Genomic DNA, 55,861 nt, shown 5'->3' with positions numbered 1-55,861 from the left:
CGGCTCTCCGAGCTGCTCGGCGCCGAGGTCGCGCTGGCCGCTGACCTGGTCGGTGAGTCCGCCAAGGCGCTGACCGGCGGCCTGGCCGACGGCAGCGTCGTCCTGCTGGAGAACGTGCGCTTCGACGCGCGCGAGACCAGCAAGGACGCCGCGGACCGCTCCGAGCTGGCCGCCGAGCTGGGTGCGCTCGTCCCCGGCGGCGCGTTCGTCTCCGACGGATTCGGTGTCGTCCACCGCAAGCAGGCCTCGGTCTACGAGGTCGCTTCGGTGCTGCCGGCGTACGCGGGCGGCCTGGTGCTGGCCGAGCTGGACGTGCTGAAGAAGCTGACCGACGACGTCAAGCGGCCGTACGTGGTCGTGCTCGGCGGCGCGAAGGTGTCCGACAAGCTCGGCGTCATCGCGAACCTGCTGACCAAGGTCGACCGGCTGCTCGTCGGCGGCGGCATGGCGTACACGTTCCTCAAGGCCCAGGGCCACGAGGTCGGCCAGTCGCTGCTGCAGGCCGACCAGCTCGACCAGGTGAAGGGCTTCCTCGCCGAGGCCGAGAAGCGCGGCGTCGAACTGGTCCTGCCGGTCGACGTGCTGGCCGCGACGGAGTTCTCGGCCGACGCCGAGCACGAGGCCGTCGACGCCACCGCCATCCCGGCCGACCGCCAGGGCCTCGACATCGGCCCGCGCAGCCGCGAGCTGTTCGCGAGCAAGCTCGCCGACGCGCAGACGGTGTTCTGGAACGGCCCGATGGGCGTGTTCGAGTTCGAGGCGTTCTCCGGCGGCACCCGTGCCGTCGCGGAGGCGCTCGTGAAGAGCGACGCGTTCACCGTGGTCGGCGGCGGCGACTCGGCGGCCGCGGTGCGGCAGCTGGGCCTGCCCGAGGACGGCTTCTCGCACATCTCCACCGGCGGCGGCGCCTCGCTGGAGTACCTCGAGGGCAAGGAACTGCCGGGCGTGACCGCTTTGGAGGAGAAGAACTAGTGGCACGCAAGCCGTTCATCGCCGGCAACTGGAAGATGAACCAGAACCACCTCGAGGCGATCGCGCTCGTCCAGAAGATCGCCTTCGCGCTGCCGGAGAAGTACTACGCGAAGGTCGACGTGGCGGTGCTGCCGCCGTTCACCGACATCCGCAGCGTGCAGACCCTGGTCGACGGCGACAAGCTGTCGCTGACCTACGGCGCGCAGGACGTCGCGCCGCAGGACTCGGGCGCGTACACCGGCGACATCTCGGGCCCGATGCTGGCCAAGCTGGGCTGCAAGTTCGTCACGGTCGGCCACTCGGAGCGGCGCGAGTACCACGCCGAGACCGACGAACTGGTCAACAAGAAGGTCAAGGCCGCGCTCAAGCACGGCATCACGCCGATCCTCTGCATCGGGGAGAAGCTCGAGGTCCGCGAGGCCGGCGAGCACATCCACCACACCACGACGCAGCTGATCGACGGCCTGAAGGGCCTCAAGGCCGAGCAGGTCTCCGGCGTGGTGGTCGCGTACGAGCCGGTCTGGGCGATCGGCACCGGCAAGGTCGCGTCGTCGGCGGACGCCGAAGAGGTCTGCAAGGCCATCCGGGCGACCCTCCAGGAGAAGTACGGCGACGAGGTCGCTTCGTCCGTCCGGGTGCTCTACGGGGGATCGGTCAAATCGGGCAACATCAGCGAGCTGGTGGGCTGCGAGAACATCGACGGTGCCCTGGTCGGCGGAGCGAGCCTCGACGGCGAGGAGTTCACGAAACTCTGCGCACTCGCCGCGGGCGGGCCGCTGCCCTGATCGAGGCCACGACCGGGTAGCCTGTGTATCCGGTCCGTCACACAGCAGTGGACGAGTCCAGGGGTACGGTGGTGGTCGGAAACGACCATGCCGTACCCCTGCATTCTCCTAGAGCCCAGAGGATGACATGAAGCTGTTCCTGCAAATCCTGTTGATCGTCACCAGCGTCTTCCTGGTGGTCGCGGTGCTGCTGCACCGGGGCCGGGGCGGTGGCCTGTCGTCGCTGTTCGGCGGCGGGATGCAGTCGAGCCTGGCCGGGTCGAGCGTGGCCGAGAAGAACCTCGACCGGATCACCCTGCTGCTGGGCGCGGTCTGGCTGATCAGCATCGTGGGCCTGGGTCTGCTGCTCAAGGTGTGAGGCGTCCGGCGTCCCGCCGTCGATCGCGACCGGGTACGACGGCAGGGCGCAGTGATTCGGCGTGCCTATTGGGGGGCGCGCCGCCGATTCCTAGGTGTGAGGATTCATGGTTGGCGGTAACGCGATTCGGGGCACCCGGGTGGGTGCCGGTCCTACGGGCGAATCGGAACGAGGTGAATCGGCGCCGCGACGCCGCGTCGGCTATTGGTGCGCCAACGGCCACGAAGCCCGGCCGTCGTTCGCGCTCGACGCGGAGATCCCCGACGAGTGGGACTGCCCCCGCTGCGGGCTCCCGGGCGGGCAGGACGAGAAGAACCCGCCGGCCGCCCCGCGGACCGAGCCGTACAAGACCCACCTGGCGTACGTGAAGGAGCGGCGCAGCGACGCCGACGGCGAGGCCATCCTGGCCGAAGCCCTCGAGCGCCTGCGCCAGCGCCGGGAGATCATCTAACTTCGGCGGCCGAAGCCACCCCGGGACACCTCGGGGTGGTTTTTCGCGCGTTCCGGGCCTGAGCAGCCCCCGTTTTCCACGCTACCGGCGAGGTACGACAGTTCTGGGCCGCCAAGTCCGTGAAGGTCCCCTTCACGGCCGCGGAGCCTCAAGGTCCCGGCAAAGTCGGCGTTCCGGGTCGCCGAAGCGAAGCCCAAGTGTCTTGAATGAGTCATTCAGGACCTCGGAGGTCCTGAATGACTCATTCAAGACGTCGGGCGAGACCGCCGGCCATGCCCTCGCGGACTTTGCCGGAGCCCTGGCCGCGGAGCCTCGGCACGTCCGGGCACCTGGCCCCACTTTGCTGAGTCCCGCCGGCCGCGCGGGTTGCCAGGCGCCCGTCCGGCCGGGGAACGACTTCCCCCAGGGACCGCGCGCCCGCTGAATCCGCGAGGCCGGTCCTCCCTAACCCGCTGTGCCGACCGGGTCCCCGGGCTTGAGCAGCCCCCGATTTCCACGCTACCGGCACCCACCGACAGTTCCGCACGAAAAAAGCCGCGAACGGCAATTCCAGGCCCGTCAAAGCCCGGAATCCGCCGTTCGCGGCTTCACCGAATCCGAAATCGTCGTACCCCGCCGGTAAACTGGAAACCGGGGGCCGGCGGCCGCCCTCAGCGGTCCAGCGGGTACCGGGCCCGGACGCGGAACCCGCCGTCCGCCATCCCGGACGTCTCGAAACTCCCACCCAGCAACCGCGCACGCTCGGCCAAGCCCGTCAGCCCGTGCCCACCCGACGGCAGCGACTCACCCGCCCGGCGGGCGCGCTCGTTGCGGACCTCGATCTTGAGCGCTCCGTGCTCACCCTGGATGCGGATCGTCGCCGTCGCGCCCGGGGCGTGCTTGTGGACGTTCGTCAAGCACTCCTGCACCGTCCGGTACGCCGCCGCCGACACCTGGTTCGGCAGCGCCTCCGGCAGGTGCTCCACCGACAAGTGCACCGGAACCTCCGACGTCCGGATCAGCCGGTCGAGGTCGTTGATCCCGGGACGCGGGCCGTCGTCGTCGGCGCCCGCGCGCAGCACGCTCAGCAGCGATCGCAGCTCCTCCAGGGTCCGCTTCGACAGCGTCCGGATGACCTGCGCGGTCTCCTGCGCCCGGTCGTCGGTCGACTGGGCCTGCAGCGCGCCGGCCTGCATCGCGATCAGCGTGATCTGGTGGGAGACGACGTCGTGCATCTCGCGCGCCAGCCGGGCGCGCTCCTCCGCGCGGACGGCGTCGGCGTGGAAGCGGCGCTCGCGGTCGCGGCTCGTGGCCAGCTCGGCGAGCTTGTTCGACACCTCTGCCCGCGCCCCGATCAGCAGGCCGATCGCGATCGGCATGCCGGCGACGAGGACGCCGTAGATCCCGTCGAGGATGTGTTCGCGCCAGCTGAGCTCGGCGAAGTCCTCCAGCGGCCACTGGACGAACCGGCAGCACCACACCAGCGCCGCGCCGACCCACACCTGCCAGTGCAGCTGACGGCGGGTGGCGAGCATGCCGAGCGTGATCATCGACGCCAGCTGCGCCCAGCCGGCCAGGAAGCCGGGGACCGCGACGAGCACGGCGAGGAACGGGAACTTCCGGCGGAACACCACCGCGAGGCAGGCGGCGCCGGAGAGCCAGATCGAATAGGGCTGGGCCTTCTCGGGGATCACCAGCCACACGTCGAGCACGGCCAGGATGACCGCGGCCGCCTCGATGGCGAACGTGACCACAGCGGGGCGCGGCACCGAGCCGAACAGGCTCAACCCGCGCTTGCGCACCCGCTCGGCGGCCGATGGCCCCGAGCCGGCGATCGAGATGCCTGGAATCGAGAGTCCCTCTGTACTCATCGCTGGCGACCCCATTCGTCTTGTGGACTTGTTGGTGAGAGGTGCTCAGGGCCCGATCGGGACGCGCAGCGACGGACAAATGTGCGGATGCTAACGAGGTCGCGTACGAAGACGGTAAGTTTCACCCGTTGTCGGTGTTTCGGCGTCCGGATTCCGTAGTCGACTAGTCCGTCCGGGGTACGACGGCGAAATGGTGCTACCGAGAGTGGGAGTACTGCTCCGTACTGTGCACCGAGACGACCACATCGTGGGAATCATGTTACCCACGTGTGGTCGTCCGGCAAGGGGTCATCAGGCCGCCATCGACCGCAGGTCGTCGCTGAGCAGGTCGTGCAGGCCGCCGGCGCACGCCTTCGCCGTCTCGATCGACCGCGGCAGCATCCCGGCCTCGTAGGCGCGGACGGCGTCCCCGACGCTCGCCGACGTGGCCAACGCGGTGGCGAGCTCGGTGCCGTCCAGCAGCGCCAGGTTCGCGCCGACGCCCAGCGGCGGCATCAGGTGCGCGGCGTCGCCGAGGAGCGTGAGCCCGGGGGTGCCGGTCCACGCGTGCGGGACCGGGAGGACCTGCAGCGGCCGGTGCGTGAAGCCGCCGTCGACGTCGTGCAGGAACGCGAGCAGGCTCGGGTGCCAGCCGGCGTAGCGCTCCAGCAGGTTCGCGCGCACGGCCGCCGGGTCGGCGAAGTCGAGTCCGGTGGCCCAGTCTTCGGGCGCGTAGAACACGGCGTAGCAGCGGATGTGGCCGGTGCTGGTGCGCTGCGCGACGAGCGCTTTGCCGCCGACCTTCGTCATCAGCGTGCCCTGGCCGGCGAGCGCGGCGAGGCCCGGGTGGCGGCGGTCGGCGTCGTCGAGGCCGAACTCGACGAACGTGACGCCGCTGTACTCGGGCCGGACGCCGGTGAGCGCGCGCCGGACGCGGGACCACGCGCCGTCCGCGCCGACGATCAGGTCGAAGTCCGCGGTGCTGCCGTCGTCGAAGGTCAGGCGGCCGGGGGTGACGTCGGTGATCGAGCGTCCCCACTGGACGGTGCCGGGCGTCAGTGAATCGAGGAGCAGGCCGCGGAGCTGGCCGCGGTCGATCTCGGGGCGGGAGTCGTCGCCCTCTTCGGGGACTTCGTTCATGACGACTTCGCCGGTCAGCGGGTCGATCGCCCGCATCTGCTGGCCTTCGGGTCGGGCCAAGGCGCGGAACGGTTCGTACAGCTCCGCGGTGCGCATGGCGACCTGGCCGGTGTCGCCGTGGAGGTCGAGCGTGCCGCCCTGGGGGCGGAAGCCGGCCGAAGGTTCCTGTTCGAAAACGGTGACGTCGATGCCGTGAAGCTGCAGGACGCGGGCACAGGCGAGCCCGCCGAGGCCGGCGCCGACGATCGCGATGGAGTTCATGGCTTCCCCCTGGAAGATCCGTGCCGCCGGCTGATCCGGCGGCCTGTCCCCAGAAAAGCACAGTGACTCAAAAAGTACAACGACTCAACTTTTGAAGTGAGTCCACCATCACGTAGGCTGACGCGCATGACGGAAGTGATCGGGCGCCGCGAGCGCAAGAAGGCGCAGACCCGGCAGGCGCTGGCCGACGCGGCGCTGGAGCTGTTCCTGGCGCGCGGTTACGACGAGGTCGGGGTGAAGGAGGTGGCGGACGCCGCCGACGTCTCGGTGACGACGTTGTTCAAGTACTTCCCGAGCAAGGAAGCCCTGCTGTTCGACCAGGACGACGACATCGAGGCGGCGCTGGTCCAGGCGGTCCGCGGCCGCCCGCCGGGCTACTCGATCGTGGACGCCCTGCGCGAGCACATGCTGCGCGACAGCGCGGACGGCGGCCCGAACGACGAGTTCATCAACCTGATCGAGAGCACCCCGGTCTTGCGCGACTACGCGCGCCGGATGTGGATGCGCCACGAGACGGCGCTGGCGAGGGCGATCGCGGCGGAGATGGAGGCGCCGGAGGACGACGTGTCGTGCGCGTCCCTGGCCCGGTTCGCGCTGGCGTCCCGAGAGCTGATCGTGGGCGCGAAGGACCCGAGGAAGGCGGCGGAGCAGATCTTCGGCAACCTCGGCCGCGGCTGGCGGGTCGAGTGAACGGGCCTGAGCAGCCCCCGTTTTCCACGCTACCGGCAGCTCACGACAGTTTCGGCAGCCGCGAACGGAGAAGGCCCCCTCGGCACTGAGCCGAGGGGGCCTTCGACCAACGATTTCAAGCCGTGGGCGGCTGGTACACCTTCGTCAGCTTCCCAGCGGCGGCCCGGTCCAACAGCCACAGCGTCCGCCGGTGCCCACGGGCGCCGGCCACCGGCAGCTGCACCTCGCCGGCACCGGACAGGGCCAGCGCCACCGCGTCCGCCTTCGCCTCGCCGGCCGTCATCAGCCAGATGTCCCGCGCCTGACGGATGGCCGGCAGCGTCAACGAAATCCGCGTCGGCGGCGGCTTCGGGCAGTTGCGCACCGCCACCACCGACCGCTCGGTCTCGTACACCGCCGGCGACTCCGGGAACACCGATGCCGTGTGCCCTTCGCCGCCCAGGCCCAGCAGCATGATGTCGAACGACGGCACGTCGCCGTGGTCCTCCGGACCCGCCTGGGACGCCAACACCGAAGCGTAAGCGGAAGCCGCCGCGTCGACGTCCGAACCGAACTCGCCGTCCGAAGGCGCCATCACATGAACCCGAGACGGGTCCAACGGCACGTGGTCCAGCAGCGCCTCGCGGGCCTGCTTCTCGTTCCGCTCGTCCGAATCCGCCGGGACGAACCGCTCGTCGCCCCAGTAGATGTCCAGGCGGGACCAGTCGATCGCGTCGCGGGCCGAAGACTCGCGCAGCTCCGACAGCACCGCGATGCCCGTGCCGCCACCGGTCAGCACCAGCGATGCCGACCCCTTGGCCGCCTGGACGTCCACCAGCCGCGTGACCAGGCGCGCCGCCGCCGCGGCCGCCAGGAGGTCCTGGTTCGCGTAGACGACTACTTCCGTCTTGCTCATTTCTTCGAACCGGAAGCAGCCGCCGCCGCGGCGGGCGAAGTGACGTCGGCCTTCGGCGGCGCCCCCGTCTTGCCGTTCGTGCCGGACGTGATCTTGCCCAGCCCGCGCAGCGCGGCCTCGTACACCTCGTCCGGGTCGAGCCGCCGCAGCTCCTCGACCAGGCAGTCCTGCGTGTTGCGTCGCTGCAGGGCGATCCGCCGGGTCGGCTGGCCCGGCTGGGTCAGCGTGCCGACGCGGCCGTCGGGCCGGTGCAGCTCCACCGGGCCCGAACGACGGTCCAGCGTCACCGAGATGATCCCCGCCGCGCCCGAGCTCTTGACCCGCTTGACCGGTACCTTCAGGTACTCGGCGAGCCAGGCCGCCAGCAGTTCGGTGGACGGCGAGTCGGCCTCGCCGGTCACGGTCGCCCCGGTGACCTTCTCGTAGGGCGGCAGGTCCAGCGCCGAGACGAGCTGCGCGCGCCAGTGCGTCAGCCGCGTCCAGGCCAGGTCGGTGTCGCCCTCGGTGTACGCCTTCGCCCGCGTCGTCAGCGCCTTGACCGGGTTCTTCTCCGCGGCCGAGTCGGTGATCCGGCGCTGGGCCAGCTCGCCGAGCGGGTCCTTGTCCGGGTCCTTCGGACCGGCCCCGGGCCACCAGCAGACGATCGGCGCGTCCGGCAGCAGCAGCGGCACCACCGCGCTCTGGCCCTGCGCGGCCAGCGGGCCGTACAGGCGCAGCACGATGACCTCGCTCGCGCCGGCGTCGCCGCCGACCCGGATCTGGCCGTCGATGCGCGGCGCCGCCGTGCGGGCGCCCTTGGCCACCACGATCACCCGCGACGGGTGCTCACGGCTGGCGCCGTTGGCCGCTTCGATCGCCGCTTCGAGGTGGCTGTCGTCGTCGGCCACGATCACCAGCGTCAGGACGCGCCCCAGCGCGACCTGCCCGCCCTGTTCGCGGATCTCCACCAGTTTCTTGTTCAGTGCCGAAGTCGTGGTGGACGGCAGGTCGATGATCACGGGCGCCTCCATTTCCGGCCGGTGCGCTCCAGCATTTCGTCGGCGGACGGCGGACCCCACGTGCCCGGCGCGTACTGCTCGGGCGCGCCTTCCTTCGCCCAGTGCTCCAGGATCGGGTCGAGGATCTTCCAGGACAGCTCGACCTCTTCGTTCACCGGGAACAGCGACGGCTCGCCCAGCAGGACGTCGAGGATCAGGCGTTCGTAGGCCTCGGGGGAGGACTCGGTGAACGCGTGCCCGTACCCGAAGTCCATCGTGACGTCGCGGACCTCCATCGTGGTCCCCGGCACCTTCGAGCCGAACCGCAGCGTGATGCCCTCGTCCGGCTGGACCCGGATGACCAGGGCGTTCTGCCCCAGCTCCTCGGTCGACGTCGAGTCGAACGGCAGGTGCGGCGCCCGCTTGAACACGACGGCGATCTCGGTGACGCGGCGGCCGAGCCGCTTGCCGGTGCGCAGGTAGAACGGCACCCCGGCCCAGCGGCGGTTCTGCACCTCGAGGGTCACCGCGGCGTAGGTCTCGGTCTTCGAGTCCTTCGCGAAGCCCTCTTCCTGCAGCAGGCCCGGCACCTTCGTGCCGCCCTGCCAGCCGCCCGCGTACTGGCCGCGCGCGCTCGTCTTGTTCAGCGGCCCGAGCGGCTTGGTGCCCGAGAGCACCTTGATCTTCTCCGCGCGCAGGGCCCGCGGCTCGAACGACAGCGGCTCCTCCATCGCGGTGAAGGCCAGCAGCTGCAGCAGGTGGTTCTGGATGACGTCCCGGGCGGCGCCGATGCCGTCGTAGTACCCCGCGCGGCCGCCGAGGCCGATGTCCTCGGCCATGGTGATCTGCACGTGGTCGACGTAGTTGGCGTTCCAGATCGGCTCGAACAGCTGGTTCGCGAAGCGCAGCGCCAGGATGTTCTGCACCGTCTCCTTGCCGAGGTAGTGGTCGATGCGGAACACCGACTCCTCGGGGAAGACGTCGTTGACGATCGCGTTCAGCTCTTCGGCGCTCTTCAGGTCGTGCCCGAAGGGCTTCTCGATGACCACGCGGCGCCAGGTCTTCTCGTCGGCGTTCGCCAGGCCCGAACGGGCCAGCTGCTTGGTCACCACCGGGAACGCGCCCGGCGGGATCGAGAGGTAGAACGCGGTGTTGCCGCCGGTGCCGCGTTCCTTGTCCAGCTCGCGGACGGTCTCGGCGAGCCGGTCGAACGCGTCGTCGTCGTCGAAGGTGCCCTGCACGAACCGGATGCCTTCGGCGAGCCGGTTCCACACCGACTCCTTGAACGGCGTCCGCGCGTGCTCCTTGACCGAGTCGTGCACGAGCTCGCCGAAGTCCTGGTGCTCCCAGTCGCGCCGGGCGAACCCGACGAGCGAGAAGCCGGCGGGCAGCAGCCCTCGGTTGGCCAGGTCGTAGATGGCGGGCATCAGCTTCTTGCGGGCCAGGTCGCCGGTGACGCCGAAGATCACCAGGCTGGACGGCCCGGCGATCCGCGGGAGCCGCTTGTCCCGCGGATCGCGCAGGGGATTGGTCCAGGTCATGCTCAGCCCTCCTGTACCGCGCGGACGACGGCCGCGAGGCCCGCGGCCCGGTCGGTCAGGTGCAGGCGCAGCACCGGGCGGCCGTGCTCGGCGAGGACCTGCCCGTCGCCGAGGGCCTGGGCGTGCTGCAGCTGCCCCAGCGTGTACGGCCGCTCCGGCACGTCGAGGTCCTGCTCGACGGCGCCGGTGAGCTGCAGGAACACGCCGTTCTGGTGACCGCCCTTGTGGTACTGGCCGGTGGAGTGCAGGAACCGCGGGCCCCAGCCGAACGTCGTCTGCTTCCCGGTGCGCTTGGCGATCTCGCCGCGCAGCAGCTCGGTCGACGCGTCGTCGAGGCGGTCGAGGTAGGCCTGCACCGCGATGTAGCCCGCGTCCGGCGCCGAAGCGAAGAACGCGCGCAGCACGTCGGTCAGGCTGCCGTCCGTGGAAACCCCGTCGCTGCCGAAGATCTCGACCGGACCGTCCACACCGGACGGCTCCTCGCCGCCCTTCAGCTTCTCCGGGTCGTCCAGCAGCGCGCGGGCCGCCTTCTTCGCCGCCTCGACGTCCGGCTGGTCGAACGGGTTGATCCCGAGCAACCGGCCGGCCAGGGCCGTGGCGAACTCCCACAGCAGCAGCTGCGCGCCGAGCGAGCCGGTGACGGCGATCTTCGCCGCACCCTGCGGGCTCCCGATCGCGGTGGCCGTGGCGTCGGACTTCGCGTCGGCGAAGCCGGCCGCCTCCGGGCTTTCGACCGCGACCGGCAGCAGCCCGGTGCCCTGCTTGCCGGTGGACTCGGCGATCAGCTGCTCGGCCCAGTCGGGGAAGCCCTTGATGCCCGAGCCGGAGTCGGCCAGCACGACCTTCTCGGCACCCGCTTCGTGCGCGGCGGCCCAGGCGGCGGCCAGCTTGACCGCCGGGTTGTCCGCCGAGTCCGCGGCGAGCTCGTCGGCCGCCGAGGCGGCCTGGTCGAGCAGCCGGGCCACGTCCGCGCCGGCGAGACCGGCCGGGACGAGCCCGAACGCGGTCAGCGCCGAGTAGCGGCCGCCGACGTGCGGGTCGGCGAGGAAGGTCTTGCGGTAACCCTCCTTTTCGGACAGTTCCTGGAACGGCGAGCCCGGGTCGGTGACGACCACGATCCGCCGCGCCGCGTCGATCCCCGCGTCGGCGAACGCTTTCGCGAAGATCCGCCGGTGGCTGTCGGTCTCCACGGTGCCGCCCGACTTCGACGACACCACGATCACCGTGCGCTCGAGGTCGCCGGCCAAAGCGTCGGCGACCTGGCCCGGGTCGGTGGTGTCGAGGACGGTCAGCGCGACGCCGTCGGTCGCGGTGATCACCTCCGGCGCCAGCGACGAGCCGCCCATGCCGGCCAGCACGACGCGGTCGACGCCCTCGGACCGCAGCTCGGTCCGCAGCGCCTCGATCTCGCCGATCAGCGGCCGCGACGACTTGTGCAGCGTCGTCCACGACAACCGGATCGACGCCTCGGATTCGGCGTCCGGCCCCCAGAGCGTCGCGTCCTGCGCCGCCAGCTTCGAAGCGGCCTGGTCCTTGACCAGCTGCTCGGCCAGCGGCGTGGCGCGCTCCGCCAGTGCGGCGTCCACGATCTCGACGCCGGTCTTCTCACCTGTCGTCATGTCGTGCGTCAGCCCTTCGCCTTCTCGAGCTGCCCGTTCACGGTCTCCAGAAGCTCGGTCCACGACTTCTCGAACTTCTCGACGCCTTCGTTCTCCAGCACCAGGAACACGTCGGTGATGTCGATGCCGACGGCTTCGAGCCGGTCGAAGACCTTCTGCGCGTCCTTGCCGTGGCCGCTGACCCGGTCGCCCTGGAGGTCGGCGTGCTCGGCGACCGCGTCGAGGGTCTTCTCCGGCATCGTGTTGACGGTGTCCTTCACGACGAGGTCGTCGACGTAGAGGGTGGGGGAGTAGTCCGGGTTCTTGACGCCGGTCGAGGCCCACAGCGGGCGCTGCGCGTTGGCGCCGTCGGACGCGAGAGCCTTCCAGCGGTCGGAGGAGAACAGCTCCTCGAAGGCCGCGTAGGCGAGCCGGGCGTTGGCGACGGCGGCCTTGCCGCGCAGGGCCTTGGCCTCGTCGGTGCCGATCGCGTCCAGGCGCTTGTCGATCTCGGTGTCCACGCGGGACACGAAGAACGACGCCACCGAGTGGATGCCGCGCAGGTCGTGGCCGTTGGCCTTCGCCTGCTCCAGGCCGGCGAAGAAGGCCTCGATGACCTTCTTGTAGCGCTCGACGGAGAAGATCAGCGTGACGTTGACGCTGATGCCCTCGGCCAGCGTCGCGGTGATCGCCGGCAGGCCCTCTTCGGTGGCCGGGATCTTGATCAGCACGTTCGGCCGGTCGACGGTCTTCCAGAGGTCCTTCGCCTCGGCCACCGTCTTGCCGGTGTCCTTGGCCAAGCGCGGGTCGACCTCGATCGAGACGCGGCCGTCGACGCCGTTGGTCGCGGTGTAGACGTCGCGGAACAGGTCCGCGGCGTTGCGCACGTCGGTCGTGGTCAGGTCGCGGATCGTCGCCTCGACGTCGGCGCCCTGGGCGGCCAGCTCCCGCGTCCGCTCGTCGTAGGCGTCGCCCTTCGACATCGCGTTGGCGAAGATCGTCGGGTTGGTCGTCACGCCCACGACGTGCTTGTCGCGGATCAGGTCGGCCAGGTTGCCGGTGTTGAGGCGTTCACGCGAAAGGTCGTCGAGCCAGATCGAAACACCGGCCGCGGACAGCTGCGCGAGCTTGTCGTTGCTCATTTGCTGCGTCATCCCCTTCAGGAATTCTTGGTGTTCTGGATCGAGCGACGGGCGGCCTCGACGACTGCCTCCGCCGTGAACCCGAACTCACGGAACAGAGTGGCAGCGTCGGCCGACGCACCGAAGTGCTCGATCGAAACGTTCACCCCGGCGTCACCGGTGAAGCGGTGCCACGACTGGGCGATGCCCGCCTCGACGGACACGCGGGCCTTCACACCGGCCGGGATGACGGATTCGCGGTAGGCCGCGTCCTGCGCGTCGAACCACTCGACGCACGGCATGGACACGACACGCGCCTTGACGCCGTCGGCGTCCAGGGTCTTCTTCGCCTCGACCGCCAGCTGGACCTCGGAACCGGTGGCCATGAGGACCACGTCCGGGGTGCCGTCCGAATCAGCCAGGACGTACCCGCCCTTGGCGACGCCCTCGGCGCTGGTGCCCTCGAGCACCGGCACGTTCTGGCGGGTCAGCGCCAGGCCGGACGGGTGGTGGACGTCCTCCAGCACGGCCTTCCACGCGTACGCGGTCTCGTTGGCGTCCGCCGGGCGGACGACGTTGAGGCCCGGGATCGCGCGCAGCGCGGAGAGCTGCTCGATGGGCTGGTGCGTCGGCCCGTCCTCGCCGAGGCCGATCGAGTCGTGCGTCCACACGTAGGTGACCGGCGCCTTCATCAGCGCGGCCAGCCGGACCGGCGGGCGCATGTAGTCGGAGAAGATGAGGAACGTCGCGCCGTACGGGCGGGTGCCGCCGTGCAGCGCGATCCCGTTGAGGATCGAGCCCATGGCGTGCTCGCGGACGCCGAAGTGCAGCGTCCGGCCGTACGGGTTGGCCTGCCACATGTCGGTGGCGGCCTTCTCGGGACCGAACGAGTCGGCGCCCTTCATCGTGGTGTTGTTGCTCTCGGCCAGGTCGGCCGAACCGCCCCACAGCTCCGGCAGCGGCTCGGCGAGGGCGTTGAGCACCTCACCGGAGGCCTTGCGGGTCGCGATGCCCTTGGCGTCCGGCTCCCACTTCGGCAGGTTGTCGGCGAAGCCCTCCGGCAGCGTGCGGGTGGCCATCCGGTCGCCGATCTTCTTGCGCTCCGAGTTGGCCTTGCCCCAGGCGTCGTACTTCTCCTGCCACTCGGCGTGCGCGGCCTTGCCGCGGTCGAGCGCCTGGCGGGTGTGCTTCAGCACCTCGTCCTCGACCTGGAACGACTGCTCCGGGTCGAAACCGAGGATCTTCTTCACCGCGGCGACCTCTTCGCCGCCCAGCGCGGCGCCGTGCGCCTTGCCGGTGCCCATCTTCTTCGGCGCCGGGTAACCGATGACGGTCCGCAGCGCGATGAACGACGGCCGCTGCGTCTCGGCCTTGGCGGCCTTGATGGCCTCCTCGATCGCGACGACGTCCTCACCGCCTTCGACGACCTGGGTGTGCCACCCGTAGGCCTCGTAGCGCGCGACGGTGTCCTCGGACAGCGCGATGTTCGTGTCGTCCTCGATCGAGATCTTGTTGTCGTCGTAGAAGACGATCAGGTTGCCCAGCTCCTGACGGCCCGCGATGGACGAGGCCTCGGAGGTGACGCCCTCTTCGATGTCGCCGTCGGAGGCGATCACGTAGATGTGGTGGTCGAAGATGCTCTCGCCGGGCGCGGCGTCCGGGTCCAGCAGACCACGCTCGCGGCGGGCGGCCATCGCCATGCCCACGGCGTTCGCCAGGCCCTGCCCCAGCGGGCCGGTGGTGGTCTCGACGCCGTCGGTGTGGCGGTACTCCGGGTGACCCGGGGTCTTGGAGTCCCACTTGCGCAGCTGCTTGAGGTCCTCGAGCTCGAGGCCGTAGCCGGCGAGGAACAGCTGGATGTAGAGCGTCAGGCTCGAGTGGCCCGCCGACAGCACGAAGCGGTCGCGGCCCGGCCAGTGCTGGTCGTTCGGGTCGTGACGCAGCGTGCGCTGAAAGAGCGTGTAGGCCAGCGGCGCGAGGCTCATCGCGGTGCCGGGGTGGCCGCTGCCACAGTTTTCGACCGCGTCGGCGGCCAGGACCCGGACGGTGTCCACGGCGCGGGTGTCGGTCTCGGTCCAGTCGGCGGGCACGTTGCGCCGGAGGAGTGGGTTGTTCTCGCTGGTAGTGGCGGTTTCGGACACTGAACTCCAACTCCCGGTCATGATGGTTGCGGCTGGTCTTCCTCGTTCCGGTTACCCGTGCGCGCGGCTACTTGTCTCAATCGATCCCGAAGGGACGATATTCCTGCTCGCGGCCATGCGCAGGGGCAATCGCGGCCCGTCGCGGCCAGCCTAGTGCTTGGGCCGGTCGAGGACCCGCGATCACCCACGGGATTCACCACGTCTAACATCGTTCGAGGGTTCAGTAGGGCTGGTTTCTCCGGCTACCCGGACTGGTCCCGCCCGAACCTGACGCAGGGAGTGAAATGTCGTTGGTGAACGCTGCGCACGGACGCAGTGACGACACCAGCGCGGTGCACCCGACCGGTGAACGCCCGCACGGTGACCGGCGCAGCGTTCGCCGGGTCGTCGGTGCCTACGCCGCACTGGCGAAGCCGCGGGTGATCGAGCTCCTCCTGGTGACCACCATCCCGGCGATGTTCCTCGCCGGCCGTGAGATCCCCTCGCCGTGGCTGGTGCTGGCCACGCTGGTCGGCGGGACGATGGCCGCGGGCAGCGCGAACGCGCTCAACTGCGTGATCGACGCGGACATCGACAAGGTGATGAACCGCACGAAGCGCCGCCCGCTGGTGAAGGACTCGGTGCCCCGCCGCGGCGCGCTGATCTTCGGCTTGGTGATGGGTGTCGCGTCGGCCGTGGTGCTCTACTTCACGGTCAACCTGCTGTCGGCGATCCTGGCGGTCGCGACGATCCTCTTCTACATCTTCGTGTACACGCTCGGCCTCAAGCGGCGCACGTCGCAGAACGTGGTCTGGGGCGGCGCGGCGGGCTGCATGCCGGTGGTCATCGGCTGGGCGGCCGTCACGGGCACGGTCCAGTGGCCGGCGTTCGTGATGTTCGGCGTCATCTTCTTCTGGACGCCGCCGCACACGTGGGCACTGGGCATGAAGTACCGCGACGACTACGAGCGCGCGGGTGTCCCGATGCTGCCGGTCGTGGCGACGGCCCAGCACGTGGCGCGCCAGATCGTCATCTACTCGTGGGTGATGGTGGCGTGGACGCTGCTGCTGCTCCCGGTGACGTCGTGGCTGTACGGCACGTTCGCGATCCTCGCGGGTGGCTGGTTCCTCTTCTACGCGCACAGCCTGCAGGCCGCGGTGCGCCGTGGCGAAGAGACGAAGCCGATGGCGCTGTTCCACCGGTCGAACACGTACCTGATGATCGTGTTCGTGGCCTTGGCGGTGGACTCGGCCATCGGCCTGCCCACCCTCGGCCTGCCGTTCTGAGCCCGGCGGAGTTCTTCGCCGACGTCATCGAGTCCGGCACCGTCCTGGGCGCCGGCCCCACGTGGTCGCCCGAGCGGGTGGCGTCGCTGTTCGGCGACGACTACGGCGACAACCCCTCGAAGCACTTCCTGGTCCGCGACCACGGCTTGGTCGAGTTCTACTGGGAGCGCGTCGAGAGGCACTGGGTGGGGACCCACTTCTCGGTCCAGGCCCACCGGCTCCGGTACGCCGAGCCCGAGCTGGTCAACCGGGTGATCCGCGATCGCTACGGCGCTTTCCCCGGCCCGGTGACGTTCGCCGAGGTCGGTGGGCTGCTCGCCGACCGCGGTGTGCCGCTGCGTGAGGTGCCTTACCCGGCGGAAGCGGGCGAGCTGCGCGCGTACTGGCAGCCGGACGCGGGGATCGTGATCTCGGTCGTCGAGGGCTCGTACTACGGCCGGGCCGGCGACCTCTACCGCGTCGCGAGTTCGAGCACCGGTATCCCGTGAGCACCCCGATGATCAAGCGCATCGGGGTCGGCGTGGTCACGGTCGTCGTCCTCGGCCTGTTGGCCCTGCTCGGCCGCGGAAAGGTGTCGCTCGACACGAACGAGCTGCTCGGCACCGCCTGCGCCATCCCGTCGCGGATCACCGCCGTCCCGGGCGCGGCCGACACCGCTCCCGGCGGCGGAGGCCTCCGGGTCGTCGAGCAAGGCGCCGGTGTCGTTCTCGAGAACACCAGCACCCAGTTCGCCTACCGGATCCCGGTGACCGCCGGCTCCACCCAGGCCGAAGTCCCGCTGCTCGCGCCCGGACAGCGCACCGCCGTCGCGGGTGCCGGCATCGTGACCTTCGGCCCGGTCGTCTGGCTGGCTCCGGAGAGCCTGGGCGGCTACACGCCGGTCACCGCCACCCCGGTTCCGGGCGGCGTCCGCTACACCTCGGCGAACTGCCGCGCGCTGACCAGCCGTGGTGCCGTCGTGCTCCACCGCGGTGGCGAGACCGGCCGGATCCTGCGGAGCGACGAGCTGCCCGCGGCGAGCGTGTCGTGCGCGCCGGGGGAGCGGGTGCTGCCGCCCGCCGTCCCGCTCGGCGACGAGGTCTACCCGTACTGCGACCTCCGGCCGGAATGATCGCGCGGCGGGGGCCGTTAAACTCTGGTGGCTCTTTTCCTTGAGGCGAAAGCAGGATCTTTGTCTTCGGACGACTTCTCCGCCGAGCTCGCCCGCGAGCAGGCGTACGTCACCACCCTCTACGCGAAGCTCGACGCCGAGCGCGTCGACGCCCAGCGCCGCCTCGACGAGACCTTGCAGCTGACCGGCGGCACCCCGCAGGCCCGCACCGAACGCGACGTCGCCACCACCCTCTACACCGACCGGCTCGCCCAGCTCGGCTCCGTCGAGCAGGGCCTCGCCTTCGGGCGCCTGGACTTCGTCCCCGAGAGCGCCGAGGAAACCACCTACATCGGCCGCCTCGGCCTCTTCGACGAGGACGACGACTACAAGCCGCTGCTCGTCGACTGGCGGGCGCCGGTCGCGCGGCCCTTCTACCTCGCCACCGCGGCTTCACCCGAAGGGGTGCGCCGGCGGCGGCACCTGCGGTCGCTGACCCGCAAGGTCACCGGCTTCGACGACGAGATCCTCGACCTCACCGCCGCCGACCAGGGGCAGGACCTCGGCCTCGCCGGCGAGGCCGCGCTGCTGGCCGCGCTCGAACAGCGGCGCACCGGTGAGATGAGCGACATCGTCGCCACCATCCAGGCCGAGCAGGACCGCATCATCCGCGCCCCGCTCGGCGGCGTCATGGTCGTCCAGGGCGGTCCCGGCACCGGCAAGACCGCCGTCGCGCTGCACCGCGCGGCCTACCTGCTCTACACAAACCGCCAGCAGCTCACCACGCGCGGCGTGCTCGTCGTCGGGCCGAACAGCACGTTCCTGCGCTACATCGGCCAGGTCCTGCCGTCGCTCGGCGAGACCGGCGTGCTGCTCGCCACCATCGGGCAGCTCTACCCGGGCCTGGACGCCGACGGTGTCGAACCCCGCGAGACGACCGAGGTCAAGGGCCGGCTGGTCATGGCCGACGTGCTCGCCAACGCCGTGCGCGACCGCCAGCGCGTGCCCGACCCGGTCATGGAGATCGAGTACGAGCACGACGTCCTGAAGCTCGACCGCAAGACCTGCGCCGACGCTCGGACCCGCGCCCGCCGTTCGCGCCGGCCGCACAACCCCGCGCGGCGCCTGTTCGTCTCCGACGTCCTCGACGCGCTGACCCGCCAGGCCGCCCGCAAGCTGGGCGAGGACCTCCTGGACGGGCAGGACGTGGCCGACATCCGCGCCGAGCTGGCCGCGGACGAGCACATCGCCGCCGCCCTGAACGAGTTGTGGCCGGTGCTGACCCCGGAAGGCGTGCTCGACGACCTGTTCGCCGACCGCGAACGCCTCTCCAGCGCGGCGCGGAAGCTGCTTCCGGGGGAGGACCAGGCGTTGCTGGAAAGCGGCCGCGACACGCGCTGGACGCCGGCGGACGTGCCGCTGCTCGACGAGCTGGCCGAGCTGATCGGCGTCGACGACACCGAAGCCCGCGTCGAGCGCAAACGCCGTGAGCGCGAGGACCGCGCGTACGCCGAGGGTGTGCTGGACATCCTCGAACAGGACGAAGAGATCATCGACGAGGAGCTGCTGCGCGTCTCCGACGTCCTCGACGCCGAGCTGTTCGCCGAGCGCCAGGTCGCGCGCAGCGAGCTGACCGCCGCCCAGCGCGCCGCGCAGGACCGGACGTGGACGTTCGGGCACGTGATCGTCGACGAGGCCCAGGAGCTGTCGGCGATGGACTGGCGTCTGCTCATGCGGCGCTCGCCGAACCGGTCGATGACGCTGGTCGGCGACGTCGCCCAGACCGGCGCGGCCGGGGGCGCGCGGTCGTGGGGCGAGGTGCTCTCGCCGTACGTCGAGAACCGGTGGCGCCTCGAAGAGCTGACCGTGAACTACCGCACGCCCGCCGAGATCATGGCGGTCGCGGCGCGAGTCCTCGCGGAAGTTTCGCCGGAGCTGGCGGCGCCGTCTTCGGTGCGGGAGACCGGGGTGCCGCCGTGGTCGGCGCGTCCGGCGTCCCTGGCCGCGGAGCTGCCCCGGCTGGCCGAGCGCGAGCTGTCCGAAGTGGACGGTGGCACGGTGGCCGTCCTGGTGCCGGCGCGGCGCTTCGACGAGGTGTCCTCGTGGCTCTCGGACCACGGCGAACGGCTGAGCGTGCTGACCGTCGAGCGGTCGAAGGGCCTGGAGTTCGACTCGGTGGTGCTGGTCGCGCCGGACGAGGTCGTCGCGGGGTCGCCGCGCGGGCTCAACGACCTGTACGTCGCCCTGACGCGCGCTACGCGGCGCCTCGGCGTGGTCGCCATGGGTGACGACGTCCCGGCACTCTCCGTGCTTGGCTAGGGTGCCTCGCATGCAGAAGATCGGGAAGATCGTGGTCGTCGCCGCGGCGGCGCTGTCGCTGGCCGCGTGCGGTCAGAAGGCCCAGACGCAGACGGCCGCTCCCGCGGGACCGTCGGTGCCGCCGTCGTCGAGCGCCGCCCAGGCGACCCAGAGCAAGGGCCGCGAGTGCACCGCGGACGACATCAAGACGACGGGCAAGTTCGGCGAGAAGCCGGAGATCACCATTCCCGACGACTGCGACCCGCCGAAGAAGCTGATCACCAAGGACCTGTCCGAGGGCACCGGCGGCGCGGCGAAGGCCGGCCAGCAGCTGAAGATGAACTACCTGCTGGTGACGTGGTCGGACAAGAAGGTCCTGGACAACTCCTACGACCGCGGCGAGACGTTCGACCTCAACCTCGGCGCGGGCGAGGTCATCCCGGGCTGGGACCAGGGCCTGGAAGGCATCAAGCAGGGCGGCCGCCGTCTCCTGATCATCCCGCCGGACCTGGCGTACGGCCAGGGCGGCCGCGGCATCCAGCCGAACGAGACGCTGGTCTTCGTCACCGACGCCGTCGCGGTCCCGGCCGGCTGACCCAAGCGGGTCAGGGGATGAGCAGGAGCTTTCCGGTCGTGCGGCGGCCCTGCAGGTCCTCGTGGGCCTTGCGCGCGTCGGACAGGGGGTACTTGCCGCCGATCCGGACGGTCAGCTCGCCCGCCTGAACCGCGTCGAACAGCTCCTTCGAGCGCCAGTCGATCTCCTCGCGGGTGCGCGTGTAGTGCGCCGACGTCGGGCGGGTCAGGTACAGCGAGCCGCCCGAGTTGAGGCGCTGCGGGTCGATCGGCGGCACCGGGCCGCTGGCCGCGCCGAACAGCGCGAGCAGGCCGCGGACCTTGAGGCTGGCGAGGCTGCCGTCGACGGTGTCCTTGCCGACGCCGTCGTAGACCACGTCGACGCCCTCGCCGTTCGTCAGCTCGCGGGTGCGCTTGGCGAAGTCGTCGCGGTCGTAGCGGATCACCTCGTCGGCGCCGGCTTCGCGGGCCAGTTTCTCCTTCTCTTCGGTCGACACCGTGCCGATAACGCGGGCGCCGCGCGCCTTGGCCAGCTGGATCAGCAGCAGCCCGACGCCGCCCGCGGCCGCGTGCACCAGCACGTCGTGGCCCGGTTTGACCTCGAACGTCGAGGCGACCAGGTAGTGCGCGGTCATGCCCTGCAGCATCGTCGCGGCGGCGGTTTCCAGGGAGACGCCTTCGGGGACCTTGACCGCCATCGACGCGGGCACCAGCTTGCGCGCCGCGTAGCTGCCGAGCGACCCCTGCCAGGCGACGCGGTCACCGGGCGCGAAGCCGGTGCCGTCGCCCGCCTCGACGACCGCGCCCGCGCCTTCGAGGCCGAGGACGAACGGCAGGTCGATGGGGTAGATGCCCTGCCGCTGGTAGGTGTCGATGTAGTTGACGCCGGCCGCGGCGACGTCGACCAGCAGTTCGCCGGCCTGCGGGGCCGCGACGTCCACTTCGGCCGCTTCGAGCACTTCCGGGCCGCCGGTCTTCGTCACCTGCACTGCGGTGGGCATGCGTCCTCCTCGGGTCGGGTACTCCCGGTGCAACTATGGCCGACGCCACGCTGTTCCGCGTTCCGGCCGCATGTTGGTTATCGTTCGGAGCGTGTCTGATTCCGAAGAGACTGTCCCGCCGACCAGCGCGCAGCTGGGCGCGGCCCGCAAGTTCGTGAAGGCGCACGGCAAGCCGTCCCGCGCGGTGGTGGAGAACATCGGCCGGGCCGGAGCACGAGTCGTCCTGGTCGGCGCCGACGGCGCTCTCGGCGACGTGGTGGTGCCCAGCGTCGAGACCGGGTCGGCCTTGATCGAGGCGGTCGAGGACCTCTCGCCGGCCGAGTGGGACGCGGAGACGGTCAAGCAGACGAAGATCGGCCCGGAGCACCGCCGCAAGATGGCGGGCCGGTGAGCCCCAGCGCGATCCTGGTCGGCTGCGCGGAGCTCCCTTCGGGAGACGGCGACGACGACGCCGTGGTGCCCGCACTGGAGTCACTGGGCTTCTCGGTGTCGTGGGCGGCCTGGGACTCGGCGGTCGACTTTTCGTCGGCCGACGCGGTGATCCTGCGCGCGACCTGGGACTACGCGGCCCGCCGGGCGGAGTTCCTGTCGTGGTGCGAGTCGGTACCGTCGCTGTTCAACCCGGCGGCGGTGGTCCGCTGGAACACGGACAAGTCGTACCTGGTGGAGCTGCTCGACGCGGGTGTCGCGGTGGTGCCCACGGCCTTGGTTTCCCCGGGTGAGACTGCCCGGTTCCCGTCGTCGGACTTCGTGGTGAAGCCGTCGGTGGGAGCGGGTTCCCGCGGCGCGGCCCGGTTCGCCGGGGGCGCGGACGCTTCCGAGCACCTGGCTTCCTTGCACGCCGAGGGCCACACGGCGCTGATCCAGCCGTACCAGTCCAGTGTGGACACTTCCGGTGAGCTGGCGCTGGTGTACCTGGGCGGGATCTACTCGCACGCTTTTTCGAAGAGCGCCATGCTGGGCTCCACAATGGACGCATCAGGCCTGTACCTTTCCGAATCACTGGCGCCGGCGTCACCGCCGGCGGACGCGGTGGCGCTGGCGGAGGACGTCTTGGACGCGGCGTCGGCGTTGCTGGGCATCCTGCGCGCGGAGTTGCTGTACGCGCGGGTCGACCTCGTGCGCGGCCAAGACGGGAAGCCGTTGCTGCTGGAGCTGGAGCTGACGGAGCCGTCGCTGGGCTTCCGCCAGACGGACCCGGCCGCGGCGACGCGGTTCGCCTCGGCGGTGCGGCAGCAGCTGGCGTAGTCACCGGACGGCCGCCAGTGCGAGCGCGACGACGGCGCCGATCGCGGTCACGGCGAGCGAGCCGGTGAGCAGGTAGAGCCCGCCGATCCCGCTGAGCCCGACCTTGATCAATTCTCGCGGGCCGCTGCAGCGCGTGGATTTCCTTGTCCTTTCGTCGGTCACTGTGCTACCCCTTTACTGGTGTTCTAGTACGCATGGGCAATGGTGACGGACGGTGAGCCGGTCCGGGGATGATCTTTTGTTTTCGGGCCGGATTTTTCTTTGTCGGAGCGTTGTCGCCACTGATTTCGCTGTTGCCGGGAATTGTCGATCTTCGTCTGGGTAGCGAGGGCGTCATGACCATCGGGATGGGCGAACCGGTCGGCCGGGCGGCTTCGCGTGCGGAAGTCGAAGCCGCCCTGCGCTGGCTGGCGAAGCGGAAGGACGGCGAGCCGCTCCGCTTCCTTCGCGCCGCGGTCGACGAACCGGCGAGCGAGTCGGCGGCCGTGCTCGGATCCTTGGTGGCGCCGACGGTGTCGTTGCCCGAGGCACGCGCCTTCGCGGTGTGGGGCCTGCTCGTCGACGAGATCGGCGCGGCCGGGAACTCCCGGCACCACAACACCCTGATGGCGGCGTTCCGGGTTCCGCCGGCGCCGGGCGGAACCGGCTGGAAGGCCACGCTGGGCGACCGTTTCCGGCAGTTGATGGTATTGCCCGGTGTCTTTGGCGACCCGCCGCCGACCACCGCGGCGCCGATGCACCAAGCGTGGCGGTGGTCGCTCAGCGCGTTGGCGGACCGCCTGGCGGACAAGCTGGCCTCGGAGCCGGATTGGCGGCCGTACATCGACATCGGCCGGGCGGCGGTGGAGATCGCGGACGAGAGCGTCGCGTGGCGCGCCCGGGCGGCTTCGAAGGGGGCGCAACCGCTGTTCGTGGAGCGCATGCTCGTGACGGCGGTGATGCACCGCCGGACGGTGGGTCGGCGCATCACCGAACGAGACATCGTCGCCTGTGAAGACGGCGTCGACGGCTTCAACGCGCACGCGTTGACCGGGTGGACGCACGATCCGGAGGAGCTACCGCTGGCGGCACTGTGGGCGTGCCGGGTCGTCGCTTCACCGGGGGCGCACCCGGGCGATCCAGTGCTGGCACGTTTGCGCTTTCGCCGGACGCTGAGGAAGGGCGAGCGCTACACGTTCGTTTCGGAGGCGCTCGACGGGCACATCGAGGAGGAACGCAAGTGGGTCAACGTGGACATCGACCACCACGGCATCGCACCTGGCGGTCTCACGATCCAACTGGCCTTCGACGCGAAGCACCTTCCCGAGGCGTGCTGGTGGTATGCGGAACAACTGGAATTCGAGCGGACGCGGCAGCCGCCGGACGGAGATTCGCATCTGCTCCCGGTCGGTGACGGATTCGTCCGGCACACCTTCGCAGACGGCTGCCATCCGCGGGAGGATTACGGCATCGCCTTCAGGTGGAAATCCTCGTGACCGATGTGAATCGCATCGGTCACGAGGTTATTCGCTATACGACGTAGACTTCGTTGCCGGTGTTACCGCCGCCGCCGCCCTCAGATTCTGCAACTTGGAGAGTTCCAATAGTGGAGTGGGGCGCGGGAATTGTGAGTTGACGGGTGGTGGCCGTTGGCTGTGGGGCTTGAATCGCACTCGCCGGCTCCGGCCCAGCTATAATTACGCTGAGCGCCGCAACGGACAAAATGGCTGATCCTGCCAGCCTCTTGACTTTACTGTGCCGCTTTACGGGGCCGTGATCCACCCTGAGTCTCCTTGAGTTGTATAGAAATCGGCTCACAGTAAGCAGGGAGTGGCTGACACGATCGAGCGCATCAGGTCTCGATCGTGTCAGCACGGGCACATTAGAATCAGTCGCTTACCCGCTTGGCGGCCATGCGATCAGCCCGTGGCCACCGGACGTCGGTCGCCCATCCGAGTTGTTCGAACGTCCGGATCACCCGTGCAGAGATGTCGACCTGCCCCCGCAGCACCCCGTGTCGCGCACAAGTCGGGTCCGCGTGGTGCGAGTTGTGCCAAGACTCGCCCATCGACAACAGGGCTAGGGGCCAAAAGTTCGCCGCTTTGTCACGCGAAGCGAACGGCCGTTCCCCGATCAGGTGGCAAATCGAATTCACCGACCAGGACACGTGGTGCAGGAAAGCGATTCGCACCAGCCCGGCCCAGAAGAACCCCGTCACCACACCCCACCAGGACCACGAAAGCAGTCCACCCAGAACGGCCGGCAGGGCCAGGCTCAACGTGATCCACAGCCAGAAGTACCGGTTCACCACCCGCAGATCGCGGTCCGCCACGAGGTCCGGGGCGAACCGGTCCGCGTTGGTCACCTCGCGCGAGAACATCCACCCCATGTGCGCGTGCCAGAAGCCGCGCAGCAACGCCGACGGGGACGTCCCGAACAGCCACGGCGAATGCGGGTCACCCTCGCGGTCGGCGAACGCGTGGTGCCGCCGGTGGCTGGCCACCCAGAAGATCACCGACCCCTGGACCGCCATGCTCCCCGCGATCGCCAACGTCACGCGCAGCGGCCGGGACGCCTTGAACGCCCCGTGCGTGAAGTAGCGGTGGTAACCGACGGTCACGCCCAGCGTCGCGAACACGTAGAACGCCGCCGCCAGCGCCAGGTCGATCCACGTCATGCCCCAGCCCCACACCAGCGGGACCGCGACGAGCAGGGCCGCGAACGGCACCAGCAGGAACGTTTTCAACACGAGCATCTCGCCGGTTCCCCGGCGGTGGGAGATGATCGGCTTGGGCGCTGAGCGCGTCGTCATGCGCCAACCCTAAGCGGTGGGAGTTAAGCCGGCATGGCCGCCGGTTGCTCAGGCGGTGGCGAGTTCCTTAGGCGCCGCCGTCAGGGAGACCACCGGGCCGCGGTCGCGGCTGCCCACCCACAGCGACGCCGTCGCGACGATCACGGCCATCGCGCCGAGGACGTGGAACGACACCATCGCCTCCGGCACCCCCAGCGCGTACTGCAGCGAACCGAGCCCGCCCTGCGCCACGGCGACCACCCAGACCACCGTGTAGCGCTGCCAGAGGCCCTTCGGCGCGCCGATGCGCATCAGCTGGAGGCCGAACACCGCGAGCAGGAGCAGGTAGAGCACCAGCAGGCCGCCGTGGACCTGGGCGAGCGACTCGACCGGGGCGTCGAGGCGGTGGGTGTTGATGTCGCCGCTGTGCGGGCCGGCGCCGGTCACCGTCGTGCCCGCCGCGAGGACCAGCCACATCACCGCGGCCAGCGCGACCAGGATGCCCCGGCCGGACGCGGGGACCAGCGAGCGTGCGGGCTCGTCGCCTTCGCGGAACGCGCGCAGCAGCAGGACCGCGAGCCAGACCAGGGGAGTGGTGGCGAGGAAGTGGATCGCGACGGTCCACCACTCGAGCTTCGCGAGCACGGTCATCCCGCCGACGACGGCCTGGAGGACGACGCCGCCGGGCATCGTCCAGGCCAGCTTCACCAGGCGCTTGCGGGACGGGTGGTCGATCTGCACGCGCCACGCGGTGAGGACGGCGATGGCGGCGATGACGATGACGACGCCGGTCAGCAGCCGGTTGCCGAACTCGATCCACTGGTTGAGGGCGTCGATGCCGGAGTCGTGCTTGGGGACGAGGCTGCCGGCGACGCACTGCGGCCAGGTCGGGCAGCCGAGGCCCGAGCCGGTGACGCGCACGATGGAGCCGGTGACGCCGATCAGCGCCTGCGCGACGACGGCGGCGATCCCGACGGCCCGCTGCACGGCGGCGGACGGAAACGGCAGGCGGGCGACGAGGCTGGTGAACGGCACGCGTTCGATGGTAGAGCGCGCGGAAAAGCGGCTTTCGGCAGGTCCCGGCGCCCAGAAGGGTGACGCGGGGCGCAAGGGACCTAGGTCACGGAAGCGGCGGGTCCCCCGCCCTTCCCTGGGGGGCGTCCCCTTGGCCAGTCTATCGGCGGCAGGCGACAAAATCGGCTGTAGGCGAGTAAAGCGGTCGAGTAGTCCACATCGGCGGCGCCCTGTGGACAAGGCTGCGGTCAGGTGAGTTTCGTCGTCCGCGAAGCCAGCGCCCCCGCCAGCACCGCCCACACCGCCAGCACCAGCATGGGCCCGGGCGCGAAGGAACCGTCCACCAAAGCGGCCCGCATCCCCTCCGCCAGCGCCCCCGACGGCAGCAGCTCCACCACACGAGCCAACCCCGAAGGCAACGACGACGGCGCCAGCAGAATCCCGCCCGCCAACAGCAGCACGAACCACACGATGTTGGCCAAAGCCAAAACCGCCTCGGCCCGCAAAGCGCCACCCAAAAGAACGCCCAAAGCCCCGAAAGCAAGCGTCCCCAAGACCAGCAGCAGCACCGCCGAAAAAAGCCCGGAAACCGAGGGCGACCAACCCAAGAACGCCGCCACCACACCGATGATCACCGACTGCAGCACGACCACCACGAGCGCGGCGATCAGCCGCCCCGCCACCAGCAGCCACCGTGGCAACGCCGTTGCCGACAACCGCTTCAGTACCCCGTACCGCCGGTCGAAGCCCAGCGCGATCGCCTGGCCCGTGAACGCCGACGACATCACCGCCAGCGCCAGGATTCGCGGCGTGATCCAATCCACCCGCGGAACCGGGCCCAGCGACGAAGCCGGCAGGATGTCCAGCAGCGACAACCCGATCAGCAACGCCAGCGGGATCAACAGCGTGAGCAGCACCTGCTCGCCGTGGCGCAACGTCAAGCTCGCCTCGACCCGTGCGTGCGTGCGCAGCATGCGGCCCAGCGAACCCCGGCCGGGGGCGGGGGTGAAGGTGCCCGGAGGAAACGTCACGCCCGCAGCTCCCGTCCGGTCAGCTCGAGGAAGACTTCTTCGAGCGTGCGCTTGCCGACCTGCAGCTCCTCCGGCAGGACGCCCTGCTGCGCGCACCACGCCGTGACCGTCGACACGACCTGGGGGTCGACCAGCCCGACCACGACGTACGTGCCCGGTGCCGATTCGCGCACCTCGTAACCCTCCGGCAGCGCCGCTGCCAGCAACGCCGTGTCCAGCCGCGTGCGGGCCTTGAAGCGGAGCCCGGCCGCGCCCGTCTCGTCCACCGTCAGCGACTGCGGCGCACCCGAGACGACCACCTTGCCGTGGTCCACGATCACCACCGTGTCGGCCAGCGCCTCGGCCTCCTCCATCAGGTGCGTGGTCAGCAGCACCGAGACGCCGTCGCGGCGCAACGCCGACAGCAGGTCCCACACCAGCCGGCGGGCTTGGGGGTCCATGCCCGCCGTCGGCTCGTCGAGGAACACCAGCTCGGGCCGCCCGACCAGGGCGCACGCCAGCGAAAGCCGCTGCTGCTGCCCGCCGGACAGGCGCTTGAACGGCGTCCGCCGAACACTCGAAAGACCAAGCACGTCCAGCAGCCACGCCGGCTCCAGCGGCGACGCCGCGCAGGAGGCGACCAGGTTGAGCATCTCGTCGGCGCGGACGCCGGGGTACGCGCCGCCGCCCTGGGGCATGATCCCGACACGGGGGCGCAGCTCCGCCGACTCGCGGACCGGGTCGAGGCCGAGCACGCGCACCGAACCGGCGTCAGGCTTGAGGAACCCTTCGCAGACTTCGACGGTGGTGGTCTTGCCGGCCCCGTTCGGGCCGAGCAGGGCGAGCAGGCTGCCGCGCTCCATCCGCAGGTCGAGACCGTCGACCGCGCGGGTGGAGCCGTAGCTTTTGACCAGCCCGGTGATCTCGACGGCGGGGGCACTCACATCGGGTCACGATACGGGCTCGGCCCGCGCGGGCAGCCGCGGGGACGGCCTGGAGAGCAAGACGGGAGCGAGGCGCCGCACGATCAGCATCCCGCCGCCGCAGACGACGATCGCCGCGACGTAGGCGAACGGCAGCACGTACGGGCGGCCGTCGAACGTGCTGCCGGTCGGCGGCAGCAGGAACGGCAGGGCGGCGGACAGCACCGCCGCGGCCACCCGGAAGCGGGACGTCCCGGCCGCCGCGGCCAGCGGGATCACCGCCCACAGCACGTACCAGGGCTGCAGGTTGATCTGCAGGATCATCACCGCGCCGAGGGAGACGCCGAGGCCGATGATCGGCCGGTAGCGCCACTTGAAGCTGTCCCACAGGAACTTGACCGTGATCGCGACGGCCACGAGGTAGCCGAGCGCGCCGAGGATCGGCACCAGGCCGTTGGTGTGGTTGCCGAGGCCGAGCGCGATGCCGAGGACGCCGGAGAGGTTGGCCAGCTCGGCGGTGGGGGAGATCCAGGACCGGACCAGGCCGGGGGTGTTGAACGTCGCGCCGACCCAGCCGAAGCCGAGCCCGGTGCCGAAGCACACGGCCACGAGGACCACGCCGAACCACGCCGCCATCGGCGCGCCCGCGTAGAAGAGGTCCTTGAGCCTGCCGTGCCAGCGCCGCGCCACCATCACGGCGAAGAACGGCAACGCGAACACCGCCGGCAGCTTCACCGCGACGCCGAGGGTGATGATCGCCACGCCCAACCCGATGTAGAGCAGTTCCCCGCGCGCCAGCGGCGGTGGCGTGTCGCCCTTGACTCGGATCGGCAGCTTGCGGATGCCGACCTCGAGACCGGCGAGCATCAGGCCGACGGCGAGCGCGTCGTTGTGGGCGCCCGCGACGAAGTGGAAGATCAGCAGCGGGTTCAGCGCGCCCAGCCACAACGCGGTCGCGGGCTGGACGCCGAAGCGGCGGGCCAGCCGGGGCAGCGCCCACACGATGAGGACGACGCCGGCGAGCGCGAGCAGCCGCTGCAGCAGCACGCCGACGGCGATGCTGTTGCCGGCCAGCGGCGCCAGCCAGCCGCCGAGGCGCAGCACCAGCGGCCCGTACGGCGCCGGCGTCTCGCGCCACATGTTCGACACGCCCGCGGTGAACGGGTCGGCGACGCCGAGGGCCTGCGCCGGGCCGAGCACGTACGGGTCCATCCCGCGGTGCACGATCTCGCTCTGCGCGAGGTAGCTGTAGACGTCGCGGGAGAACAGCGGCGGGATGACCAGCAGCGGCAGCACCCACAGCGCGATGGTCCGGGCGAGCTGGCCCTGCGACGCGAGCCGGGCGCGGTCGGGGCGGGCGAACTTGCCGAGCATCAGCCAGCTCAGCACCAGGATGCCCATCCCGGAGATGGCGATGGCCAGCGACACCGTCGGGATCCGGGTGAACAGCCGCAGCACCGGGATCTCCTGCACCGGGTTGATCACCGGGGCGGCGCCGGCGCCGAGGGAGCCCAGCGCGAGGAAGAGCGACCCGACCGTGCCGAAGCGGCGGACGACGTTCAGCCCGCGCCGCTCGTCGGCCTCCAGGGGCAGCGGTTCGAGCGGGCGGACGGGCGAAAGCGTGACGGGGTGCGCACTGTCGGTCGCGACGATCGTCGCCTGCTGGTCCTGCTCACCCACTGCCACGCGTGCAGGGTATCGGGGCCGCCGAGGAGTGAGTCGGGTCACTGCCGCGGACCCCGCCTTTGCGGGTCATCCGGAAATAAGACACACTTGTGTTGTGAAAAAGACGGAGGCGGGTGACCAGGCGGGCGGCGACATGCCCCGCGCCGCGGCTCCGCACGTCCCGTCGCAGGTCGGCGCCGAGGGCAAGACCCGGCACGAAGTCGCGCGGCTGCTGCTGGAACAGGGTCCCATGACCGCCGTCGTGGTCGCCGAGCAGCTCGGGATCAGCCCGACGGCCGTCCGCCGGCACCTCGACGCGCTGCTCGCCGACGGCGAGGCCGAGACCCGGGACGCGCCGCGCCGCGGACCCCGGGGCCGGGGTCGTCCGGCGAAGCTCTTCCTGCTCACCGAGCCCGGCCGCGCGCGGTTCGGGCACGCCTACGACGACCTGGCCGTGTCGGCCATCCGCTTCCTCGCCGAGCACGCCGGCGAAGACGCCGTCCGCGCCTTCGCCGAGCGCCGCATCGAGAAGCTGGTCGGGCCGCACCGCTCGGCGATCACCGGATCGAGTGATCCCGCGGCACGCGCCGAGGCCCTGGCGACCGCGCTGACCAGGGAGGGCTACGCTGCGTCGACCCGTCAGGTCGGTGCTGGTGCCCTCGAAAAGCAGGCACCGGGCCAGAACGTGGGCGCACAGCTCTGCCAGCACCACTGCCCGGTCGCCCACGTGGCCGCGGAGTTCCCGCAGCTCTGCGAGGCCGAGACCGAGGCGTTCGCGCAGCTGCTGGGCACCCACGTCCAGCGGCTGGCGACCATCGCACGCGGTGACTCCGCGTGCACCACCCACGTACCCGTCACGGCGGGTCGGCCGGCCCATCCCGAGCCGGCGAGAATGGTGTCCCCCGAGGGGCACACAGCACGGATCCCGAATGGAGGGAAACCCGCATGACTGCCGCTGCCGAGCAGCGCACTCCCACCACCGCGCCACTGAGCCAGGAAGAGACCATCGAGTCCCTTGGCAAGTACGCGTTCGGCTGGGCGGACTCCGACGTGGCGGGCGCCAGCGCCCGTCGCGGGCTGAACGAGGACGTCGTCACCGACATCTCCTCGAAGAAGTCCGAGCCGGAGTGGATGCGCGAAGCGCGACTGAAGGCGCTCAAGCTCTTCGAGAAGAAGCCCATGCCCAACTGGGGGGCCGACCTCTCCGGGATCGACTTCGAGAACATCAAGTACTTCGTGCGGTCCACGGAGAAGCAGGCCACCTCCTGGGAGGAACTGCCCGAGGACATCAAGAACACGTACGACAAGCTCGGCATCCCCGAGGCGGAGAAGCAGCGCCTCGTCGCCGGTGTCGCCGCGCAGTACGAGTCCGAGGTCGTCTACCACCAGATCCGCGAGGACCTGGAGGAGCAGGGCGTCCTGTTCCTGGACACCGACTCCGCGCTCAAGGAGCACCCGGAGCTGTTCCAGGAGTACTTCGGCTCGGTGATCCCGGCCGGTGACAACAAGTTCTCCGCGCTGAACACGGCGGTGTGGTCCGGCGGCTCGTTCATCTACGTGCCGAAGGGCGTGCACGTCGAGATCCCGCTGCAGGCCTACTTCCGGATCAACACCGAGAACATGGGCCAGTTCGAGCGCACCCTGATCATCGTCGACGAAGGTGCGTACGTGCACTACGTCGAAGGCTGCACGGCGCCGATCTACCAGTCCGACTCGCTGCACTCGGCGGTCGTGGAGATCATCGTCAAGAAGGGCGCCCGCTGCCGCTACACGACCATCCAGAACTGGTCGAACAACGTCTACAACCTGGTCACCAAGCGCGCCAAGTGCGAAGAGGGCGCGACCATGGAATGGATCGACGGCAACATCGGTTCCAAGGTGACGATGAAGTACCCGTCGGTGTTCCTCATGGGCGAGCACGCCAAGGGCGAGGTCCTGTCGGTCGCGTTCGCGGGCGAGGGCCAGCACCAGGACGCGGGCGCCAAGATGGAGCACCTCGCGCCGCACACGTCCTCGACCATCGTGTCGAAGTCGGTGGCGCGCGGCGGCGGCCGCACCTCCTACCGCGGCCTGGTCCGCGTGGCGAAGCGGGCGCACCACTCGCGCTCCAGCGTCGTCTGCGACGCGCTGCTGGTGGACACGATCTCGCGCTCGGACACGTACCCGTACGTGGACATCCGCAACGACGAGGTGTCCATGGGCCACGAGGCCACGGTGTCCAAGGTCAGCGAAGACCAGCTGTTCTACCTGATGTCGCGCGGTCTCGACGAGGCCGAGGCGATGGCGATGATCGTGCGCGGCTTCGTCGAGCCGATCGCCCGTGAGCTGCCGATGGAGTACGCGCTCGAGCTGAACCGCCTGATCGAGCTCCAGATGGAAGGGTCCGTCGGCTAGTCATGTCGGTTACCGAGAACAACGTTTCCGAAGCTCTTCGCGAGGGGGCCGTCATTCCGGCGGCCTCCCGCGCGGAGCGCTTCACCTCCTACGACGTCGAGGCCTTCGAGGTCCCGGGTGGTCGTGAGGAGAACTGGCGCTTCACGCCGATGAAGCGGCTGCGCGGCCTGCACGACGGCAGCGCGACCGCCACCGGCGAGATCACCCTCGAAGCCGAGGCCGCGCCCGAGCTGAAGATCGAGTCGGTCGGCCGGGACGACGAGCGGCTGGGTGCCGCCGGCGTGCCGAGCGACCGGATCGCCGCGCAGGCGTACTCGGCGTTCACCAAGGCCACCGTCGTGACGGTGCCGAAGGAGACGAAGGCGTCGAAGCCGTCCGTGCTGCGGATCCACGGCCCGGGCGAGGGCCAGGTCGCCTACGGGCACCTGCAGGTCCGCGCCGAGGCGTTCGCCGAAGCCGTCATCGTGCTCGACCACGTCGGCTCCGGCACCTACGCCGACAACGTCGAGTTCGTCATCGGCGACGGCGCCAAGGTCACCGTGGTCAGCGTCCAGGACTGGGCCGACGACGCGGTGCACGTCTCCGAGCAGCACCTGAAGCTCGGCCGCGACGCCGCGCTGCGGCACACGGTCATCACCCTCGGCGGTGACCTGGTCCGCGTCTCGCCGACGGCGACCTTCGCCGACAAGGGCGGCGACGTCGAGATGCTCGGCGTCTACTTCGCGGACAAGGGCCAGCACCAGGAGCACCGGCTGTTCGTCGACCACGCGGTGCCGAACTGCAAGTCGCGCGTGATGTACAAGGGCGCGCTGCAGGGCGACGACGCCCACGCGGTCTGGATCGGCGACGTCCTGATCCGCGCCGCGGCCGAGGCCACCGACACCTACGAGCTCAACCGCAACCTGGTGCTGACGCCGGGTGCGCGTGCGGACTCGGTGCCGAACCTCGAGATCGAGACCGGCGAGATCGAAGGCGCCGGCCACGCGAGCGCGACGGGAAGGTTCGACGACGAGCAGTTGTTCTACCTGCAGTCGCGCGGGATCGCCGAAGAAGCCGCGCGGCGCTTGGTCGTGCGCGGGTTCTTCCACGAGATCCTGGTGAAGATCGACGTCCCCGAGGTGCGCGAGCGCCTCGAAGCCGCGATCGAAGCCGAACTCGAAGCCGTCGGCGCCTGACCGCCCTCTCTGACTTAGGAAACGAAGAAATGGCTACCCTGGAAATCAAGGACCTCCACGCCTCGGTCACGACCGACGAGGGCGCCAAGGAGATCCTCAAGGGCGTCAACCTGACCATCAAGTCGGGCGAGACGCACGCGATCATGGGCCCCAACGGCTCCGGCAAGTCCACCCTGTCCTACGCGATCGCCGGGCACCCGAAGTACGAAGTCACCTCGGGTGAGGTGCTCCTCGACGGCGAGAACGTCCTCGAGATGAGCGTCGACGAGCGCGCCCGCGCCGGTCTCTTCCTGGCCATGCAGTACCCGGTCGAGGTGCCCGGCGTGTCCATGTCCAACTTCCTCCGCACCGCGGCCACCGCGGTCCGTGGCGAGGCCCCCAAGCTGCGCCACTGGGTCAAGGAGGTCAAGGAGGAGATGGGCAAGCTCGAGATCTCGCAGGAGTTCGCCGAGCGCTCGGTCAACGAGGGCTTCTCCGGCGGCGAGAAGAAGCGCCACGAGATCCTGCAGCTGGCGCTGCTCAAGCCGAAGTTCGCCATCCTCGACGAGACCGACTCCGGCCTCGACGTCGACGCCCTGCGCGTCGTCTCCGAGGGCGTCAACGCGTACAAGGCTTCGAGCGAGGTCGGCGTCATGCTGATCACGCACTACACCCGGATCCTGCGCCACATCACGCCGGACTTCGTGCACGTCTTCGCCGGCGGCAAGATCGTCGAGTCGGGCGGCAAGGAACTGGCCGACGAGCTGGAAGAGAACGGGTACGTCAAGTACGTCGGCAAGCCCGAGCCCGCCGCTATCTGATTTTCGCCTGCACTACACCGAGAACGAGAGGAGTCGGCCCGATGACCACCACCTCGGCCAGCTCTTTGCCACTGGACGTGGCGGCCCTGAGGGCCGACTTCCCCATCCTGTCGCGCACCGTCCGCGACGGGAAACCCTTGGTGTACCTGGACTCCGGAGCGACGTCGCAACGGCCGCACCAGGTGTTCGACGCCGAACGCGACTACGTCTTCACGTCGAACGCCGCCGTGCACCGCGGTGCGCACCAGTTGTCGGAAGAGGCGACGGACGCTTACGAATCCGCCCGGGCGAAGATCGCCGAGTTCGTCGGCGCCGACCCCGAAGAGCTGGTGTTCACCAAGAACGCGACCGAGGGCATCAACCTCGTCGCGTACTCGTTCAGCAACGCGGCCACCGCCGGTCCCGAGGCTTCGCGCTTCGTCGTCGGCCCGGGTGACGAGATCGTCATCACCGAGATGGAGCACCACGCGAACCTCGTGCCGTGGCAGCAGCTGTGCCAGCGCACCGGGGCGACGCTGAAGTGGTTCAAGGTCACGCCGGAGGGCCGGCTCGACCTGTCCGATGTGGACGAACTGATCACCGAGCGCACGAAGGTGGTCGCGTTCGCGCACCAGTCCAACGTGCTCGGCACGGTCAACCCGGTGTCGTTCCTGGTCGAGAAGGCGAAGGCGGTCGGTGCGCTGACCGTCCTCGACGCCTGCCAGTCGGTGCCCCACTTCTCGGTCGACTTCCACGCCCTGGGTGTCGACTTCGCGGTGTTCTCCGGGCACAAGATGCTCGGCCCGTCCGGCATCGGTGTCCTTTACGGCCGCACCGAGCTGCTCGAGGCGATGCCGCCGTTCCTCACCGGCGGGTCGATGATCGAGATGGTCCGCATGGAGGGCTCGACCTTCGCGCCGCCGCCGCAGCGGTTCGAGGCGGGTGTCCCGATGACGTCGCAGGCCATCGGCCTCGGCGCGGCCGTCGACTACCTCTCGGCCATCGGCATGGACCGGGTCGCCGCGCACGAGCACGAGCTCGCCGCCGCGGCCCTCGAAGGCATCGGAGCGATCCCGGGCGTCCGGATCGTCGGGCCGACCGACCTGGCCGACCGCGGCGCGACCGTGTCGTTCGTGATCGACGGCGTGCACCCGCACGACGCCGGCCAGGTGCTCGACAGCCTCGGCATCGCCGTCCGCGTCGGCCACCACTGCGCGTGGCCGCTGCACCGCGCGTGCAACGCGCAGGCGACTGTGCGCGCGTCCTTCTACCTCTACAACGAGCTGTCCGAAGTGGACGCGCTCGTCGCGGGCATCCGCGAGGCGCAGAAGTTCTTCGGGGTGGCCCAGTGAACCTGGAGAGCATGTACCAGGAGATCATCCTGGACCACTACAAGAACCCGCACGGGCGCGGCCTGCGCGACCCGTTCGACGCCGAGTCGTTCCAGGTCAACCCGACCTGCGGCGACGAGGTGACGCTGCGGGTCAAGGTCGACGACGGCAAGGTCGCCGACGTCTCCTACGACGGCCAGGGCTGCTCGATCAGCCAGGCCTCGACGTCGGTCTTGACGGATCTCGTCGTCGGCCACACGATCGAGGAGGCGTTCACCACCATGGACGCCTTCGTGGAACTGATGCAGGGCAAGGGAAAGGTCGAGCCGGACGAGGACGTGCTGGAGGACGGGGTCGCCTTCGCGGGCGTCGCCAAGTACCCCGCCCGCGTGAAGTGCGCCCTCCTCGGCTGGATGGCTTTCAAGGACGCCGTCGCCCGGACGACCAGTGGAGCTGAAAAGGCATGACCGAAGACACCGCCACCGACGCTCGCGAGGGCCGGACCGCCGCCGACCTCGACGCCGAGACCACCGCGAAGCAGGACCTCGACCTCGCCAAGATCGAGGACGTCGAGGAAGCCATGCGCGACGTCGTCGACCCCGAGCTCGGCATCAACGTCGTCGACCTCGGCCTGGTCTACGACATCCGCGTCGAGCCGGACAACACGGCGACCCTCGACATGACCCTGACGTCCGCGGCCTGCCCGCTGACCGACGTCATCGAGGACCAGACGAACGCCGCGCTCACCAGCGGCGGCCTGGTCAAGGACTTCCGGATCAACTGGGTCTGGATGCCGCCGTGGGGCCCGGAGAAGATCACCGAGGATGGCCGCGAGCAGCTGCGCGCCCTCGGCTTCACCGTCTGATTCCTCGCACGTCGAGCGGGTCACCTTCCGAGGTGGCCCGCTTTGTGTATAACGACCTATACCGCGCGTGCCAGGCCAGCGCGTACAGGACGAGCGTGGCCAGGAACCCGCTGCCGGCGCCGGTGACCGCGAGGTAGGTCGCGTTGCCGATCACGCCGGCGCGGGTCATCGGGTCGTGGTGCGCCAGGAACGGCAGCACCTGCACCAGGACGCCGATCAGTGCGCCGGCCGTCAGGAACGCCGTGACCGCCTTGCGGTGGCGGGTACCGGGCGGGACCTCCCGAGCCGGCGCCGTGCGGTACCAGCGGACGAGCCACCACGCGAGCACCGCGGCGCCCGCGATCGTGCTGAGCAGCTGGATCAGCCGGCCGACGTCGACGCCGGTGACGAGCGGAATCCGCAGGAACGCGAACCCGCCGCTCTCGTGGGTGAAGGCGTCCCAGCCGACGTGCGTGGCGGCGCCGAGCACCAGGGACAGCGCGATCCACCCCGGCCGTTTCCAGGTGAAGTGGCGGGGGAGCCGCGCGGCCAGCGGCTTCGGTGCCAGCGCCAGCAGGGGCCGCTTCAGCAAGACGTGGAACACCGCCAGCAGGACGAGCGCCAGCAGCGGGTCGAGCCACAGGACCGACGCGAACTCGTGCGTCTTCGTCAGGCCGACGCCGGGCAGCCGCGGCACGAACCAGAAGACGTCCGGCGCCACCGACCCGGCCACGAGCGCGGAGGGGACAAGAGGACGTCTCGCCAGCGGGAGCACGGCGGCCGGGTGACTCAGCGTGAACGGCACGCAGCTAGTATCCCGGGGTGGTCCTGCGCTCGATCGTCCTGTTCCTCGCCGCGGCGGTCTGCGAAATCGGCGGCGCCTGGCTGGTCTGGCAGGGCGTCCGCGAACACCGCGGCTGGCTGTGGATCGGCGGCGGGATCCTGGCCCTCGGCGTGTACGGCTTCGTGGCGACGCTCCAGCCGGACGCCCACTTCGGCCGCATCCTCGCCGCGTACGGCGGCGTGTTCGTCGCCGGCTCGCTGGCGTGGGGGATGGTCGCGGACGGTTACCGCCCGGACCGCTACGACGTCCTCGGCGCGCTGCTGTGCCTCGCGGGCGTCGCGGTGATCATGTACGGGCCGCGCACCGGCTGAGCTGTAACGTTCCCCGGCCCCCGTCGATAGACCGGTGCAATCGTCATGGGGGGAACGTATGCGCAGATTTGTCCTGCTTCCGGCTGTCCTCGTCGCCGGGTCCATCTCCGTCCTCACCGCTCCGGCGGCTTCGGCCGCGGACGGGTTCGTGCCGTCCGCCGCTGTCGCGCGGGCGTCCTGGGGGTACGTCGAAGCGTCGACGCCCACGACCGCCCACCCGGGCGGCGCCGAGCCCGCCCCGGTCGGGACCACCCCGCGCGGCGCGAAGGCCGCCCGGTCGTTCTTCACCTTCGACGTCGCCCGGTTCAAGGGAACGCACGTCGTGTCGGCCGTGGTCGCGGCCGAGGAAACCCGCGCGGCCGACTGCGCGCACCGGTCGCTCGAACTGTGGCGCACCGCGCCGTTCACTTCGCGCTCGTCGTGGCTGAAGCCGCCCGCGGAGCTGGAACGCCTGGCCACCGCGGGAAAGCCGGCTTCGGGCTGCGCCGTCGCGGACGCCCGGTTCGACGTCACCGCGGCGCTGACCGCGGCGGCCGGGCGGGGTGACACCCAGCTGACGCTCGAGCTACGCGTCCCGGCCGGGCAGGAGTTCGACCCGCGCTACGCCCGCGACTTCGCCGACGGGGTGGCCCTGCAGGTCGGCTACAACGGTGCGCCCGCCGCCCCGACGGCCCTCGAGAACAACGACGTCGCCTGCACCCCCGACTCGCCGGGCCGCTACCTCAACCCGAACTACCGCGACTTCACCCCGTCCGTCGTCATGTCCGGTCACTTCACCGATCCCGACGAGGGCGACGAGCTGACCGCGCGTTACGAGCTGTGGCCGGTGGACCAGCCGGCCGCGAAACGGCAGCTGGACGCCCCGGTCTACTCCGGCGGTTCGGGCTCGGTGCTGGTGAAGAGCGAGGAACTCACCGAGGGCACGACCTACGCCTGGCACGCCAGGGGCGACGACGGCACGGACGTCTCGCCGTGGAGCACCACCTGCTACTTCACCGTCGACCGCGTCGTGCCGAACGCGCCGACCGTCACCTCCGACGTCTACCGCACGGACGTGCCCGGCGCGCAGGGTGACGTCGGCCTGCCGGGGCACTTCACCTTCGACACAGGAGGGTCCGCCGACGTCGTCGGCTACGAGTACGCGATCTCGACCGGCGGCTGGATGGACCCGAAGACGGTCGCGCCGGAACACCCGGGCGGTCCCGTGACGGTCACCTGGGCCCCTTCGGATTCGGGCTGGAACTACCTCTACGCCTACGCGATCGACCGCGCGGGCAACCGCTCGCAGTCGCTGTCGACCGGCTTCTACGTCAACGAGTCGCGGCCCGACATCTGGTCGGTGCAGTACCCGCAGGGGTGGACCAACCTCGACGGCGGCGTCGGGATCCCGGGTGTCTTCAACTTTTCCCCGATGACGCTGGAGGACGTCGTCGAGTACCAGTACCGGCTCGACGACGGCCCGACCCTGACCGTGCCCGCGGGTGACGACCACAAGGGTGCCGCGACCATCACCCCCCAGAGCGGCGGGTTCCACGACGTGTACGTGCGGGCCAAGACCGCGTCGGGCTACGTCGGAGCGGAGCGGGGCTACCACTTCCAGGTCGACGACATGCCGACGGTGACCGGCGCGGACGGCCTGCTCCTGCTCGGCGAGCCGCGGACGATGACCTTCGCGCCGCGCGCGGCCGGGGTCACCTCGTACGACTACGCGTTCGTCCTCAACGGCGGTTCGCCGACCGAGTTCCGGTCGGTGCCGGCCGGCCCGGACGGCACGGCGACCATCACCTGGACGCCCGACCGCACCGACTACATCCAGCTGCGGATCCGCAGCCACAGCGGCACGGCCGCGCCGACCCTCGAACGGTCGGTGTACCTGAGCATCGACGGCGCCGCGCCCACCGTGACGGTGACCGGGGGCGCCCACCCCGGTGAGGCCGCCCGGGCGGTGTTCAGCAGCAAGCTGACGGGGGTCGCGAAGTACCAGTACTCGATCGACTCCGACGGTCCGCACACCGTCGCGGCCGGCGCCGACGGCACCGCCACGATCACCTGGACCCCGACGACCGGTGGCTGGAAGACGGTCCAGGCCCGGGCGATCACGGCGAGCGGGATCACCACCGACCCGGGCTGGGGCTCGGTCTACGTCCACGACGAGCCGGGGATCACCTCGGCGGAGTTCCCGGAGAACGGCACCACGGCCGGGCACCCGGGCCGGTTCACCCTGGAGGCCCACCAGCCGGGCGCGGTCGAGTTCGTCTACTCGCTGGGCGGCGGCGAACTGACGTTGCCGGTCGGCCCGGACGGCCGGGCTTCCTTCGAATGGACACCGCCGGGCTACGACGACTACCGGCTCACGGCCTGGACGCGGGACGCCGCCGGGACGTCGTCGACTCGGCAGACGTACGACTTCGACGTGTTCACCCAGCCGGTCATCGCCTCTGACGACTACCCGGACGGCGAGTTCGGCGGGGGACCGGGCGTGCCGGGGACGTTCCGCTTCTCGACGGCGTCGGACTCGGCGGCGAGCTACGACTACACCTTCTCGGGCCCTTCCGGGGACGAGAGCGGCACGGTCGCGGCGGGTCCGGACGGCACGGCGACGCTGACGTGGACGCCGAGTGAGGCCGGGTACTACTCGCTGACGGTGTCGCACCGCTACCGCGACGGCGGGTACAAGACCGAGCGCTACTACTCGTTCTTCGTCAGGGAAGGCGCGTCTTCGTGACCGAGCTGTCTTTCCCGCCGGCGCCGCCCGAGCCGGCGAAACCGCGCTCGAGCCTGCGCGCGGTGCTGGTGCTGATCGCCGTCGCGGTGCTCGGTTTCGGCGCCGGTGGGTACGGCTTCGGCCGGATCATGCTGGGGTACGAGGCCTACTCGATCCCGGGTGCGAGCATGAGTCCCACGCTGAAGCCCGGCGACCGGATCGTCGTGCGCCGGGCTCCCGACGCCGAAGTGCACCGCGGGGACGTCGTCGCCATCGACTCGAGCGCGTACGCCGATCAGAGCCGCGCCGGCATCAGCGTCGTCCGCGTGGTCGGCGTGGCCGGGGACACGGTCGCCTGCTGCACCGACGAGCACCTTTCGGTCAACGGCAAGGCGATCACCGAGCCCTACATCACCCCCGGCTACGAAGGTCTCTTCGAGTTCTCCGCCAAGGTGCCCGAGGGCACGATCTTCGTCGAGGGCGACAACCGCGGCAATTCCGACGACTCGCGCTTCGGCGGCCCGGTGGCGTTGTCCGGCGTCACCGGATTCGTGGTGGCCACCGGCACGGTCGTCACCCCGCAGCCGCTGACCCCGGTCACCGCCTTCGCCGACGCGGGTTTGCCGGGAACGCCGTACTCCGACGGGACTTTGACCACCCTGCGGTGGTGGATCCTCGGCGGGCTCGCGCTGGTCGCCGTCGCCGTCACCGGGCTGATCGTGACCGCCGTCCGGAGCGCCGGAAGACGACGAAGAGCAGCCGCAGCCCCACCAGCGCGCTGATCACCAGCAGGTTGTAGCCGAACACCTGGTGCAGCGTCAGGTCGGCGACGACGCGCGGGCCGCCGTCGCCGGCCAGCAGCAGGACGGCCATCAGCCCGGTCGCCGCGCCGACGAACGCCAGCAGGACCTCGTGCACGAGCGTCGTGACGACGTCGCGGTCGCGCTCGTCGGAGAACAGCCGGACGTTGACCGACAGCCTGCCCTCCTCCAGCGCGGCGCCGATGCGGTCGACGCGGCGCGGGAGGCGGCGCAGGACGGGCAGCAGCGCCATGGCCTCGGTGAGCGCGGTGTGGCGCAGCGAGTCCGGCCGCAGCCGGGCGCCGACCTGCTCGGCGGCGAACGCGCGGGACTCGGCCAGGACGTCGAACCCGGGGTCCAGCGCGGAAAGCGTCCCCTCGACGGTGGCGAGCGCCCGGAACACCGCGGCGACCGGCGGCGGCACGCTCAGCCGGAAGTCCGCGACGACCCGGAACAGGCTGGTGAACAGGTCGAGGCCGGGGGAGCGGCCGGGCCCGAAGTGGCGGGCGACGAGGGCGCCGAGCGCGCGGTCGAGGCGCTGCTCGTCGATGTCGCCGGTGCGGTCGACGATCTCCAGCAGACCGTCGCGCAGAGCCGCCGGGTCGCCGCGGTCGAGGGCCAGCACGAGGTTCTGCAGGCCGCCGCGCAACCCGGCGTCGAGGCGGCCGACCGAGCCGAAGTCGAGCAGCCCCAGACGGCCGTCGGCGAGCAGCATGAGGTTGCCCGGGTGCGGGTCGGCGTGGAAGACGCCGCCGATCAGCACTTGGTCGAGCAGGCACCGCAAGAGGGCCCGCGCTAGCCGTTTGCGGTCGGCCGCGGGTGCCTTCTCCAGCGGCGTTCCGTCCAGTTTGGACATGACCAGAACGCGCTCGGTGGACAGTGCTTTGTGGACGGTGGGCAGTGCGACGTCCGGGCACGAAGTGGCGGCCACGGCGGCGATGTTGCGGGCTTCGATGGTGAAGTCGAGCTCCTCGGCCAGTGCGTCGGCGAACCCGTCGGCGAGGTCGGCGACCCCGAGCGAGCGTGCCCACTCGGCGCGTTCTTCCAGGGCCGCGGCGACGCGGCGGACGATGTCGATGTCGCGTTCGGCCTGTTCGCGCACGCCGGGGCGCTGCACCTTGACCACGACGTCCTCGCCGCTGCGCAGGCGGGCCCGGTAGACCTGCGCGACCGACGCGGCGGCGAGCGGTTCCGGGTCGAACTCGGCGAAGACGTCGTCGGGCGAGCCGCCGAGCTCTTCGGTGAGCACGGCCCGCACGGCGTCGGCCTTCGCGGGGGCGACCCGGTCCTGCAGCTTCGCGAGCTCGTCGACGAACACCGGCGGCAGCAGGTCCGCGCGCGTCGAGAGCAGCTGGCCGAGCTTCACGAACGTCACGCCGCCCTCTTCGAGCGCGAGCCGCAGGGAGCGGGCGAGCTTGGCGTGCCGGACGCCGGGTTCGCGGCGCCCGGCGATGGGGCGGCCGAGGCCGTGCTTGATCGCGATCCGGCTGATCCGCGAGTACCGCCGGGCGCGCCGGACCTTGGCGCGCAGCGCCCCCGGCCGGAACCCGGCGGGCAGGGCCAGCTCGGCGACGAACAGGAAGATCAGCGTCGCCAGGAAAGCGCTGCCCGCCAACGGGATCAGCAGGCCGACGGCCGCACCGCCGTTGTGCAGCAGGGAAAGCGGGAAGGCCTGCCCGATGCCGCCCGCGACGAGCCAGCCGAACGCGGCCCCGCACAGCGCGCGGACGGCGCCGACCCGCACGCCGAGCACGCGCCGCGAGGCGACCACCAGCGGCCACAGCACGAGCGCGTAGAGCGGGAGGGTCAGCAGGCCCAGCAGGATGTCCATGGGGGCGAGCAGACCACGGCGGCCCGGGTGGGCGGCTCACGCGGCGGCGGGACCGGGCTCCCTCCGGCGAGGGAGCTACTTTCGGCCGTGGCCCCGGTGTCCGTTGACTTCTAACCTGATCGCTCGAACCACGGTGAAGTGTTCTCTGAATCGGACGAAGGAGACACGATGGACGCACGCGTGATCACCCGGATCGCGGCCTTGGCCCTGGTGGCCCCGCTGGGCGTGGGCCTGGCCCCGACGGCTTCGGCGGCCGCGGTGACGACGCTCTACTACAGCTCATCGGGGGCGCCGGACTACCTCGCCCAGATCGACCGGGGCGCGGCCAACTGGAACGCCGCGGTCACGGACGTGAAGCTGGTCAAGCGCACGACGGGCGCGACGATCAAGTTCCACGAGATCCACAGCGGCGGTTCGTACACGAACACCAACGGCCACGGCCGGGGCGACATCTACCTGGACACGAGCCAGGTGGCGGAGGGGTACGACCCAACCCGCATCGCGGCGCACGAGCTGGGCCACAATCTGGGGCTGCCGGACCACTACAGCGGGCCGTGCACGGAGTTGATGTCGGGCCATGGGCCGGGGACGTCGTGCACGAACGCGAAGCCGTCGGCGGCCGAGGCGGCGAAGGTGCAGTCGTTGTGGGTGAACGGCCTGGCGGGGGCTTCGGATGCTCCGCGCAAGGTTGCTTACTAGGTCCGGTCCAGAGCGCCCCAATGTGGCCTTCGGTGCGTGAGACGCACCGAAGGCCACATTGGGTGCGTGGGACGCAACCAAGGCCGCCTTGGGGCGCTTGCGCCCGCTGCCGGCCGCGTCGCCCCGCGGGCACCCCCGCCTCCACCGCGAGAGGGAGGCGCACACCGCCGCCACCTGCGAAGATCGGCCCGTGCGCATTCTCCGCCCCCTGACGAGCAAAGCGACCTACCGCCGGTGGGTCTACCTCGTCCTCGGCGGGGCCATCAGCGTCCCCTACCTGCTCTTCTCCGCCGTCGCCGTGCCGTCCGTCCTGCCGTTCGTCACCACCGTCGACGAGGCCGTCCTCGTCGGGGGCGCGATCACCCTGCTCGTCCTCGCCGGGACCGCCTTCCTGCCCGCCGTGCACGTCCTCGAATCCACCGCCGTCCGGGAACTGCTCGACGACCCCGTTCCGGACGCGCCCGCGAAACCCCGCAGCCTGCCCGGGCGGCGGCGGGCCGCCGGCATGTTCGTGCTGCACGTCGTCGCCGGGTTCGTCGTCAGCTTCTTCAGCCTCGCCGCGCCCGTTGCCGTCGGGGTCTCGGTCAGCGCCGTCTTCACCGGGCACCTCTTCCAGACCGGTGAGGGCGACGAAGTGCGCGTCCCGACGGGCTGGGCGTCGGTGTGGCTGCCCGTCACCTTCGCCGTCGCCGCGGTGGTCCTCGTCTACGCCGTCTGGCTGGTCGGCGGCCTGCTGCGCCGGGTCGCGGCGCGGCTGCTCGGGATGAGCGCCGCCGATCGGATCGCGCAGCTGGAACGGCGGACCGGGCAGCTCGCCGAACGCAACCGCCTGGCCCGTGAACTGCACGACTCCGTCGGGCACGCGCTGAGCGTCGTCACCCTCCAGGCGGGCGCCGCCCGGCGGACGCTGCGCACCGATCCGGACTTCACCGAGCGCGCGCTCGGGGCGATCGAAGAGTCCGCGCGCACGGCCCTCGACGACCTCGACCACGTCCTCGGCCTGCTGCGCGACGAAGCGGCGGCCCGGACGCCGCAGCCGGCGCTGACCGCGCTGCCGACCCTCCTGGACACGACCCGGCTGGCCGGCACCGACGTCACCGCGTCGATCGGCGGCGACCTGGCTTCGGTGCCCGCGGTGGTGTCGCGCGAGGTGTACCGGATCCTGCAGGAATGCCTGACCAACGCCGTCCGGCACGCCGGTAGGGTCCCGGTGACGGTGACCCTCGACGTCGCCGCGCACGGGCTGGTCGCCCGGGTCGCCAACCCGCTCGGGAGCGGCACGGGGAGCGCCGGCGGCGGACGTGGCCTGCGCGGGATGACCGAGCGGGTCGCGGTGCTCGGCGGCGAGCTGTCGGCCGGGCGGGTGGACGAGCGGTGGGAGGTCGAGGTGCGGGTGCCGTGGGGGAGCTGAGCGTGCTGCTGGTCGACGACGAGCCGCTGATCCGCGCCGGGCTGCGGGCGATCGTCGAGAGCGAGCCCGGGTTGACGGTGGCCGGCGAGGCGGCCGACGGCGCCGAGGTACTGGGCCTGGTCGCGAAGCTGCGCCCGGACGTCGTCCTGATGGACGTGCGGATGCCCGCGGTGGACGGGATCCGCGCCACCACGCACCTGGTGTCCACTGTGGACTCTCCGCCGAAGGTGATCGTGGTGACGACCTTCGAGAACGACGACTACGTGTACGACGCGCTGCGGGCGGGCGCGAGCGGGTTCCTGCTCAAGCGGGCGCGGCCGGAGGAGATCGTGGCGGCGATCCGGACGGTGGCGGCGGGGGAGTCGCTGCTGTTCCCGGCGGCGATCCGGCGGCTGGCGGCGAACCGCGCCCCGTCCGGCGACGGGCTGGCGGGCGCGAACCTCACCGAACGCGAACGCGAAGTGCTGCGGCTGATGGCCGGTGGACTGTCCAATGTGGAGATCGCGGGCGAGCTGTACCTGGGGGTCCAGACGGTGAAGACCCACGTGGGCAACGTACTGGCGAAGCTCGGCGCGCGCGACCGGACCCAGGCGGTGATCCGGGCGTACGACTCGGGGTTCGTGGCGCCGGCGGGCTAGCGCGGGCAGTATGGGCCGCATGACCCCGGTTGCCGCGTACGACGAGTTCGCCGAGGCCTACACGGCCGAAAACGAAACCAGCCTGATGAACGCCTATTACGAACGGCCCGCGACCCTGGCCCTCGCCGGGGACGTGGCCGGACGGCGGGTCCTCGACGCCGGCTGTGGCTCGGGCCCGCTGTTCGCCGCGCTGCGCGAGCGGGGTGCCGTCGTGACCGGCTTCGACCAGAGCGCCGCGATGATCGAGCACGCCCGGCGGCGGCTCGGCGCCGACGCCGACCTGCGGGTCGCCGACCTCGCCGACCCGCTGCCCTTCGCCGACGGCTCCTTCGACGACGTCGTCGCGTCCCTGGTGCTGCACTACCTGCGCGACTGGGAACCGACGCTGGCGGAGTTCCGGCGGGTGCTGAAGACCGGCGGCCGGCTGATCGCGTCGGTCAACCACCCGTTCATGAACAACCTGATCCACCGCCAGACCGGGCCCCGGCCCGACTACTTCGAGTCCTACACCTGGACCGACGAGTTCGAGCTGCACGGCCAGGCCGCGCGGATGACGTTCTGGCACAAGCCGCTGCACGCGATGACCGACGCCTTCACCGCGGCCGGCTTCCGGATCTCGGTGGTCAGCGAGCCGCATCCGGTGCCGGAAGCCCGCGAGCTGTTCCCCGGCGACTTCGAGCTGCTCGACACCTTCCCGAGCTTCCTGTTCTTCGCGCTCGAAGCCGGCTAGGTCTACTGCTGGTGCGGCCCGCGCGGCGGCTGGTAGCCCGGCGGCTGCTGGACCCCTTGCGGCGGGGGAAAGCCCTGCGCCGGAGCGAATCCGGGCTGCTGCCGGAGGTCCTGCTGCGCCGGGTGGCCGTGCGGCGGGTATCCCTGCACCGGAGAACTCTGCGCCGAGAACGCCTGCGCCGGATAGGTCTGTACCGGGTGATCTTGCGCCGGGTAGCCCGGCGGCGGACCGAAGCCCGGCTGCTGTCCAGGCACGGCCTGCGCGACAGAACCGGCACCCGACCGGCGCCGGACGGCCACGACCAGCCGCCAGCCGCACGCGGCCGCGATCGCCGTGCCGATGCCGAACGTCACCCACCGGCCGCCGCCCTTGAACGTGGCCGCGTCGTCGATCGCTTCCTGGCGCTTCTCTTCGTAGGTCTCGCTGGTCGTCTGGCCGTACTGCGTCCGGTCGCAGGTCTGCCCCGGCCGCATCTCCTCGCTGCCGCACAGCACCTTGCCGCTCGGTTCCCCGGAACCGAACAGCCCCAGCGCCATGAACCCCAGGCCGAACAGCAGCCCGACCGACCACCAAACCACGCTTTTCACTGCGTTTCCCCTCTGTCCCACCGGCAGTGCACAGGCAAAATAACCCGTGATCGGCAAGAGGGTGACGAATCGGCAGGATTGGCCTATCTAGGACACGGTCCGGTCGAGGTCGTCGAGGACGGTCTGGATCGCCGCGGCCATCGCCGCCGGGTCGCCGTCACCCGGGCGAAGCACCAGATCGGGCGACGACGGACGCTCGTAAGGCGCGTCGATGCCCGTGAACCCGGTGATCTCGCCCGCCCGCGCCTTCGCGTACATCCCCTTCGGGTCCCTCGCCTCGCACACCTCCAACGGCGTGTCCACGAAGACCTCGACGAACGGCAAATCCGCGGAAATCGCCCGAGCCGACGCACGGTCGGCCGCATAAGGGCTGATCAGCGACGCGATCGCGACCACGCCGGCGTCCGCGAACAGGCGGGCCACCTCCGCCACCCGCCGCACGTTCTCGGCGCGGTCCTCGGGGCTGAACCCCAGCCCGGCGTTCAGCCCGTGGCGCAGGTTGTCGCCGTCCAGCAGGTACGCCGGGCGGCCCGCCGCCACCAGCCGGCGCTCCAGCTCCACCGCCACCGACGACTTGCCCGACGCCGACAGCCCGGTCAGCCACACCGTCGCGCCGCGGGTCGGGCGGTCCTCGCGGCGGACCGCCGCCGTGTGCCAGACCACCGGGGACACCGGAGCCCCGGTGATCACGCCCGCCGCGACCGTGTCGCCCGTGTGCTCGTCCACCAGCAGGAACCCGCCCGTCGCGCGGTTGCGGCGGTACGGGTCGAACAGCAGCGGCGAACGCGTGCGCAGCCGGATGCGGCCGATGTCGTTCAACGACAACGACTCCGCATCGGACCGGTGCAGCGTCGTCACGTCGAGGCGGTACTCCAGCTTCTCCACCGTCCCCCGCGTCTCGGTCGTCGTGTGCCGGACGGCGTAAGAAGAACCGGGCGTCAACGACGAGCGCGACGAGAACCAGCACACCATCGCGTCGACCTCGCGGGCGGACTCCGCGCGGTTGCCTGGGCGGCACAGCATCGCGCCGCGCCCGAGGTCCAGGTCGTCGGCCAGCTCGACCGCGACCGCCTGCCCGGTGAAGGCCTCCGAAAGCGGTTTCCCGCCCGGCCCCCAGACCGCGCGCACTCGGGAGGTGAACCCCGACGGCAGCGCCACGACCTCGTCGCCCGGCTTGAACACCCCGCCCGCGATCGTCCCCGCGTACCCGCGGAAATCGGACCGGCGGATCACGTACTGGACCGGGAACCGCGCGTCGATCAGGTTCCGGTCGGACGCGACGTGCACCTCCTCCAGCTGGTGCAGCAGCGAAGTTCCTTCGTACCAGGGCATGCTCGCGCTGCGGTGGACGACGTTGTCGCCGTGCAGCGCCGAGACCGGCACGAACGTCAGGTCGGCGACGTCCAGCTTCATCGCGAACCGCCGGAACTCCTCGCGGATCTCGTCGAACCGATCGCGCGACCAGCCGACGAGGTCCATCTTGTTCACGCACACCACGAGGTGCCCGATGCCGAGCAGCGACGCGAGGAACGCGTGCCGCCGCGACTGCTCCAGTACGCCCTTGCGCGCGTCGACCAGGACCAGTGCCAGGTCGGCCGTCGACGCGCCGGTCACCATGTTCCGCGTGTACTGCAGGTGCCCCGGCGTGTCCGCGATGATGAACTTCCGCTTGGGCGTGGCGAAGTAGCGGTGGGCGACGTCGATGGTGATGCCCTGTTCGCGTTCGGCGCGCAGGCCGTCGGTGAGCAGCGCGAGGTCCGGGTAGTCCTCGCCGCGGTCGCGGCTGGCGCGTTCGACGGCGGCGAGCTGGTCGGTGAAGATCGCCTTCGAGTCGAACAGCAGGCGACCGATCAACGTGGACTTGCCGTCGTCGACGCTGCCCGCCGTGGCGATCCGCAGCAGCTGCATCAGAAGTAGCCCTCCCGCTTGCGGTCTTCCATGCCTGCCTCGGAAATCCGGTCGTCGGCCCGCGTCGCGCCGCGTTCGGTGACGCGCGTGGCGGCGACCTCGGCGACCACTTCGGACGGGGTCGCCGCCGGCGATTCGACGCAGCCGGTGCAGGTCGCGTCGCCGACGGTCCGGAAGCGCACGGTCGCCTCGTACGGCGTCTCGCCGTCCACAAGGGACAGGAAGCGCGTGGCCGCCAGCAGCATCCCGTCGCGCTGGACGACCGGACGCCGGTGCGCGTAGTACAGCGGCGGCAGCGCGATCCGTTCGTCCCGGACGTACTGCCAGATGTCCAGTTCGGTCCAGTTCGACAGCGGGAAGACGCGGATGTGCTCGCCTCGCCGGTGCCGTCCGTTGTAGAGGTTCCACAGCTCGGGGCGCTGGCCGCGCGGGTCCCACTGGCCGTGCTCGTCGCGGAAGCTGAACACGCGTTCCTTGGCACGCGCCTTCTCCTCGTCGCGCCTCGCGCCGCCGAACACGGCGTCGAACCCGCCTTCGCGGATCGCCCGCAGCAGGGTGACGGTCTGCAGCCGGTTGCGGCTGGCCCCCGGCCCGGTCTCCTCGACGACGCGGCCGGCGTCGATGTCGTCCTGGACGCTCGCGACGAGCAGCCGCAGGTTCAGCGCGGCCACGGTCTCGTCGCGGAACCGCAGCACCTCGTCGAAGTTGTGGCCGGTGTCGACGTGCAGCACCGGGAAGGGCAATGGCGCCGGCCAGAACGCCTTCGCGGCGGCGTGCAGCATCACCACCGAGTCCTTGCCGCCGGAGAACAGCAGCACCGGGCGTTCGAAGGTCGCCGCGACTTCGCGGAAGACGTGCACGGCCTCCGCTTCGAGCGCGGCCAGGTGGGACAGCTCATAGGCCACGGACACCGGAAAAAAGTAGAACATGTTCTTGTCATCGGTCAAGCGGTGCGGGACCCTGTGAGGATGGACCTGGTCGTACTCGAAGAGATCAAGCGGCTGAAGTACCGGTACCTGCGCGGGGTGGACCTCAAGCTGTGGGACGAGGTGGCCGACACCTTCACCGTCGACGCCACGGCCGACTACGGGACGCACGCGGTGGGCGGTGAGGGGAAGAAGTTCGAGGGGCGCGACGCCATCCTCGAGTTCCTCACCACGAGCCTCGGCAACGGCATCATCACCGTCCACCACGCAGGTCAGCCCGAGATCGAGGTCGACGGCGACACCGCGACCGGGCGGTGGTCGTTCACCGACAAGGTCATCGTGCCCGACCACAAGGTGATCATCGAAGGCGCCGCCTTCTACGAGGACACCTACCGCCGGGAGGCCGACGGCGCCTGGCGGATGACGCACATCGGGTACGTCCGGACCTACGAGTCGATGCTCTCGTGGGCGGACAACCCCGGCTTCCGGCTGCTCGCCAACCGCTGGGCCGTCCCGGCATGATCGAGAACGAGTTCTCGTTGACCCGGCCGTTCGCCGACGCGATCGCCGAAGCCGAGAAGCTGATCGCCGAAGCGCCGCCCGCGCAGACCGAGCTGGGCCTCCTCGAGGGCTACGACTACCTCGCCGGCAGCATCCGCGCGTCGCTGCAGATGGCCTGGGCCTACCAGCGCGACTTCCCGTACTTCACCGCGTCCACCGGGCCGTACACCAAGATGGGCCTGGACAACCCGGACACGCTGTACTTCAACGCGAACATCCGCGCCGACCGCGAGTACCTCGTCACCGGCGTCCGCGGGACCACCGCCGACCTGAGCTTCCAGATCCTCAACGGCGACTACTCGCCGGTCGTGGTGCCCGACAGCCTCGCCGCGTTCGACGACCGGGCCATCGAAATCGGCGAAGACGGCCGGTTCGAGCTGCGGTTCGGCCCGGCCCGCGAGAACCCGGGGCCGAACTACTTCGTCCTCGGCGAGGGCTCGTCGATGCTCGTCGTCCGCGAGGTCCACAGCGACTGGGCGACGGAGAAGCGCGGTGAGATCCGGATCCAGTGCGTCGACACGGCGGGCCAGGCGCCGCCGGTGCCGGACCGGTCGGCGCTGGCCAAGCGCTACGGCGTCACCGGCAAGATGCTGCTGAGCCGGCTGAAGACGTTCCTGGCGTTCCCGAAGTGGTTCTACGACAACTTGCCGGTGAACACGATGACCGAGCCGCGCTCGACGCCGGGCGGCCTGACCACGCAGTTCTCCTCGGCCGGGCACTACGAGCTGGGCGACGAAGAGGCGATGGTCGTCACCGTGCCGCGGTGCGCGGACGCGCCGTACCAGGGCATCCAGCTCGGCAGCCTCTGGTACGTATCGCTCGACTACATCAACCACCAGACGAGCCTCACCGCCGACCAGGCCCGCGTCGACCCGGACGGCAGGATCCGGTTCGTGATCAGTGAGCGCGACCCCGGCGTGGCGAACTGGCTGGAGCGCACGGGCCACGACCGCGGGTACGTCCAAATCCGCTGGCAGCGGCTTGCGCGCGACCTCGGCCCGGACGACGGCCCGGTCGTCGAGGTCGTCAAGGTGGACGAACTGCCGGACCGCCTGCCGTACCACGACGAAGCACGCGTGACGCCGGCCGAATGGTCGGCGCGGATCGCGGCCCGGCAGGACGCCGTCGCCGCCCGGATGCTGGGGTGAGCGTGGCGGACCTGTTGCGGGACAAGGTGGTCGTCGTCTCCGGGATCGGCCCGGGACTCGGCCGGTCGATCGCCGTGCGCAGCGCGGAGGCGGGCGCGGACGTCGTGCTCGCCGCGCGCACCGAGTCACGGCTCACCGAGGTCGCGAAGGAGGTCACCGACCTCGGGCGCCGCGCTGTCGCCGTCCGGACCGACATCGACGACGCGGAATCCGCGCAGAACTTGGTGAACGAGGCCCTCGAAGCGTTCGGCCGGGTGGACGCGGTCGTGCACAACGCCTTCGCCGTCCCGCCGCTGACCGATTTGGCCACTGTGGACCTCGACGCCGTCCGGGCCGGGTTCGAGACGGCGGGGATCTCGGTGCTGCGGCTGACCCGGCTGTTCCTGCCCGCGCTCAAGGAGAGCAAGGGCTCGCTGGTGATGATCAACTCGGCGGTGCTGCGGCATTCGCGGCGCACGTTCGGCGCGTACAAGATGGCCAAGTCGGCGCTGCTGTCGCTTTCGCAGAGCCTCGCCAGCGAACTCGGGCCGGACGGCGTGCGCGTCAACACCGTCGCACCCGGCTACATCTGGGCGCCGAACCTCAAGTGGTACTTCAACTACCTCGCCAAAGAACGCGGCATCACGCCCGAAGAGGTCTACGCCGAGACAGCGTCCACAATAGACCTGCGCAAGCTGCCGGAGCCGGACGAGATCGCCGACGCCGTCGTGTTCCTCGCCTCGCCGATGGCGCGGGCGATCACCGGGCAGTGCCTCGACGTCAACGGCGGCGAGTACCACCACTAGGAGGGTTCATGCGTCCCGGCCGGGAAGACGTCGGCACCGTCGAGGACCTGCACGCGTCGGCCACCAAGCTCACCGGGCTCGACGACTTCGGCGACGACGAGTACGTCGAGGGCCTGCGCGTGCTGCTGGAGTCGTACGAGGCGGACGAGGACCTCACGCCGTACGGCAACAAGGTGCACCGGGCGTTCCTGCGCGGCGCGCTCGTGGCGCGGCTGCTCAGTGAAGCGGGCTGGAAGCAGCACCCGGCTTCGGCGGAGGTGGCGATCGAGCGGCCGATTTTCGTGACCGGCCTGCCCCGCACGGGCACGACCGCGCTGCACCGGCTGCTCGCCGAGGACCCCGGGCACCAGGGCCTGGAAGTCTGGCTCGCCGAGGTCCCGCAACCGCGCCCGCCGCGTGCCTCCTGGCCGGACAACCCGGTGTACCAGGGGATCCAGGCCGGCTACGAGCGCCACCACGTCGAGCACCCGGAGTTCATGGGCGTGCACCACATGTCCGCGGACCAGGTGGAGGAGTGCTGGCAGCTGCTGCGGCAGTCGATGCGGTCGATCTCCTTCGAGTGCCTGGCGCACGTGCCGCGGTACTCGCGCTGGCTCGCGAAGCAGGACTGGACGGACGCCTACGCCCGGCACCGGCGCAACCTGCAGCTCATCGGGCTGCCGGACGCGGGCAAGCGGTGGGTGCTCAAAAACCCCAGCCACCTGTTCGCGCTGGACGCGCTGATGGCGGCGTACCCGGACGCGCTGGTGATCCAGACGCACCGCGCACCGCGCACGATCATGGGTTCGATGTGCAGCCTTGCGGAGAAAGCCGCCGACGGGTGGTCGGCGAAGTTCCGCGGCGAAGTGATCGGCCGCTCCCAGCTGGACCTGTGGGCCCGCGGCGCGGAGGAGTTCCGCGCGACGCGGGCGAAGTACGACGCGGCGCAGTTCTGCGACGTGGCGTACGAGGACTTCGTCGCCGACCCGGTCGGCACGGTGTCCACTGTGTACGACCACTTCGGACTGTCCTTGACGGACGAGGCGCGCACGGCGATGACCGCGTTGCACTCGGAAAGCCGGTCCGGGGACCGGAAACCGGTGCACCGGTACCGTCTGGAGGACTTCGGGTTGACGGCCGAGGAGGTCGACGAGCGGTTCGCGGGTCACTGACCGCCGGGGATCGGCTCGGCCAAGGCCGCCCGCGAGGGTGCCGCCGGGAACGGGTCCGCGAAGTACTGCGTCTCGTGGACCACGAGCCCGTCGGCGAACTCCATGATGCTCACCGTGCGGGTCGGCACGCCGTCGTAGGTGATCACGCACTCGCTGACCCACAGGTCGCCGCGGCCCTGGATGCGGCGGATCGTGAAGTGGCGCTCGGCCGGGTGGCCGCCGCGCTGGGCCCGGATGGTCTCGCGGCCGCGGAAGCGCTCCCCGGACTGCGGGTAGTCCAGGATCGCGCCGGCGGCGTAGATCGCGTGCTCCCGCTCGACGTCTCCGTCTTCCGAAGCCGTCCAGTGCGCTTCGATGGCGGCGTGGATCTCGGCGTCCATGCCCGGACCTTACGCCGTGATCAGCTCGACCACCTCGGTCATCGACGGCGCGGCCGCCATCTCGGCGGCCAGTTCCTTCGCGCGGTCGCGGTAGCGCGGCTCGTCCAGGACGGCGCGGACGTCCCGCCGCAGCGTCTTCGGCGAGGCCGAACCCCGGGCCCGGCCGATGCCGGCGCCGGACCAGGTGACCCGGGCGGCCACCTCGCGCTTGTCCTCGCTGGCACCGACCACGACCAGCGGGACGCCGTAGCGGAGGGCGTGGTTGACGCCGCCGTACCCGCCGTTGGTGACCACCGCCGCGCAGCGCGGGAGCAGGTCGTCGTACGGCAGGAAATCGGCGACGCGGACGTTGGCGGGCAGCGGGCCGGGCCGCAGGGTGCCGCCGCACGTCGTCACGACGACCAGCACGTCTTCGCCGGCCAGCGCCTCGATCGCGGGCTCGGCGAGCCGGCTCAGGTCGTCGTTGGCCACCGTTCCCTGGGTCACGTGCACGATCGGCCGGGAGCCGTCGAGGTCGGCCCACCACGGCGGCAACGGGTGCTCGTCCGCGGCGCTGACCGTCGTCGGGCCGATGAAGTGCAGCGGCGCGTTCGGGCGCGGGTATTCGAAGCCGGGGCAGGTCATCTGCAGGACGCCGTCGCTGTGCAGGGGCCAGTCCGCGAACAGCATGCCGGGGTCCTCGCCCAGCACCGCGCGGGCTCGTCGCTGCGCCGGCCCGAGCACCCAGGGGGCCAGCACCTTCAGGACCGCGCTGTTCGGGCCGCTCGGCACCGGCGGCATGAACGGCAGGAAGCCGAGCACGAGCACGCGCGGCCGGTGCTCGCGGCGGACCAGCGCGAGGCCGGCCATGAACAGCGGATCGCACAGGACGACGTCGACGTCGAGGTCCAGGACGCTCAGCTGGGCGGGCAGCGCGTTCACGAAGTTCGCGAGGTCGAACCGGGCGAGCTGCAGCCCGCGTTTCCCGGCGCGGCCGGGGATGGAGCCGTCGAGGTCGGTTTCGTCGAAGTCGGCTTCCGGCGGCAGGACGCGCACGGTCGCGTTCCCGAAAGCCTCCCGGTAGCGCTCGCCGGTGACAACGGTGACGTCGTGACCTTCGGCGAGCAGGGCTTCGACGATCGGCTTGGTCGGGCCGACGTGACCGCGGGCGGGCTGGACGCAGACGAGTACGCGGGCCATGGTTCCCCCTTGGTTGACCGATACGCTGTACTATCCAATTGATGACGATACCCGAACGGCGCCCCTACTCGTCACCGGTGCGCTCGGCGCGAGCCCGCCAGACCCGCGCGCACGTGGTCGCGACGGCCGGCCGGCTGTTCGCCGAGCACGGCTACGCGGGCACGAGCATGCGGCGGATCGCGGCCGCGGCGGAGGTGAGCCTGGAGACGGTCACGCAGACGGGCCGCAAGGCGGACCTGCTGCTCGCCGCGTTCCGGGACGGCTTCGCGGGCAACCCGGACGCGGTGAACCTGGACCGCGTGGTCGGGCGCGGCACGCTGGAGGACCTGCCGGAGATGGTCACGCGGCTGGCATCGGGAGTGCGGGGGTCGTTGCCGATCTGGCGTGCGTTCACGACGGCCGCGATGGCCGACCCGGCCGTGGCGGCGGTCCGCGCGGAGCTGGCGGTGGTCCGCCGCGCGGAGATCAAGGAGCGGCTGGCGGAGGCGGGGGTGCCGGCGTCGGACCGGCTGGCGGACGCGATCGGGTTGCTGACGTCGCACGAGGCCTACGACCACTTGACCGGGGTGTGCGGCTGGCCGCACGAGAACTGGGTGGAGTGGACGACGTCGGCGATCCAGGCTCAGCTGGCAGGCGGCTAGCTGTGATGTCCAAGGACGTTGTTCCGCGATGAGGTGACCGGTGACGGCCTGTCGCACAGACAGGTGAAGGCCTCCGGAGGTGAAGTGGAGCTGTCTAGGAACCGCTTCACCCACCGGAGGCCTTCGTGTCCCACCCTAACGCCACCCTGACCCCACGCACCCGACTCCGGCTCGCATGCCTGATCGTCGAGCAGGGCTGGACTCCCGCCACAGCCGCGAAGATGTTCATGGTCTCGGCGAAGACTGCCCGCAAATGGGCCGACCGCTACCGCGCCGAAGGCGCAGCCGGGATGACCGACCGCAGCAGCCGTCCCCACCACAGCCCGGCTAAGACCTCACCTGCACTGGTACGGCAGATCGTGCGACTGCGGTGGCGCCACCGGCTGGGGCCGGTCCAGATCGGTGGCCGGCTCAGCCTGCCCGCTTCGACCGTGCACGTGGTACTCGTGCGCTGCCGAATCAGCCGCCTGTCCCATATCGACCGGGTC

General features: G+C 70.7%; 55 protein-coding genes (1 of these 55 cut by a window edge). 33 read left to right on the top strand and 22 right to left on the bottom strand.

Annotated features, from left to right (window positions below; translation table 11 throughout):
• The 4 genes from ACIQWX_RS33860 to ACIQWX_RS33845 form a co-directional block, all read left to right on the top strand.
• Nucleotides 1-972 carry the 3' portion of a phosphoglycerate kinase gene (locus tag ACIQWX_RS33860; RefSeq protein WP_400879988.1) on the top strand. Its footprint begins 276 nt before the window's first position, so only the last 972 of its 1,248 coding nucleotides appear in the window; its start codon lies off the left edge, out of view; the stop codon is at nt 970-972.
• Nucleotides 972-1,757: a triose-phosphate isomerase gene (gene tpiA, locus ACIQWX_RS33855; RefSeq protein WP_400879985.1), complete on the top strand. Its 786-nt coding sequence runs from the start codon at nt 972-974 to the stop codon at nt 1,755-1,757. Before ACIQWX_RS33860 ends, tpiA begins: the two co-directional genes overlap by 1 nt.
• Nucleotides 1,758-1,884: 127 nt before the next feature.
• The gene (secG, locus tag ACIQWX_RS33850; RefSeq protein ID WP_086845181.1) at nt 1,885-2,115 is read left to right on the top strand and encodes a preprotein translocase subunit SecG; all 231 of its coding nucleotides are present in this window, start codon (nt 1,885-1,887) and stop codon (nt 2,113-2,115) included.
• A gap of 106 nt (nt 2,116-2,221) precedes the next feature.
• Nucleotides 2,222-2,566 carry an RNA polymerase-binding protein RbpA gene (locus ACIQWX_RS33845; protein WP_086671261.1) on the top strand — a complete coding sequence of 115 codons (345 nt, stop codon included), beginning with the start codon at nt 2,222-2,224 and terminating at the stop codon, nt 2,564-2,566.
• 650 nt (nt 2,567-3,216) lie between these two features.
• Here ACIQWX_RS33845 and ACIQWX_RS33840 read toward each other — a convergent pair.
• Together ACIQWX_RS33840 and ACIQWX_RS33835 are read right to left on the bottom strand one after the other, a co-directional pair.
• Nucleotides 3,217-4,416 (bottom strand): sensor histidine kinase, encoded by a 1,200-nt coding sequence (locus ACIQWX_RS33840; RefSeq protein WP_400879980.1) that lies wholly within the window; start codon nt 4,414-4,416, stop codon nt 3,217-3,219.
• A gap of 291 nt (nt 4,417-4,707) precedes the next feature.
• Nucleotides 4,708-5,796, bottom strand: coding sequence for an FAD-dependent oxidoreductase (locus tag ACIQWX_RS33835; RefSeq protein WP_400879977.1), 1,089 nt, complete (start codon nt 5,794-5,796; stop codon nt 4,708-4,710).
• Between the two features lie 126 nt (nt 5,797-5,922).
• Between ACIQWX_RS33835 and ACIQWX_RS33830 the strand changes: the two genes are divergently transcribed.
• Nucleotides 5,923-6,486, top strand: a complete 564-nt coding sequence (locus tag ACIQWX_RS33830) for a TetR/AcrR family transcriptional regulator (protein ID WP_400879974.1) — start codon at nt 5,923-5,925, stop codon at nt 6,484-6,486.
• A 115-nt stretch (nt 6,487-6,601) separates the two neighbouring features.
• Here the strand turns inward: ACIQWX_RS33830 and pgl are convergent, their stop codons facing one another.
• The 6 genes from pgl to tkt are packed head-to-tail and all read right to left on the bottom strand — an operon-like array spanning nt 6,602 to nt 14,759.
• Nucleotides 6,602-7,381 (bottom strand): 6-phosphogluconolactonase, encoded by a 780-nt coding sequence (pgl, locus tag ACIQWX_RS33825; RefSeq protein ID WP_400879972.1) that lies wholly within the window; start codon nt 7,379-7,381, stop codon nt 6,602-6,604.
• Complete coding sequence (opcA, locus tag ACIQWX_RS33820; protein ID WP_400879969.1) at nt 7,378-8,379, bottom strand: glucose-6-phosphate dehydrogenase assembly protein OpcA; 1,002 nt, start codon at nt 8,377-8,379, stop codon at nt 7,378-7,380. The genes pgl and opcA overlap by 4 nt, the downstream gene beginning before the upstream one ends.
• The gene (gene zwf / locus ACIQWX_RS33815; RefSeq protein ID WP_400879966.1) at nt 8,376-9,899 is read right to left on the bottom strand and encodes a glucose-6-phosphate dehydrogenase; all 1,524 of its coding nucleotides are present in this window, start codon (nt 9,897-9,899) and stop codon (nt 8,376-8,378) included. Before zwf ends, opcA begins: the two co-directional genes overlap by 4 nt.
• A 2-nt stretch (nt 9,900-9,901) precedes the next feature.
• On the bottom strand, nt 9,902-11,518 hold the full coding sequence (locus tag ACIQWX_RS33810) for a glucose-6-phosphate isomerase (protein ID WP_400879963.1): 1,617 nt from the start codon (nt 11,516-11,518) through the stop codon (nt 9,902-9,904).
• Nucleotides 11,519-11,526: 8 nt separating this feature from the next.
• A complete protein-coding gene (tal, locus tag ACIQWX_RS33805; protein ID WP_400879960.1) occupies nt 11,527-12,639 on the bottom strand; it encodes a transaldolase in 1,113 nt (370 codons plus the stop codon).
• A gap of 17 nt (nt 12,640-12,656) precedes the next feature.
• Nucleotides 12,657-14,759 carry a transketolase gene (tkt, locus tag ACIQWX_RS33800; protein ID WP_400879957.1) on the bottom strand — a complete coding sequence of 701 codons (2,103 nt, stop codon included), beginning with the start codon at nt 14,757-14,759 and terminating at the stop codon, nt 12,657-12,659.
• A gap of 284 nt (nt 14,760-15,043) precedes the next feature.
• On the opposite strand from tkt, the gene ACIQWX_RS33795 reads away from it, so the two are divergent.
• From ACIQWX_RS33795 to ACIQWX_RS33775, 5 genes are all read left to right on the top strand, one after another.
• The gene (locus tag ACIQWX_RS33795) at nt 15,044-16,024 is read left to right on the top strand and encodes a heme o synthase (protein ID WP_400879954.1); all 981 of its coding nucleotides are present in this window, start codon (nt 15,044-15,046) and stop codon (nt 16,022-16,024) included.
• Between the two features lie 77 nt (nt 16,025-16,101).
• The gene (locus ACIQWX_RS33790) at nt 16,102-16,512 is read left to right on the top strand and encodes a hypothetical protein (RefSeq protein ID WP_400879951.1); all 411 of its coding nucleotides are present in this window, start codon (nt 16,102-16,104) and stop codon (nt 16,510-16,512) included.
• Entirely contained in the window at nt 16,509-17,135 is a 627-nt protein-coding gene (locus tag ACIQWX_RS33785) for a hypothetical protein (RefSeq protein ID WP_400879948.1), read from the top strand. The genes ACIQWX_RS33790 and ACIQWX_RS33785 overlap by 4 nt, the downstream gene beginning before the upstream one ends.
• A 60-nt stretch (nt 17,136-17,195) precedes the next feature.
• Entirely contained in the window at nt 17,196-19,433 is a 2,238-nt protein-coding gene (locus ACIQWX_RS33780; RefSeq protein ID WP_400879946.1) for a HelD family protein, read from the top strand.
• Nucleotides 19,434-19,443: 10 nt separating this feature from the next.
• Nucleotides 19,444-20,007 carry an FKBP-type peptidyl-prolyl cis-trans isomerase gene (locus ACIQWX_RS33775; protein WP_400879943.1) on the top strand — a complete coding sequence of 188 codons (564 nt, stop codon included), beginning with the start codon at nt 19,444-19,446 and terminating at the stop codon, nt 20,005-20,007.
• 10 nt (nt 20,008-20,017) lie between these two features.
• Here the strand turns inward: ACIQWX_RS33775 and ACIQWX_RS33770 are convergent, their stop codons facing one another.
• The gene (locus tag ACIQWX_RS33770) at nt 20,018-20,986 is read right to left on the bottom strand and encodes a quinone oxidoreductase family protein (RefSeq protein WP_400879940.1); all 969 of its coding nucleotides are present in this window, start codon (nt 20,984-20,986) and stop codon (nt 20,018-20,020) included.
• A 91-nt stretch (nt 20,987-21,077) separates the two neighbouring features.
• Here ACIQWX_RS33770 and ACIQWX_RS33765 point away from each other — a divergent pair, with 91 nt between their 5' ends.
• Both ACIQWX_RS33765 and ACIQWX_RS33760 read left to right on the top strand, forming a co-directional pair.
• A complete protein-coding gene (locus ACIQWX_RS33765; RefSeq protein WP_372660048.1) occupies nt 21,078-21,377 on the top strand; it encodes a hypothetical protein in 300 nt (99 codons plus the stop codon).
• Entirely contained in the window at nt 21,374-22,234 is an 861-nt protein-coding gene (locus ACIQWX_RS33760) for a RimK family alpha-L-glutamate ligase (RefSeq protein WP_400879937.1), read from the top strand. Before ACIQWX_RS33765 ends, ACIQWX_RS33760 begins: the two co-directional genes overlap by 4 nt.
• Here ACIQWX_RS33760 and ACIQWX_RS33755 read toward each other — a convergent pair whose 3' ends face one another.
• Nucleotides 22,235-22,396, bottom strand: a complete 162-nt coding sequence (locus ACIQWX_RS33755) for a hypothetical protein (RefSeq protein ID WP_400879934.1) — start codon at nt 22,394-22,396, stop codon at nt 22,235-22,237.
• Between the two features lie 173 nt (nt 22,397-22,569).
• On the opposite strand from ACIQWX_RS33755, the gene ACIQWX_RS33750 reads away from it, so the two are divergent.
• Nucleotides 22,570-23,709, top strand: a complete 1,140-nt coding sequence (locus ACIQWX_RS33750; RefSeq protein ID WP_400879931.1) for a hypothetical protein — start codon at nt 22,570-22,572, stop codon at nt 23,707-23,709.
• A 392-nt stretch (nt 23,710-24,101) separates the two neighbouring features.
• Here the strand turns inward: ACIQWX_RS33750 and ACIQWX_RS33745 are convergent, their stop codons facing one another.
• From ACIQWX_RS33745 to mptB, 5 genes are all read right to left on the bottom strand, one after another.
• Nucleotides 24,102-25,025 carry an acyl-CoA desaturase gene (locus ACIQWX_RS33745; RefSeq protein ID WP_400879929.1) on the bottom strand — a complete coding sequence of 308 codons (924 nt, stop codon included), beginning with the start codon at nt 25,023-25,025 and terminating at the stop codon, nt 24,102-24,104.
• A 48-nt stretch (nt 25,026-25,073) separates the two neighbouring features.
• Nucleotides 25,074-26,039, bottom strand: a complete 966-nt coding sequence (locus tag ACIQWX_RS33740; RefSeq protein WP_400879926.1) for a heme A synthase — start codon at nt 26,037-26,039, stop codon at nt 25,074-25,076.
• A 227-nt stretch (nt 26,040-26,266) separates the two neighbouring features.
• Complete coding sequence (locus ACIQWX_RS33735) at nt 26,267-26,992, bottom strand: ABC transporter permease (protein WP_400881418.1); 726 nt, start codon at nt 26,990-26,992, stop codon at nt 26,267-26,269.
• A gap of 53 nt (nt 26,993-27,045) precedes the next feature.
• Nucleotides 27,046-27,972, bottom strand: a complete 927-nt coding sequence (locus tag ACIQWX_RS33730) for an ABC transporter ATP-binding protein (RefSeq protein ID WP_400879923.1) — start codon at nt 27,970-27,972, stop codon at nt 27,046-27,048.
• 6 nt (nt 27,973-27,978) lie between these two features.
• Complete coding sequence (gene mptB / locus ACIQWX_RS33725) at nt 27,979-29,631, bottom strand: polyprenol phosphomannose-dependent alpha 1,6 mannosyltransferase MptB (RefSeq protein ID WP_400881417.1); 1,653 nt, start codon at nt 29,629-29,631, stop codon at nt 27,979-27,981.
• A gap of 139 nt (nt 29,632-29,770) precedes the next feature.
• Here mptB and ACIQWX_RS33720 point away from each other — a divergent pair, with 139 nt between their 5' ends.
• From ACIQWX_RS33720 to ACIQWX_RS33690, 7 genes are read left to right on the top strand one after another with little or no spacing between them, the layout of a single operon-like run.
• Nucleotides 29,771-30,565, top strand: coding sequence for a helix-turn-helix transcriptional regulator (locus ACIQWX_RS33720; protein WP_400881416.1), 795 nt, complete (start codon nt 29,771-29,773; stop codon nt 30,563-30,565).
• Nucleotides 30,562-32,010, top strand: coding sequence for a Fe-S cluster assembly protein SufB (gene sufB / locus ACIQWX_RS33715; protein WP_400879920.1), 1,449 nt, complete (start codon nt 30,562-30,564; stop codon nt 32,008-32,010). Before ACIQWX_RS33720 ends, sufB begins: the two co-directional genes overlap by 4 nt.
• Nucleotides 32,011-32,012: 2 nt before the next feature.
• Complete coding sequence (gene sufD, locus ACIQWX_RS33710) at nt 32,013-33,185, top strand: Fe-S cluster assembly protein SufD (RefSeq protein ID WP_400879917.1); 1,173 nt, start codon at nt 32,013-32,015, stop codon at nt 33,183-33,185.
• Nucleotides 33,186-33,214: 29 nt separating this feature from the next.
• On the top strand, nt 33,215-33,985 hold the full coding sequence (sufC, locus tag ACIQWX_RS33705; protein WP_400879915.1) for a Fe-S cluster assembly ATPase SufC: 771 nt from the start codon (nt 33,215-33,217) through the stop codon (nt 33,983-33,985).
• Between the two features lie 41 nt (nt 33,986-34,026).
• On the top strand, nt 34,027-35,316 hold the full coding sequence (locus ACIQWX_RS33700) for a cysteine desulfurase (RefSeq protein WP_400879912.1): 1,290 nt from the start codon (nt 34,027-34,029) through the stop codon (nt 35,314-35,316).
• Nucleotides 35,313-35,762: a Fe-S cluster assembly sulfur transfer protein SufU gene (sufU, locus tag ACIQWX_RS33695; protein ID WP_364446784.1), complete on the top strand. Its 450-nt coding sequence runs from the start codon at nt 35,313-35,315 to the stop codon at nt 35,760-35,762. The genes ACIQWX_RS33700 and sufU overlap by 4 nt, the downstream gene beginning before the upstream one ends.
• Nucleotides 35,759-36,160: a metal-sulfur cluster assembly factor gene (locus ACIQWX_RS33690; protein ID WP_086677997.1), complete on the top strand. Its 402-nt coding sequence runs from the start codon at nt 35,759-35,761 to the stop codon at nt 36,158-36,160. The genes sufU and ACIQWX_RS33690 overlap by 4 nt, the downstream gene beginning before the upstream one ends.
• Here ACIQWX_RS33690 and ACIQWX_RS33685 read toward each other — a convergent pair.
• Entirely contained in the window at nt 36,150-36,944 is a 795-nt protein-coding gene (locus ACIQWX_RS33685) for a DUF4184 family protein (protein ID WP_400879907.1), read from the bottom strand. The two genes, ACIQWX_RS33690 and ACIQWX_RS33685, sit on opposite strands and share 11 nt — an antisense overlap.
• Nucleotides 36,945-36,961: 17 nt before the next feature.
• On the opposite strand from ACIQWX_RS33685, the gene ACIQWX_RS33680 reads away from it, so the two are divergent.
• Genes ACIQWX_RS33680 through lepB form a run of 3 tightly spaced genes read left to right on the top strand, consistent with a single transcriptional unit; the run spans nt 36,962 to nt 40,780 of the window.
• Nucleotides 36,962-37,294: a YnfA family protein gene (locus ACIQWX_RS33680; protein ID WP_400879904.1), complete on the top strand. Its 333-nt coding sequence runs from the start codon at nt 36,962-36,964 to the stop codon at nt 37,292-37,294.
• A gap of 58 nt (nt 37,295-37,352) precedes the next feature.
• Nucleotides 37,353-40,019, top strand: coding sequence for a hypothetical protein (locus tag ACIQWX_RS33675; protein ID WP_400879901.1), 2,667 nt, complete (start codon nt 37,353-37,355; stop codon nt 40,017-40,019).
• Nucleotides 40,016-40,780, top strand: a complete 765-nt coding sequence (gene lepB / locus ACIQWX_RS33670; RefSeq protein ID WP_400879898.1) for a signal peptidase I — start codon at nt 40,016-40,018, stop codon at nt 40,778-40,780. The genes ACIQWX_RS33675 and lepB overlap by 4 nt, the downstream gene beginning before the upstream one ends.
• Here the strand turns inward: lepB and ACIQWX_RS33665 are convergent.
• Complete coding sequence (locus ACIQWX_RS33665) at nt 40,704-42,629, bottom strand: ABC1 kinase family protein (protein WP_400879895.1); 1,926 nt, start codon at nt 42,627-42,629, stop codon at nt 40,704-40,706. The genes lepB and ACIQWX_RS33665 overlap by 77 nt on opposite strands.
• Before the next feature lie 168 nt (nt 42,630-42,797).
• Here ACIQWX_RS33665 and ACIQWX_RS33660 point away from each other — a divergent pair, with 168 nt between their 5' ends.
• The 4 genes from ACIQWX_RS33660 to ACIQWX_RS33645 all read left to right on the top strand — a co-directional run bounded on the left by ACIQWX_RS33660 (nt 42,798) and on the right by ACIQWX_RS33645 (nt 46,107).
• A complete protein-coding gene (locus tag ACIQWX_RS33660) occupies nt 42,798-43,328 on the top strand; it encodes a snapalysin family zinc-dependent metalloprotease (protein WP_400879892.1) in 531 nt (176 codons plus the stop codon).
• Between the two features lie 190 nt (nt 43,329-43,518).
• Nucleotides 43,519-44,739, top strand: coding sequence for a sensor histidine kinase (locus ACIQWX_RS33655; protein ID WP_400879889.1), 1,221 nt, complete (start codon nt 43,519-43,521; stop codon nt 44,737-44,739).
• Nucleotides 44,727-45,377 carry a response regulator gene (locus tag ACIQWX_RS33650; RefSeq protein WP_400879886.1) on the top strand — a complete coding sequence of 217 codons (651 nt, stop codon included), beginning with the start codon at nt 44,727-44,729 and terminating at the stop codon, nt 45,375-45,377. The genes ACIQWX_RS33655 and ACIQWX_RS33650 overlap by 13 nt, the downstream gene beginning before the upstream one ends.
• 19 nt (nt 45,378-45,396) lie before the next feature.
• Nucleotides 45,397-46,107 carry a class I SAM-dependent methyltransferase gene (locus ACIQWX_RS33645; RefSeq protein ID WP_400879883.1) on the top strand — a complete coding sequence of 237 codons (711 nt, stop codon included), beginning with the start codon at nt 45,397-45,399 and terminating at the stop codon, nt 46,105-46,107.
• 2 nt (nt 46,108-46,109) lie between these two features.
• On the opposite strand, the gene ACIQWX_RS33640 is transcribed toward ACIQWX_RS33645, so the two are convergent.
• The 3 genes from ACIQWX_RS33640 to cysD all read right to left on the bottom strand — a co-directional run bounded on the left by ACIQWX_RS33640 (nt 46,110) and on the right by cysD (nt 49,531).
• Entirely contained in the window at nt 46,110-46,694 is a 585-nt protein-coding gene (locus ACIQWX_RS33640) for a hypothetical protein (protein WP_400879880.1), read from the bottom strand.
• A gap of 87 nt (nt 46,695-46,781) precedes the next feature.
• Nucleotides 46,782-48,602 carry an adenylyl-sulfate kinase gene (gene cysC, locus ACIQWX_RS33635; protein WP_400879878.1) on the bottom strand — a complete coding sequence of 607 codons (1,821 nt, stop codon included), beginning with the start codon at nt 48,600-48,602 and terminating at the stop codon, nt 46,782-46,784.
• Complete coding sequence (gene cysD / locus ACIQWX_RS33630; RefSeq protein ID WP_400881414.1) at nt 48,602-49,531, bottom strand: sulfate adenylyltransferase subunit CysD; 930 nt, start codon at nt 49,529-49,531, stop codon at nt 48,602-48,604. Before cysD ends, cysC begins: the two co-directional genes overlap by 1 nt.
• Before the next feature lie 39 nt (nt 49,532-49,570).
• On the opposite strand from cysD, the gene ACIQWX_RS33625 reads away from it, so the two are divergent.
• From ACIQWX_RS33625 to ACIQWX_RS33610, 4 genes are read left to right on the top strand one after another with little or no spacing between them, the layout of a single operon-like run.
• Entirely contained in the window at nt 49,571-50,050 is a 480-nt protein-coding gene (locus ACIQWX_RS33625; protein WP_400879876.1) for a nuclear transport factor 2 family protein, read from the top strand.
• On the top strand, nt 50,047-51,237 hold the full coding sequence (locus ACIQWX_RS33620; RefSeq protein ID WP_400879873.1) for a hypothetical protein: 1,191 nt from the start codon (nt 50,047-50,049) through the stop codon (nt 51,235-51,237). Before ACIQWX_RS33625 ends, ACIQWX_RS33620 begins: the two co-directional genes overlap by 4 nt.
• 2 nt (nt 51,238-51,239) lie before the next feature.
• Nucleotides 51,240-52,022 (top strand): SDR family oxidoreductase, encoded by a 783-nt coding sequence (locus ACIQWX_RS33615; RefSeq protein ID WP_400881412.1) that lies wholly within the window; start codon nt 51,240-51,242, stop codon nt 52,020-52,022.
• Between the two features lie 8 nt (nt 52,023-52,030).
• Nucleotides 52,031-53,173: a sulfotransferase family protein gene (locus ACIQWX_RS33610; protein WP_400879870.1), complete on the top strand. Its 1,143-nt coding sequence runs from the start codon at nt 52,031-52,033 to the stop codon at nt 53,171-53,173.
• Here ACIQWX_RS33610 and ACIQWX_RS33605 read toward each other — a convergent pair.
• Nucleotides 53,167-53,553: a nuclear transport factor 2 family protein gene (locus ACIQWX_RS33605; protein ID WP_400879867.1), complete on the bottom strand. Its 387-nt coding sequence runs from the start codon at nt 53,551-53,553 to the stop codon at nt 53,167-53,169. The two genes, ACIQWX_RS33610 and ACIQWX_RS33605, sit on opposite strands and share 7 nt — an antisense overlap.
• A gap of 9 nt (nt 53,554-53,562) precedes the next feature.
• On the bottom strand, nt 53,563-54,732 hold the full coding sequence (locus ACIQWX_RS33600; protein ID WP_400879864.1) for a glycosyltransferase: 1,170 nt from the start codon (nt 54,730-54,732) through the stop codon (nt 53,563-53,565).
• A 41-nt stretch (nt 54,733-54,773) separates the two neighbouring features.
• Between ACIQWX_RS33600 and ACIQWX_RS33595 the strand changes: the two genes are divergently transcribed.
• Both ACIQWX_RS33595 and ACIQWX_RS33590 read left to right on the top strand, forming a co-directional pair.
• Nucleotides 54,774-55,373 (top strand): TetR/AcrR family transcriptional regulator, encoded by a 600-nt coding sequence (locus ACIQWX_RS33595; protein ID WP_400879862.1) that lies wholly within the window; start codon nt 54,774-54,776, stop codon nt 55,371-55,373.
• 125 nt (nt 55,374-55,498) lie between these two features.
• Nucleotides 55,499-55,861: leucine zipper domain-containing protein (locus ACIQWX_RS33590; protein ID WP_400879860.1), on the top strand; the 363-nt coding region annotated here is incomplete at its 3' end.

It is taken from the genome of Amycolatopsis sp. NPDC098790, assembly GCF_044759945.1.
Taxonomy (GTDB): Bacteria; Actinomycetota; Actinomycetes; order Mycobacteriales; family Pseudonocardiaceae; genus Amycolatopsis.
This window is presented reverse-complemented; position numbering and strand designations above follow the sequence as displayed.

Excerpts from the sequence above, each read along its gene's own strand:
- secG (WP_086845181.1), top strand. The coding sequence starts at position 1,885 with ATGAAGCTGTTCCTGCAAATCCTGTTGATCGTCACCAGCGTCTTCCTG.
- ACIQWX_RS33845 (WP_086671261.1), top strand. The coding sequence starts at position 2,222 with ATGGTTGGCGGTAACGCGATTCGGGGCACCCGGGTGGGTGCCGGTCCT.
- ACIQWX_RS33840 (WP_400879980.1), bottom strand. The coding sequence starts at position 4,416 with ATGAGTACAGAGGGACTCTCGATTCCAGGCATCTCGATCGCCGGCTCG.
- ACIQWX_RS33835 (WP_400879977.1), bottom strand. The coding sequence starts at position 5,796 with ATGAACTCCATCGCGATCGTCGGCGCCGGCCTCGGCGGGCTCGCCTGT.
- ACIQWX_RS33830 (WP_400879974.1), top strand. The coding sequence starts at position 5,923 with ATGACGGAAGTGATCGGGCGCCGCGAGCGCAAGAAGGCGCAGACCCGG.
- pgl (WP_400879972.1), bottom strand. The coding sequence starts at position 7,381 with ATGAGCAAGACGGAAGTAGTCGTCTACGCGAACCAGGACCTCCTGGCG.
- zwf (WP_400879966.1), bottom strand. The coding sequence starts at position 9,899 with ATGACCTGGACCAATCCCCTGCGCGATCCGCGGGACAAGCGGCTCCCG.
- ACIQWX_RS33810 (WP_400879963.1), bottom strand. The coding sequence starts at position 11,518 with ATGACGACAGGTGAGAAGACCGGCGTCGAGATCGTGGACGCCGCACTG.
- tal (WP_400879960.1), bottom strand. The coding sequence starts at position 12,639 with ATGAGCAACGACAAGCTCGCGCAGCTGTCCGCGGCCGGTGTTTCGATC.
- ACIQWX_RS33795 (WP_400879954.1), top strand. The coding sequence starts at position 15,044 with ATGTCGTTGGTGAACGCTGCGCACGGACGCAGTGACGACACCAGCGCG.
- ACIQWX_RS33775 (WP_400879943.1), top strand. The coding sequence starts at position 19,444 with ATGCAGAAGATCGGGAAGATCGTGGTCGTCGCCGCGGCGGCGCTGTCG.
- ACIQWX_RS33770 (WP_400879940.1), bottom strand. The coding sequence starts at position 20,986 with ATGCCCACCGCAGTGCAGGTGACGAAGACCGGCGGCCCGGAAGTGCTC.
- ACIQWX_RS33750 (WP_400879931.1), top strand. The coding sequence starts at position 22,570 with ATGACCATCGGGATGGGCGAACCGGTCGGCCGGGCGGCTTCGCGTGCG.
- ACIQWX_RS33745 (WP_400879929.1), bottom strand. The coding sequence starts at position 25,025 with ATGACGACGCGCTCAGCGCCCAAGCCGATCATCTCCCACCGCCGGGGA.
- ACIQWX_RS33735 (WP_400881418.1), bottom strand. The coding sequence starts at position 26,992 with ATGCTGCGCACGCACGCACGGGTCGAGGCGAGCTTGACGTTGCGCCAC.
- ACIQWX_RS33720 (WP_400881416.1), top strand. The coding sequence starts at position 29,771 with ATGCCCCGCGCCGCGGCTCCGCACGTCCCGTCGCAGGTCGGCGCCGAG.
- sufB (WP_400879920.1), top strand. The coding sequence starts at position 30,562 with ATGACTGCCGCTGCCGAGCAGCGCACTCCCACCACCGCGCCACTGAGC.
- sufD (WP_400879917.1), top strand. The coding sequence starts at position 32,013 with ATGTCGGTTACCGAGAACAACGTTTCCGAAGCTCTTCGCGAGGGGGCC.
- sufC (WP_400879915.1), top strand. The coding sequence starts at position 33,215 with ATGGCTACCCTGGAAATCAAGGACCTCCACGCCTCGGTCACGACCGAC.
- ACIQWX_RS33700 (WP_400879912.1), top strand. The coding sequence starts at position 34,027 with ATGACCACCACCTCGGCCAGCTCTTTGCCACTGGACGTGGCGGCCCTG.
- ACIQWX_RS33690 (WP_086677997.1), top strand. The coding sequence starts at position 35,759 with ATGACCGAAGACACCGCCACCGACGCTCGCGAGGGCCGGACCGCCGCC.
- ACIQWX_RS33675 (WP_400879901.1), top strand. The coding sequence starts at position 37,353 with ATGCGCAGATTTGTCCTGCTTCCGGCTGTCCTCGTCGCCGGGTCCATC.
- ACIQWX_RS33665 (WP_400879895.1), bottom strand. The coding sequence starts at position 42,629 with ATGGACATCCTGCTGGGCCTGCTGACCCTCCCGCTCTACGCGCTCGTG.
- ACIQWX_RS33660 (WP_400879892.1), top strand. The coding sequence starts at position 42,798 with ATGGACGCACGCGTGATCACCCGGATCGCGGCCTTGGCCCTGGTGGCC.
- ACIQWX_RS33645 (WP_400879883.1), top strand. The coding sequence starts at position 45,397 with ATGACCCCGGTTGCCGCGTACGACGAGTTCGCCGAGGCCTACACGGCC.
- cysC (WP_400879878.1), bottom strand. The coding sequence starts at position 48,602 with ATGCAGCTGCTGCGGATCGCCACGGCGGGCAGCGTCGACGACGGCAAG.
- cysD (WP_400881414.1), bottom strand. The coding sequence starts at position 49,531 with ATGTTCTACTTTTTTCCGGTGTCCGTGGCCTATGAGCTGTCCCACCTG.
- ACIQWX_RS33625 (WP_400879876.1), top strand. The coding sequence starts at position 49,571 with ATGGACCTGGTCGTACTCGAAGAGATCAAGCGGCTGAAGTACCGGTAC.
- ACIQWX_RS33620 (WP_400879873.1), top strand. The coding sequence starts at position 50,047 with ATGATCGAGAACGAGTTCTCGTTGACCCGGCCGTTCGCCGACGCGATC.
- ACIQWX_RS33610 (WP_400879870.1), top strand. The coding sequence starts at position 52,031 with ATGCGTCCCGGCCGGGAAGACGTCGGCACCGTCGAGGACCTGCACGCG.
- ACIQWX_RS33605 (WP_400879867.1), bottom strand. The coding sequence starts at position 53,553 with ATGGACGCCGAGATCCACGCCGCCATCGAAGCGCACTGGACGGCTTCG.
- ACIQWX_RS33600 (WP_400879864.1), bottom strand. The coding sequence starts at position 54,732 with ATGGCCCGCGTACTCGTCTGCGTCCAGCCCGCCCGCGGTCACGTCGGC.
- ACIQWX_RS33595 (WP_400879862.1), top strand. The coding sequence starts at position 54,774 with ATGACGATACCCGAACGGCGCCCCTACTCGTCACCGGTGCGCTCGGCG.